Source organism: Lutispora thermophila DSM 19022 (genome assembly GCF_900142105.1).
In the GTDB taxonomy this organism is placed as follows: Bacteria; Bacillota; Clostridia; order Lutisporales; family Lutisporaceae; genus Lutispora; species Lutispora thermophila.
The window spans coordinates 1-57,671 of sequence record NZ_FQZS01000004.1 but is presented as its reverse complement, the minus strand read 5'-3'; the positions used below and the strand labels follow the sequence as shown (position 1 = coordinate 57,671).

At 37.5% G+C, this 57,671-nt stretch carries 45 protein-coding genes, 1 tRNA gene, 1 rRNA gene, 1 CRISPR repeat array and 1 other annotated feature; of the genes, 7 read left to right on the top strand and 40 right to left on the bottom strand.

The window, feature by feature from the left end; translation table 11 throughout:
* Nucleotides 1-42 precede the first annotated feature (42 nt).
* Complete coding sequence (locus tag BUB48_RS02380) at nucleotides 43-1,020, top strand: dipeptidase (protein WP_073024145.1); 978 nt, start codon at nucleotides 43-45, stop codon at nucleotides 1,018-1,020.
* 45 nt (nucleotides 1,021-1,065) lie between these two features.
* On the opposite strand, the gene BUB48_RS02375 is transcribed toward BUB48_RS02380, so the two are convergent.
* The 17 genes from BUB48_RS02375 to BUB48_RS02295 form a co-directional block, all read right to left on the bottom strand.
* A complete protein-coding gene (locus tag BUB48_RS02375) occupies nucleotides 1,066-3,558 on the bottom strand; it encodes a phosphodiester glycosidase family protein (RefSeq protein WP_073024143.1) in 2,493 nt (830 codons plus the stop codon).
* A 116-nt stretch (nucleotides 3,559-3,674) separates the two neighbouring features.
* The gene (locus BUB48_RS02370; protein WP_207648307.1) at nucleotides 3,675-5,276 is read right to left on the bottom strand and encodes a methyl-accepting chemotaxis protein; all 1,602 of its coding nucleotides are present in this window, start codon (nucleotides 5,274-5,276) and stop codon (nucleotides 3,675-3,677) included.
* 255 nt (nucleotides 5,277-5,531) lie between these two features.
* A complete protein-coding gene (locus BUB48_RS02365) occupies nucleotides 5,532-7,157 on the bottom strand; it encodes a Na/Pi cotransporter family protein (protein ID WP_333782538.1) in 1,626 nt (541 codons plus the stop codon).
* A gap of 144 nt (nucleotides 7,158-7,301) precedes the next feature.
* Nucleotides 7,302-8,420: a rod shape-determining protein RodA gene (rodA, locus tag BUB48_RS02360; RefSeq protein ID WP_139249884.1), complete on the bottom strand. Its 1,119-nt coding sequence runs from the start codon at nucleotides 8,418-8,420 to the stop codon at nucleotides 7,302-7,304.
* Between the two features lie 163 nt (nucleotides 8,421-8,583).
* Entirely contained in the window at nucleotides 8,584-10,089 is a 1,506-nt protein-coding gene (locus tag BUB48_RS17475; RefSeq protein WP_084524313.1) for a hypothetical protein, read from the bottom strand.
* Nucleotides 10,090-10,151: 62 nt separating this feature from the next.
* Entirely contained in the window at nucleotides 10,152-11,021 is an 870-nt protein-coding gene (gene rsmA / locus BUB48_RS02350; RefSeq protein WP_073024141.1) for a 16S rRNA (adenine(1518)-N(6)/adenine(1519)-N(6))-dimethyltransferase RsmA, read from the bottom strand.
* Complete coding sequence (gene rnmV / locus BUB48_RS02345; RefSeq protein ID WP_073024139.1) at nucleotides 11,008-11,562, bottom strand: ribonuclease M5; 555 nt, start codon at nucleotides 11,560-11,562, stop codon at nucleotides 11,008-11,010. Before rnmV ends, rsmA begins: the two co-directional genes overlap by 14 nt.
* A 273-nt stretch (nucleotides 11,563-11,835) precedes the next feature.
* Nucleotides 11,836-12,936 (bottom strand): 3D domain-containing protein, encoded by a 1,101-nt coding sequence (locus tag BUB48_RS18770; protein ID WP_073024137.1) that lies wholly within the window; start codon nucleotides 12,934-12,936, stop codon nucleotides 11,836-11,838.
* 251 nt (nucleotides 12,937-13,187) lie between these two features.
* Entirely contained in the window at nucleotides 13,188-13,955 is a 768-nt protein-coding gene (locus tag BUB48_RS02335; RefSeq protein WP_073024135.1) for a TatD family hydrolase, read from the bottom strand.
* A 221-nt stretch (nucleotides 13,956-14,176) separates the two neighbouring features.
* A complete protein-coding gene (gene metG / locus BUB48_RS02330; RefSeq protein ID WP_073024133.1) occupies nucleotides 14,177-16,111 on the bottom strand; it encodes a methionine--tRNA ligase in 1,935 nt (644 codons plus the stop codon).
* 109 nt (nucleotides 16,112-16,220) lie between these two features.
* Nucleotides 16,221-16,456 (bottom strand) — a binding site (T-box leader).
* 269 nt (nucleotides 16,457-16,725) lie between these two features.
* Nucleotides 16,726-17,681: a CRISPR direct-repeat array (repeat unit 30 nt; unit sequence GTTTCAATACCTCATAGGTAGTCTAGATAC).
* 324 nt (nucleotides 17,682-18,005) lie between these two features.
* Entirely contained in the window at nucleotides 18,006-18,515 is a 510-nt protein-coding gene (locus BUB48_RS02325) for a spore maturation protein (RefSeq protein WP_073024131.1), read from the bottom strand.
* Nucleotides 18,512-19,099 (bottom strand): nucleoside recognition domain-containing protein, encoded by a 588-nt coding sequence (locus tag BUB48_RS02320; protein ID WP_073024129.1) that lies wholly within the window; start codon nucleotides 19,097-19,099, stop codon nucleotides 18,512-18,514. Before BUB48_RS02320 ends, BUB48_RS02325 begins: the two co-directional genes overlap by 4 nt.
* 64 nt (nucleotides 19,100-19,163) lie before the next feature.
* The gene (locus tag BUB48_RS02315) at nucleotides 19,164-19,976 is read right to left on the bottom strand and encodes a TIGR00266 family protein (RefSeq protein ID WP_073024127.1); all 813 of its coding nucleotides are present in this window, start codon (nucleotides 19,974-19,976) and stop codon (nucleotides 19,164-19,166) included.
* Nucleotides 19,977-20,128: 152 nt separating this feature from the next.
* Nucleotides 20,129-21,565 carry an ArnT family glycosyltransferase gene (locus BUB48_RS02310; RefSeq protein WP_073024125.1) on the bottom strand — a complete coding sequence of 479 codons (1,437 nt, stop codon included), beginning with the start codon at nucleotides 21,563-21,565 and terminating at the stop codon, nucleotides 20,129-20,131.
* Nucleotides 21,566-21,576: 11 nt separating this feature from the next.
* Nucleotides 21,577-21,942, bottom strand: coding sequence for an SMR family transporter (locus BUB48_RS02305; protein WP_073024123.1), 366 nt, complete (start codon nucleotides 21,940-21,942; stop codon nucleotides 21,577-21,579).
* The gene (locus tag BUB48_RS02300; protein WP_073024121.1) at nucleotides 21,935-22,708 is read right to left on the bottom strand and encodes a glycosyltransferase family 2 protein; all 774 of its coding nucleotides are present in this window, start codon (nucleotides 22,706-22,708) and stop codon (nucleotides 21,935-21,937) included. The genes BUB48_RS02305 and BUB48_RS02300 overlap by 8 nt, the downstream gene beginning before the upstream one ends.
* Before the next feature lie 144 nt (nucleotides 22,709-22,852).
* Nucleotides 22,853-23,851 carry a zinc dependent phospholipase C family protein gene (locus BUB48_RS02295; RefSeq protein WP_073024119.1) on the bottom strand — a complete coding sequence of 333 codons (999 nt, stop codon included), beginning with the start codon at nucleotides 23,849-23,851 and terminating at the stop codon, nucleotides 22,853-22,855.
* Nucleotides 23,852-23,970: 119 nt separating this feature from the next.
* Here BUB48_RS02295 and BUB48_RS02290 point away from each other — a divergent pair, with 119 nt between their 5' ends.
* The 3 genes from BUB48_RS02290 (at nucleotide 23,971) to BUB48_RS02280 (ending at nucleotide 27,615) form a co-directional block, all read left to right on the top strand.
* A complete protein-coding gene (locus tag BUB48_RS02290) occupies nucleotides 23,971-25,218 on the top strand; it encodes an MFS transporter (RefSeq protein ID WP_073024117.1) in 1,248 nt (415 codons plus the stop codon).
* A gap of 414 nt (nucleotides 25,219-25,632) precedes the next feature.
* The gene (locus BUB48_RS02285; RefSeq protein WP_073024115.1) at nucleotides 25,633-26,919 is read left to right on the top strand and encodes an L-cysteine desulfidase family protein; all 1,287 of its coding nucleotides are present in this window, start codon (nucleotides 25,633-25,635) and stop codon (nucleotides 26,917-26,919) included.
* 306 nt (nucleotides 26,920-27,225) lie between these two features.
* Nucleotides 27,226-27,615 (top strand): IclR family transcriptional regulator domain-containing protein, encoded by a 390-nt coding sequence (locus BUB48_RS02280; RefSeq protein WP_139249882.1) that lies wholly within the window; start codon nucleotides 27,226-27,228, stop codon nucleotides 27,613-27,615.
* Between the two features lie 56 nt (nucleotides 27,616-27,671).
* Here BUB48_RS02280 and rmuC read toward each other — a convergent pair whose 3' ends face one another.
* From rmuC to BUB48_RS02240, 8 genes are all read right to left on the bottom strand, one after another.
* Nucleotides 27,672-28,991 (bottom strand): DNA recombination protein RmuC, encoded by a 1,320-nt coding sequence (gene rmuC / locus BUB48_RS02275; protein ID WP_073024111.1) that lies wholly within the window; start codon nucleotides 28,989-28,991, stop codon nucleotides 27,672-27,674.
* A 13-nt stretch (nucleotides 28,992-29,004) separates the two neighbouring features.
* Complete coding sequence (locus BUB48_RS02270; protein WP_073024109.1) at nucleotides 29,005-32,112, bottom strand: AAA family ATPase; 3,108 nt, start codon at nucleotides 32,110-32,112, stop codon at nucleotides 29,005-29,007.
* Nucleotides 32,099-33,268: an exonuclease SbcCD subunit D gene (locus BUB48_RS02265; RefSeq protein WP_073024107.1), complete on the bottom strand. Its 1,170-nt coding sequence runs from the start codon at nucleotides 33,266-33,268 to the stop codon at nucleotides 32,099-32,101. The genes BUB48_RS02270 and BUB48_RS02265 overlap by 14 nt, the downstream gene beginning before the upstream one ends.
* A gap of 702 nt (nucleotides 33,269-33,970) precedes the next feature.
* Entirely contained in the window at nucleotides 33,971-34,306 is a 336-nt protein-coding gene (locus BUB48_RS02260; RefSeq protein WP_073024105.1) for an MGMT family protein, read from the bottom strand.
* A gap of 717 nt (nucleotides 34,307-35,023) precedes the next feature.
* Complete coding sequence (locus tag BUB48_RS02255; protein WP_073024103.1) at nucleotides 35,024-35,695, bottom strand: P-II family nitrogen regulator; 672 nt, start codon at nucleotides 35,693-35,695, stop codon at nucleotides 35,024-35,026.
* The gene (locus BUB48_RS02250; RefSeq protein ID WP_073024101.1) at nucleotides 35,673-37,166 is read right to left on the bottom strand and encodes a DUF1538 domain-containing protein; all 1,494 of its coding nucleotides are present in this window, start codon (nucleotides 37,164-37,166) and stop codon (nucleotides 35,673-35,675) included. Before BUB48_RS02250 ends, BUB48_RS02255 begins: the two co-directional genes overlap by 23 nt.
* Before the next feature lie 202 nt (nucleotides 37,167-37,368).
* Nucleotides 37,369-38,913: an FAD-dependent oxidoreductase gene (locus tag BUB48_RS02245; RefSeq protein WP_073024099.1), complete on the bottom strand. Its 1,545-nt coding sequence runs from the start codon at nucleotides 38,911-38,913 to the stop codon at nucleotides 37,369-37,371.
* Nucleotides 38,914-38,976: 63 nt separating this feature from the next.
* Entirely contained in the window at nucleotides 38,977-40,533 is a 1,557-nt protein-coding gene (locus tag BUB48_RS02240; protein WP_073024097.1) for an outer membrane protein assembly factor BamB family protein, read from the bottom strand.
* Nucleotides 40,534-40,755: 222 nt separating this feature from the next.
* Between BUB48_RS02240 and BUB48_RS02235 the strand changes: the two genes are divergently transcribed.
* Nucleotides 40,756-41,697: a C40 family peptidase gene (locus BUB48_RS02235; protein ID WP_073024095.1), complete on the top strand. Its 942-nt coding sequence runs from the start codon at nucleotides 40,756-40,758 to the stop codon at nucleotides 41,695-41,697.
* 25 nt (nucleotides 41,698-41,722) lie between these two features.
* Here the strand turns inward: BUB48_RS02235 and BUB48_RS02230 are convergent, their stop codons facing one another.
* The 3 genes from BUB48_RS02230 to BUB48_RS02220 form a co-directional block, all read right to left on the bottom strand.
* Complete coding sequence (locus tag BUB48_RS02230) at nucleotides 41,723-43,558, bottom strand: ABC transporter ATP-binding protein (protein ID WP_073024093.1); 1,836 nt, start codon at nucleotides 43,556-43,558, stop codon at nucleotides 41,723-41,725.
* Between the two features lie 24 nt (nucleotides 43,559-43,582).
* Entirely contained in the window at nucleotides 43,583-45,376 is a 1,794-nt protein-coding gene (locus tag BUB48_RS02225; RefSeq protein WP_073024091.1) for an ABC transporter ATP-binding protein, read from the bottom strand.
* A gap of 435 nt (nucleotides 45,377-45,811) precedes the next feature.
* Entirely contained in the window at nucleotides 45,812-47,119 is a 1,308-nt protein-coding gene (locus BUB48_RS02220) for a Na+/H+ antiporter NhaC family protein (RefSeq protein ID WP_073024078.1), read from the bottom strand.
* A 178-nt stretch (nucleotides 47,120-47,297) separates the two neighbouring features.
* Here BUB48_RS02220 and BUB48_RS02215 point away from each other — a divergent pair, with 178 nt between their 5' ends.
* Complete coding sequence (locus BUB48_RS02215; RefSeq protein ID WP_073024076.1) at nucleotides 47,298-47,543, top strand: AbrB/MazE/SpoVT family DNA-binding domain-containing protein; 246 nt, start codon at nucleotides 47,298-47,300, stop codon at nucleotides 47,541-47,543.
* 178 nt (nucleotides 47,544-47,721) lie between these two features.
* Here the strand turns inward: BUB48_RS02215 and BUB48_RS02210 are convergent, their stop codons facing one another.
* From BUB48_RS02210 to BUB48_RS02175, 8 genes are all read right to left on the bottom strand, one after another.
* A complete protein-coding gene (locus BUB48_RS02210; protein WP_073024074.1) occupies nucleotides 47,722-47,913 on the bottom strand; it encodes a DUF1858 domain-containing protein in 192 nt (63 codons plus the stop codon).
* 38 nt (nucleotides 47,914-47,951) lie between these two features.
* On the bottom strand, nucleotides 47,952-48,794 hold the full coding sequence (gene rsmI, locus BUB48_RS02205) for a 16S rRNA (cytidine(1402)-2'-O)-methyltransferase (RefSeq protein WP_073024072.1): 843 nt from the start codon (nucleotides 48,792-48,794) through the stop codon (nucleotides 47,952-47,954).
* A complete protein-coding gene (locus BUB48_RS02200) occupies nucleotides 48,794-49,534 on the bottom strand; it encodes a tRNA1(Val) (adenine(37)-N6)-methyltransferase (RefSeq protein WP_073024070.1) in 741 nt (246 codons plus the stop codon). The genes rsmI and BUB48_RS02200 overlap by 1 nt, the downstream gene beginning before the upstream one ends.
* A gap of 315 nt (nucleotides 49,535-49,849) precedes the next feature.
* Entirely contained in the window at nucleotides 49,850-50,020 is a 171-nt protein-coding gene (locus BUB48_RS02195) for a DUF362 domain-containing protein (protein ID WP_073024067.1), read from the bottom strand.
* A gap of 95 nt (nucleotides 50,021-50,115) precedes the next feature.
* The gene (locus tag BUB48_RS02190; protein ID WP_073024065.1) at nucleotides 50,116-50,997 is read right to left on the bottom strand and encodes a PSP1 domain-containing protein; all 882 of its coding nucleotides are present in this window, start codon (nucleotides 50,995-50,997) and stop codon (nucleotides 50,116-50,118) included.
* Nucleotides 50,969-51,988, bottom strand: coding sequence for a DNA polymerase III subunit (locus BUB48_RS02185; protein ID WP_139249880.1), 1,020 nt, complete (start codon nucleotides 51,986-51,988; stop codon nucleotides 50,969-50,971). Before BUB48_RS02185 ends, BUB48_RS02190 begins: the two co-directional genes overlap by 29 nt.
* A gap of 18 nt (nucleotides 51,989-52,006) precedes the next feature.
* On the bottom strand, nucleotides 52,007-52,336 hold the full coding sequence (locus BUB48_RS02180; protein WP_073024491.1) for a cyclic-di-AMP receptor: 330 nt from the start codon (nucleotides 52,334-52,336) through the stop codon (nucleotides 52,007-52,009).
* Between the two features lie 21 nt (nucleotides 52,337-52,357).
* Nucleotides 52,358-53,809 carry an aminotransferase class I/II-fold pyridoxal phosphate-dependent enzyme gene (locus tag BUB48_RS02175; protein WP_073024061.1) on the bottom strand — a complete coding sequence of 484 codons (1,452 nt, stop codon included), beginning with the start codon at nucleotides 53,807-53,809 and terminating at the stop codon, nucleotides 52,358-52,360.
* Nucleotides 53,810-54,168: 359 nt separating this feature from the next.
* On the opposite strand from BUB48_RS02175, the gene ytvI reads away from it, so the two are divergent.
* On the top strand, nucleotides 54,169-55,251 hold the full coding sequence (gene ytvI, locus BUB48_RS02170) for a sporulation integral membrane protein YtvI (protein WP_073024059.1): 1,083 nt from the start codon (nucleotides 54,169-54,171) through the stop codon (nucleotides 55,249-55,251).
* 428 nt (nucleotides 55,252-55,679) lie between these two features.
* On the opposite strand, the gene BUB48_RS19015 is transcribed toward ytvI, so the two are convergent.
* The 4 genes from BUB48_RS19015 to rrf all read right to left on the bottom strand — a co-directional run bounded on the left by BUB48_RS19015 (nucleotide 55,680) and on the right by rrf (nucleotide 57,646).
* Entirely contained in the window at nucleotides 55,680-55,745 is a 66-nt protein-coding gene (locus BUB48_RS19015; protein ID WP_408631036.1) for a WG repeat-containing protein, read from the bottom strand.
* Nucleotides 55,746-55,922: 177 nt separating this feature from the next.
* On the bottom strand, nucleotides 55,923-57,065 hold the full coding sequence (locus BUB48_RS02160) for a hypothetical protein (RefSeq protein ID WP_073024057.1): 1,143 nt from the start codon (nucleotides 57,063-57,065) through the stop codon (nucleotides 55,923-55,925).
* A gap of 380 nt (nucleotides 57,066-57,445) precedes the next feature.
* A tRNA-Asn gene (locus BUB48_RS02155) sits at nucleotides 57,446-57,521 on the bottom strand.
* Between the two features lie 8 nt (nucleotides 57,522-57,529).
* Nucleotides 57,530-57,646 (bottom strand): 5S ribosomal RNA (rrf, locus tag BUB48_RS02150).
* Nucleotides 57,647-57,671 lie beyond the last annotated feature (25 nt).

The following is a 57,671-nucleotide window of genomic DNA, read 5'->3' as shown; positions in this document are numbered from 1 at the left end:
AGCCTTGAGTTTACAAATGAAGCTTTAGGAGGAAAACTTATAATGATATTCAATGCACATTCGGATTTATTATCTGATATAACCAATAGAAGACTTGAAGGTGAAAAGGACGTTTTCAGAAAATATTATTATGATAGCTTTTTAAAATCAAATATCATTGGGCAAATATGGGTGATTTGGACCGATCCCGAACATCTTAACAATCGGCAAGAGAGGACTGAACAGATCATTAATGCCATGTCTGAGGAGTTTGAGGAAGCCTCGGATCTGCTTAATATAGTCAGGGAGTATAAAGATTTCGAACATGGTCTTAAAAATAATAAGATAAACATTCTAGTGGGAATGGAAGGATTAGCTCATATCGGTGATAACATAGACTTAATTGAATCATTTTACAAAAGTATAGGATTGAGGCATGCTTCTCTGACATGGAACGAACGTAACATGCTAGCCTCTGGGGTTGATGACGATATATACGGTGTCACTGAATTGGGCAAAAAAGCTATTGAGAAGATTGAAGAGTTAGGAATTATCTTAGATGTTTCACATTTAAATGAAAAATCTTTTTGGGATGTAGTGGAAATCGCGTCAGGTCCTATTATAGCTTCTCATTCAAATGCCAAAAAGCTCGCAAATGTAAAAAGAAATCTTGATGATAATCAGCTATTGGCTATTGCCAAAAGTGGAGGAATAGTTGGAGTTAATGCATGCAGTTCATTTGTCAACGATGATAAGGATAAACAGGAGATAGATGATTTTATAGACCAAATCGATTATATGAAGAGCATAATAGGAATAGAACATATTGGATTTGGCTTTGATTTCTGTGATTTTCTCCCTGTTTCATATGTAGGTCCACCAGACCCTAGGACCAATTCAATTACTGTGAAAGGCTTATCTTCTGAAGCCGATATTCCCAATCTCATTAATCGTATGAAGGAGAGGGGATATACCAAAAAGGAAATTGAGTTAATATCCTATAAAAACTATGTGAATTTGCTAAAAAGAATCCTAAAATAAAACATATTAAATTTATTAAAACAAATAGGAGAGGAAAAACCTCTCCTATTGTTGTGCTTCCGGATTAATGCTGAAAGTAAAGTTAAATTCTGGGTTTATAGCATTTCCTGCTTTATCTTTCAAGAACAAGCGCACATTATGTTGTCCTTTTATCATCTTATAGTCTACCTTATGAATTATCTCTCCTGTGTCAGGATTGTAAACGGCTTTAAGCTGCACATTATCCATCATGAATCTTATTGAATTCGGGTCTATGCCTGTACCCTTATCCTTAACCTTTATGATTATCTCTGAAGGCTGCTCGGTCAATTGCTCATTGCTAGAAGGTTTAACTGATACAACTTCAGGATTGTAGTAATCCGGTCCTTCTTTATATAGGGCTGTCAAGTTGTCAAAGTATACTATACCTTTTGCTTTATTTGCTTCTACAGGTTCTGCAATGTATATCTGTTCAAAGGTTATAGGGAATTTTTCATCTTTAGGAATTTCTGCATATACATACTTCCATCCCTTCCAATTGAAGCCTCCCTGTTTTGTAAAGTCAACAATTTTCTTCTCTCCTGCACTGTTTGTATAAACACCTCTTAACCAGTGTCCTCCACCATCACCATATGCCCATAATCCTATTTCCAAAGGTTTTCCTGGAACTTTTATGGCTTTTTTCAAGTTGATATAGGCTGCCGATGTTCCTTCTTCTCCTGTTACCATATCATACTCCAATTTCAATGATCCTTTTCCTATTTTAACAGGTTCCTCACCGGATGAAATTCTCCCTGTTGCTACTGTTCTTATGCTGCTTATTTCAATACCATCCATTTTTTCAAAGCCAGCCAGAACTATCGGCATATCCCCAATCCTTGCCTGAGTACTTGCCAATATGGTATCAGCTTTGGCAACAATGCTTCCTTCTGCGTCACTTTCGCCGGCGGTAAAGACTCCATTCTTATCAATAGTTCCTATATTACCAGTAACATGCCAACTTACAGCAGATGGGCTTATGACTATTTCCTGCCCCTTCTCATCATATGCTTTTAGCTGCAACTGAACTTTTTCGCCATGTTCAAGCCTTGCAAGATTATTTGTTATCTTAAGTGAAGCAACTTTATCATGCACTTGTACTTCTATTCTGCTCTTGGTACCACCTAAAGACCCTTCGATATATCCCTTTCCGGCTTTAGAAGCAGCGGTAAATACTCCTTCTTTATCTATTTTGCCAATGCCGGAACTCAATTTATAACTAATGACACTTGGTGATACATCCACCCTGTTGAAATACTTATCCAGTCCATAGGCTGATGGTATATAGGTGCTGTTCTTATAAATATTAAGTGTACTCTGGTTAAATCTTACATCTAGCGGTTCGGACAACGGCGCATAGGATACAATCTGTATTGAATTGGATATGTTTCTTTCTCTTCCGTCAGAAGGTGAGTTCACAAGGATAGGGCCGTAATTTCCTTGAGTCCTCACGATCATGGAGGTTGATCCCCCTCCGTCAAGATTGAGGGCATTTTCTATTCCCTGATTAAGCAAGAAGTTGGCAAACTCACTGAGAGTCATGCCATCACTATAGCCATTTTGTCTTCCGTCTACGGTAACCATAACTACAGAACCGTCCTTAATGCCTATAGCCGTCCTCGGATGTCTGCTTTTCCCATCGGCAATCTTTGCTATTTCATCCGCTGCTACCTGCTTGTCCTTTATAAGCCTTGTATTACCTGATATTGCATACTTCAAATTTTCTATGCTAAAACTTACATTAAAGCTAATTTCATCGCCTTCCTTCAATCCATTAAGGAGTTCAGCGGCTTCTCCACTACCTGACAGCACTACTCCATCCTCAGGTATTTCCGTGTTTTTCACTTCCTTGGCTATGGCATGCACATGACCTGTATATGTCTGGTTAGCCTTTATGGGAAGTTCAATCCCTTTGACTATAACTTCCGTGCCGATTCCTTTTGTGTTTGTAAGGCCTGCAAACGCCGGAGTATAAAGTATAAGCTGGTTATCCCATCTAACCCTGTTTACTCCAGCTATTGGATAAGTTATATCATTTATATAAACAAATGCATTCATCTGCAAAATATCTATAAAACAACTACCTATATCATTTACTCCAAAAACTTTGCTTTCAGGCAAGGCGGTCCTCACTTCCCCATCTATAATGCTGGTACCTGATGGGAGCCCTCTTAGTTCATTTGTATAGAAAAAGTCGCCGTTTATAGCGCCTATTACCCTGCTGCTATCACTATACTTTTTTTGCGCCTGTTTGGATACGGATTGAGTGCCTACAACCTTTCCACTATCTGAGGTTTCAATTTTTATGTATTCGTCTCCCAATATAGTTTCTACCATGTTTATGGTGAATATATTCTTCTGGGTTTTCAATGTTGCATTTTTGTAATAGGTATTAGGCCCCACCTGCTGGCCGGTCTCCTTATATTCACCTCCAATATCAGCGTAAAGTATGGATGAAAATAGGAGCGTAAAGGCTAAAAGCAAACTAAGTACCCGTTTTGCCGCAAATCCTTTCTTCATATAAATTACCTCCTGTGCATCAATGATTCTACTCTATTGTACCATTAATATTGGACGAGTTATATTTCTAATTTGTTACAAAAATAAACAACCCTGTTGGGTTGTTTACAGAATTTCTAATTATCATTTAGATTTATATCTGCAAGGAGTACTCCTTTAACATTTCCTCCTTCATAGATGGGTATAGACACGGTTATATTGTAATGGTTGGTAAGTATGGATATATACTCTTTGCTTACATAGGTTTCTCCTTTAACTGCCCTTTGGAAAAATTCCCTAGCACTGCAACTTCTCTGATCTACAGGAACTTCAGGGCTTGAGTATAACAGTCTTCCATTTTCATCAACCAAGGCAATTAACTCCACATAGCTTAGATTCTTTTGCTTCTCCTTAAACAACTGACTGCCTTCAGTTTCTTCCATATGTAAAAGTCCTTCGACTTTTGATATATCCGTAAGCATTCCTTTAACCGCTTCCACTCGGGATTTTATCTCATCTGTTATATTAAAGCCTTTCATGAAATTGCCGATTATTTCTTTGCTGTTTTCAATGGCATCGCTTAAACTTAATATGGAGTCATACATGGTCTCAATTATGGATAGCTGTTCCTCAGTGGATGCATTTATTTCTTCAACCACTGCTGCATTTTGCTGCGTTGTATCACTGATATTCTCTATAGCCTGGGCAATCTCATCCAGCTTGGCTTTTTGCTCTTTAGTCAGATCCACTATTGCCTGAGCTGCGTCCATGTTCTTTACAACAGCTTCATTTATATCTTCCGATTTCTTGAATGCTTTCTCAGCATAGGCCACATTGTTTTCCACAACTTGTGTCTCCGTCTTAAGGTTAGATGATAATTCGTCTATGTCTTTTATTATGCCTTCAATAAGTTCCTTTATCTTCTTAGCAGAGTTAGAAGAGTCATCTGCCAGCTTGCTTACCTCCCCTGCTACCACTGCAAAGCCTCTTCCTGTTTCCCCTGCTCTTGCAGCCTCAATAGAGGCATTCAGCGCCAGAAGATGTGTCTGAGAAGCTATGGATTCCACTGCTTCAGTTATTGCACTTATCTCCTTTATTGAGTTGTTAAGCTTCAACATGTCCTGAAGCACCTTATCATTATGCTGCTTTACCTCTTCCATCTTGAGGAATGCTTCCTTAAAGGTTTCAAAGCTCTCATCTACAACTGATTTTGAATTTTTTGCTGCATTCAGGCATTCCCATGCATTTTGGTAGATATTTTCTACTCCATTAGTAAATATATCTATACTTTCTTTTACGCTCATGGTTGAATCGGCTTGGCTGTTTACTGCCTCTGAAATATTCTGCACAGTGGAAGCTATCTCACTGGCAGTAATCTTCAGACTTTCTGCTTGCATCTTCATTGTCTGAGATTCCTTTGAAGTTCTGTCTGACAAATTAACATATTGTCCTGTAAGACTTCTCACTTTATCCAGATACTCATTGAACTTTTCTGCGATTCTATTGATTGCTTTTACCTTGGTCTTTCTTATATTAATATTCAACTGTCCATTTACTATACTAGTAAGGTTTTCATGTATCTTCTTTGTACCTATGCTGATGGCATAAACAAATCCTATTTTCATGGCAACAAGCGCAGCAATTAATATTGATAGTATTATTAAATTATTCCTCGCAATAATAGCACATAGACCTATAGCTATGCTCACCAAAATATAGGCTTTCCAAAGAATCGTCATATGCATACCTCCCACTTATTACTGCATATTCTATATTATACCTCTTATAAAGTCAATAATAAACATTATAATTTATTAATCGACATTATTTCCTGGGAAATATAGAGAAAAGTCAAAAAATGAGAAAGGCTTCCTTTGCAACCATTTGACAGTCAAGGAAGCCCTTCTTGAAATGCTTTTAAGGGAAAGTATATATTTGGAAACTTATGCTTTCTTAAACATTATAAAAAGCTATATCAAACCATCCTTTTCTATCTATTTTTTTGGTTTTTGATTTATCGCACTGGGATTTACAATTCCTGCAATATTGATACCATGGTCCGAAATCCTTTCAAGATTGGTGATTATATCCAAAAATACTACTCCTGCATTTATATTGCACTGATTGTTGTTTAAACGCCTTATGTGGCTTTCTCTGAAACTATCCCTTAATTCATCAACCATATCTTCATATTTATCTACTTCTTTTACTTTTTCTTCATCATCATTTTTCAATGCTTCCAGAGCTGCTTCTATAGCTCTATCTACTATACTGTAGATTTCCTTAACTTCTTTTATAGCAGTATCCGAAAATACTATTTTGTTATCTATCTTAAATTGGGCCAGTTCAACCAAGTTCTCAGCATGATCTCCTATTCTCTCAACGTCGTGAACAGTATTAAACAAAGCTGCCACTCTATTTGATTGGTCTTCACTTATAGGTTTGCTGGAAACAGCCAACAAATATTCTGTTATCTTTCTTTCCAGAGCGTTTATAGTCTTCTCGTCAGTATATACTTCCTCTATCAATTTCTCATCGCCGCTTAATATGGCATCTATGGATTTTTTTACATTTGTCCTTGCTATATCTGCCATCCTTAATATTTCTTTTATTATCTGGACAACAGCTACAGATGGTGTCTCAAGTATTCTCTCATCCAGATATACAAGCTTTGATGGATCAGACTCTTCTTTTCCAGGCAAAATTTTTGTGACTATTACTACAAGAAATCCTGCAAAAGGCAATTGAATGATAGTGTTTACAAGATTGAATAATGTATGGGCATTAGCTATCTGCCTAACTGTATCTATAGAAGTAAATTTAATAATGCCTACTACTGGTCCAAGTATTATCAAGAATATAAACGTACCAATAATATTGAATATGAGATGCATAAGGGCTGCTCTTTTAGCAGTGAGATTTGTACCGATACTGGCCAAAAGGGCAGTTACACATGTACCAATATTATCACCAAATAATATGGGCAACGCAGCCTCTATAGGTACCAGACCCTGAGAAGCCAATGCCTGAAGAATACCTATGGTGGCACTACTGCTTTGAACTACAGCAGTAAGCAGGAAACCGGCAAATACACCAAGTATAGGATTATGCTGCAAATCAACCATGAACTGAGTAAATTGGGGTATTTCTCTTAATGGTTTCATAGCATCGCTCATATAATTCATTCCCATGAAAAGCAATCCAAAACCCAGAATCAACTCACCTAACTGCCTATGGGTTTTTTTCCTTCCAAAGAGTACAAAAACGTCTCCTATAATTAATGCAAAAGGAACAATATTATCAAATTTAAAAGCAATTAACTGGGCTGTCATAGTGGTACCTATATTAGCTCCCATTATAACGCCCACAGCCTGGCTTAGATTCATTATGCCTGCATTTACAAGGCCTACTACCATTACTGTAGTGGCGCTGCTGCTTTGAATTATGGCAGTTATGACCGTTCCTACCAAAACCGCTAATACTCTGTTTCTAGTTAGAATCTCCAGTAGTCTTTTCATCCTGTTTCCTGCAGCTTTTTGCAAGGCATCGGACATAACCTTCATGCCATACAAAAATATAGCCAAACCTGCAAACAAGTTTATTACCATGTTAAAGACCAAAGAGTTACACCTCCAAAAAAAATATGCCATCATAAGTATATTCTTATACAAGCACAAGTACAATACCAAAAATCAGTATTTAAAGACAAAATAATCAATATTTCGTTTAAATAGTTTAAAATACTTGTTCGTCCCCATTGGATATTAAAATCTTATTACTTGTCTTCTCATTCCCACATTCAAAACCAGGCCAATAGCTATCATATTGGTCAAAAGTGAACTGCCTCCATAACTTACAAAAGGCAAAGGAATACCTGTTACGGGCATCATTCCTATCGTCATGCCTATATTCTCCAATATGTGAAATAAAAACATGGCCATGACACCAATACATATGTATTTCCCATAGCTATCTTTAGATATTTTTGCTATATATATGCATCTCATAATCAGAAGCATAAACAGCAGTATTATTGCCACAGAGCCTACCAGTCCCATTTCTTCACCAATGACTGAAAATATGAAATCTGTATGCCTTTCAGGTATGAATCCAAGATTATTCTGAGTACCCTGATACAATCCTTTACCCCAAAACTGGCCTGAACCTACTGCTATTTTTGATTGTATAACGTGATACCCTCTTCCTAGAGGATCCATTTCCGGATTAAGAAAAACCAGTATTCTCTTTCTCTGATAGTCTTCAAAAACATAGAACCAAAGCAATGGTAAGCTTAGGATTCCCAAAACTACTGCACCGAAAACATATTTATAACCTATGCCCGCTGCAAATAGCATAAAGGCTATAAAAAACACAAATACCAATGCGGTTCCAAAGTCGTTTTGCAATAGTATCAATCCTACTATGGGAACTATATACAGCACTACAGGTAAAATCCCCTTAAAAGTATCCAGGGTATCTTCCCTTTTTTCCAAAACCTTGGCAAAGGAGAGAATAAAGCTGATCTTCACAATCTCCGAAGGTTGAAAATTAACTACTCCAAAATCAAACCAGCTTTTTGATCCCTTTACTTCCTTCCCGAATATAAGAACTGATATTAAGAGAATGATGCTTACTATATATATAGTTTTGCTCATCTCTCCGAAAGTATTGTAGTCAATAACAAGTGTAATAAGCATGGCTATCAGGCCTAATACAAAAGCCACACTTTGAATCTTTACATATCTCAGCGACCCTCCGTAGGCCACTCCTGTAGCGCTTGATATGGCAATGATGCCTGCAACGAAAAGCAGAATAACTGAGATAATTATTCCTATATCTATGTTTTTCAGCAATTTTTTATCAATAATATTATCTATTTTCATCGAATCAATCCCCTGTATTTATTCCACATACAATTCTACCACAAAAACATAACTTTTCCACATGTTACTTTAATCCAGCAAAAAATTTTAAAGAGATATCAGCATCCCTGATATCCCCTTACATTCATCATTGATTAGTAAAGTAAGCTTCCATCAACATCAATCAAATCCTGCATAGTTTTCCTTTTATAATATCTATGCACATGATCCAATATCCTCTTCTACCATCTCTTGTTCTCCTGTATCCTGAAAAACCCCTGTATTGAAAACATGGCCTGCATGCTTCATTATATATTCCCTGTATGCCTATATAAACGTACCTTATTTCTCCTCTTCTATATTCTACACCCAGTATGGAATTTCCTATGTTCCTACCATTAGTCTCCGATATATATGGATAAGATAAAGGCATCGTGGCCCCATTAATAGGTATTATCACATCATCTAATAGTGGCAGTTGCCTTCCGATTCTATACCATCTTACACCATACTGGCTATAGAAATCATCAAATCTTTCCATATTTTTTACGATATCCGCCAATTGTCTGCTTATTCTATTTTCATCTTGCTCTTCTTCTTTATCATGCCTTAATGTATTTTCAGGATAAACTAGTAAACTGCTCATATCAGTTTCATGGAAGGACAATCTCTCCATGTTTTGCGGTTCTTCATAATATAAAGGTACCGGTTCTGCCCTCATTTCCATGTTCTCTACTTCATCTCTAGCTATGTCATCTTTTCTCACAATATCTTCTATTACATCTGTCTCTCTTGCTTCAATGAACTCATCCCTTATTTCATCTTCCTCAACATAATATACATTCTCAACCATTCTGTTCAGATGTTCCATATCGTTTTCAATCATTAGGGGGGCTTCTTCTATCTCCATGAATCTTTCTATTTCAATTCTTTCTTCTCTATCCTGTATCTGTTCAGTTTTTTCTATTTCTTCAACATATCTCTCTTCCCTTTTATCTTCTTCAATATATCTGTCTTCTTCTATTTCTTCTATATGAATTTCTACTGTTTCTTCATCTATTCTTTCTTCTTCCTCCCGTGATCCCATTTCCTCCATACTATCCGAAGGTTCCACAGCTTCTTCTATTCTCACATCATCCGGCACTACATCAACTTCTTTTCTGTCTTCCATGGGATTTATAATCTCTTCTACCCTTGTCTCCGGAATTGCTTCAACTTCTTTTAATTCCTCTTTTTCCTCAATGCGAGGCAATTCTTCAATCTCGGGGGTTTCTTTTCTCTCCTTATTGTACCATTCCCTCCAGGGTATGCTGTCCCTTCCCGAATAGCCTACCAGAGGCACTCCTGACCCTGCAACTACTAAAGCACCTGTAAATTCGTTGATGGGAATATTGCTGTTATAAACATTGTCCGAATCAAATTCAGCGTAAAATTCTCCCCTGCCGCTATTATCCATTCTAAATAGGCCTATGTCCAGTATGCGTTTTTCCTTCGGGGCCAAAAGGTTTAGTCTGTACTTGGATTTATCGTCTGATTTCATGTTCTGTATGAACCCGCCGATTTTCACCTTATTCTTCTTTATTTCTATCTTCACATAACCGGTAGGTATCTTGCCGGCTGTCATGGCATAACCCTTGTCCTCTTCCTGCAATATTATAAAGTACCTTTTATATTCATATCCTAAAGGCACATTAGCCCCCTCCCTTCAAAAATTGTCATTACTAATATATGTCTGGGATGGGCCATTGTAGACTACTTTTTCAAAAAAAGGCTTATTTTATTGCTTAGTACTGCAAATTCATCCATTGACAGCGTCTCACCTCTTCTCTTGGAATCAATACCGCAGCTTGATAATGCTTCTTCTATTTCATTTCTATCAAGATTGAGACTACTGCCGTTAAGAGCATTTAATATGGTTTTTCTTCTTTGTGCGAAGGCAGCTTTTATAACTGAGAAAAACAATTTTTCATCCACCAACTCAACAGGTACCTGGTCCCTTATTTTCAGATGAACTACGGCAGAATCAACTCCAGGAACAGGCATAAAAGCCTCAGCGGGAACTATTGTCACTAACTCAGGTATAGAATAATATTGAACAGACAGTGTCAAGACACCATAATCCTTACCTCCCGGAGAAGCCGTTATACGCTCAGCAACTTCCTTCTGAACCATAAGGGTGATAGATGAAAGATTCAAATCTTCTTCCAGAAGCATCATTATTATTGGGGTAGTTATATAATAAGGAAGGTTTGCTACAACATCCACCTTGGCACCACCAAAGTTTTCCCTAAACAATTCTCTGAGGTTAAGCCTCATTATGTCATCATTTACAAGTATAAAATTTTCATAATTGGACATGTTGATCTTCAGCGCCTTAACCAAATCCTTGTCTATCTCAACAGCCAATACCCTTGCCGCTCTTTCACATAGCTGTCTGGTGAGGGTTCCAAGTCCGGGTCCTATTTCAAGAACCATCGATTGTTTATTTACATTAGAAACATCGAGTATCTTTTGAAGAACTTCACCATCTATCAAAAAATTTTGTCCATATTTTTTGGAAGCCTTTATGTCGAACTTCTTCATAGCATCTCTTGTAGCATCTGCCAGACTATATTTTTTCATTTTGTACCCTCCTTGCGGATTCTATTGCTTTATAAAACTCTTCTCTTGTGATACCATAATTATTCAGCCTGTTCAAAAATTGCTTTCCATTGGCATATCCTATGCCTAAAGCCTTTCCTACCTTTGCCCTCATATCAGAAGCTTCCGAACAACCTACAAGTCCGTTTTCCACCATATCCAGATGAGTGAATTCCTTTCTCTTATCTTTTACTTCATATCTAGCCATGCTTAGAGCCTTTATGATGCTCTCAGGAGATGCATTTTCTACTCCCACATCTCCTTCTTCCATGGCTTCTTCCCTAGGTATAAAAGCGTGCTTCACTCCGGGAATTCTTTCTCCTATTATTTTTCTTATTTTTTCTCCCATAAAATCCGGGTCTGTAAGAACTATTACCCCTCTTTTATCCGCCGCAGTTCTTATGAGCCTCAAAGTCTCTCCCGTGATTCCAAAACCGCTGGTTATTATTATATCTGCATCAACTGCCCTTTTAACGGCAGCCGCATCGTTTTTTCCTTCTACAACTATACATTCTTTAATCAATTTTCTTCCCCCAAATCATTCATATGGCTTATAAGAAAGGTTTTCATTTAAAACATATCATTTATAACAGCTAAGGTAGCCTTTCTTGAAATGCATTTAACGAAAAGTATAAATTAAAAAATTCATTCTTCCCGTTAAATGCATTATAAGAAAAGACACACCATAAAATGATGTGTCACCATAACCTAGGTATTCTGTAACAACAGCATCGGGGGCATTCCCCAGCAGGGCACATGACCTGCCTGCAGTGGTCCTTCCCCGCGCTATAGATTATTAAAATTTATATTTTGGCTTATCCAGTATGTATACCTTCACCTTTTTCTTCCCATATTTAGCTACGTCAGACGGGGAATCAAAATACAAGTCTATTCTGTTCCCTTTTATGGCACCGCCCGTATCTGCTGCCAATGCTTCTCCATAGCCTTCCACATAGAGCCAGGTTCCCAAAGGTATAACGCTTGGATCTACCGCAACTATACCATGCCTTACTTTAAGCCCTGATCTGGTTATTCCATATTGGGGATGATCAGGAGTTTTCCCCGTACTGGCATAGGTTGCATCATAAGCAGTAGCTACCATTTCCATAGCCTTTACAAAGCGCGTAACAGTTCCTCTGGAAGAAACCAATGTAGTCTTTGTCCCTTCCTCAATAATCCCTGCTACAGGCTCCTGTATGATCTTTTCAGCAATTACTTCTCTTTTGGCTTCAACTCCATTTTCATATAATACTTTGATAGATGTCTCTTTCTTCCCCGCCTTGCCTTGTCTGATAACTTTTGCAAGACCTTTCTCCAGATTTTCATTCTTTTTTATCTCATTTTCAAAAGGAATGGTCTCAGTTTGGGTTATTACTCGCTCTTCAACTCTTACTATATTTATTTTGTCAATATCATCAATGGGAGTATCCATACCCGGATCAACTTTGTCTGATGATCCAAGAGTCACACCGGCCTCTTGGATTACCTGCCCTACAGTTTCAGCAAGAGTATGGAGCAGTATATCCCTCTCCTGAGTTATTATCATTACAGGCTTGGCTCTCTTTATTTCTATCTTCATATTGTCAGCTAGCCTATTGTTGAGATCAGTCATAAGCCTGTCATCAGGGCCAACTTCAATACCTTTTTCTGCAAGAACTTCAGCCACTGTGGACTTAAAGGTACTTATATTGGTCTCCCTGCCTCCATCAACTATTATTATGTCCTTCTTTAATATATTAAATATCATAGTTGCAGTCAAAGCTAAAACAAAAATGGCTGCTACGCCTCCGCCTACATAAACGGACTTCTTGAATCTTCTTACAAGCTGGCCATTTTTATATTGCCATTCCTTCTGGGAAGAAAATAAACTTCTTAACCTGTGAAAGTTTATTTCCATTTATTACCCTCCTTCTTAATCAACAAGCATATTTTATATGTTTTTATCCCAATTGTCAAACTTTACATGTTTTCTATGCATGGCTTTTATTATTTTTCACTAATTTCTAGGATTATATACCATAATATTACCTATGCATCACATATATTACACTTATTGATTAAAGAGGATAAAGTTTCACTTGCAAGATTGATTTCACAATGATTATTAGTTGGCTTCAGTAATTAGAGATAACATATATAATTAAAAGCTTATATCTTGAAAAGCCTTTTTCCGTTTTCCATTGTTATACTTGCTATTTCATCAAAATCCATATCTCTTAATGCAGCTATCTTTTCAGCCACATATCTCACATAACCGGGATAATTCCTCTCCCCTCTGTAGGGTACAGGGGTAAGATAGGGACTATCTGTTTCTATGAGAAGCATATCCAATGGTACTTGCTGAGCCACTTCTACCGTCTTTCTTGCATTTTTGAATGTAACAGGTCCCGACAGAGATATATACAGGTTCAGCTTAAGGCATTCTTTCATCATTTCCACACTGCCGGAAAAGCTGTGAAGCACTCCTCCCACCTGCTTGACTCCTGACTTTTTCAGGATATTGAGAGTGTCCTCATGGGCATCCCTGTCATGAATTATGACAGGAAGATTCAGCTGTTTGGCAAGATCTATCTGCTCTGCAAATCTCTTTTTTTGAACATCCCTCGGAGAATAGTCATAGTAATAATCCAGACCTATTTCACCAATAGCCCTCACTTTATTATTATTCTGCACAAGTTCAGCCAGCACTTGGCAACTGTCTTCATCCATTCCCGAAGCATCGTGGGGATGTACTCCTACAGATGCGTATATGAAGTCATATTTTTTTGCCAAAGCTATAGCCTTTACTGATGTAACCAAATTGCTGGCTGCATTTAGTATGAGATCGACTCCTTCTTCTTTGCATTTTGCTATGACAGCATCTCTGTCCTCATCGAATTTGTTGTCATCTAAATGGGCATGTGTATCAAAAAGCATTTAGCTACCTCCTTCCTATTCTTCTTCAGCGTTTTAATCTACAACATATAGCGTTCATATTAAATATGTGATTCAAATATTAGAGTTCGCTTTGACATTTCTATAGCCCGATCTCACAAAAAGCCTAAGCACTAACCCCTAATACCCTAGAGGAATACTTCCTTATGGCACATAGAAGATAATAGTACATAAGAAAGCTACAATGTCGAAGAATAAGCATATTATCTTACTATTGACCCGGACGGAATATCAGCCCAAGGCGATACTATGACCACCTGATCCTCATTTGATGCAGCCAGTATCATTCCCTTGGATTCAATACCGCGAAGCTTTGCAGGTTTCAGGTTATACACGATTACTACATTTTTGCCAATCAAGTCTTCAGGCTTATAGTACTGTGCTATGCCTGACACCACCTGTCTCTTCTCTTCTCCTACTTCCAACTCCAACTTCAAAAGCTTATCTGCTCCTTTTACCTTTTCACAACCTATTACCTTAGCTACTCTCAGGTCAATCTTAGCAAAATCGTCAATGGTAATCTCCGGCTTGGCTTCAACTTCTTCCTTGGCTTTGGCTTCGGCTTTTTCCTTTGCATCAGAGGATGTTTCCTCTTCCCTTCCAAATTCTACCCTTGGGAATATTATACCGCCTTTTTCCACCTTCGTGCCAGGCTTGATACCTCTGAAATCCTTAAGGCTTTCCAGAGTCTTAAGTTCCTCTTCCCTTATGCCCAATTGGGAGAATATTTTGCTTGGAGTATTGGGCATAAATGGAGTGATGAGCACCGAAACATATCTTAAAGCTTCAGCAAGATTGTACAGCACTGTTCCCAATCTTTCTTTTTTGCTCTCATCCTTTGCTAAGACCCAAGGCATAGTTTCATCAATATATTTATTAGCTCTGCTTACAAGCTTGAATATCTCCACAAGAGCGTTGGAGAAAAGCATCTTGTTCATCAAGTCATCCACTTTACCAGGCAATTCCAATGCCATGTTCTCCAGTTCCGAATCTACGTCTTCCTTTACCTTTGGTTCAGGTATATATCCACCAAAATACTTCTCAATCATGGTTATGGTTCTTGAAAGAAGATTTCCTAAATCGTTGGCCAAATCTGAGTTAAGTCTGTTTACCAAGGCTTCTTCAGAATAAACTCCGTCAGAACCAAAGGGCACTTCTCTCATTAAGAAATATCTAACCGGATCTACTCCGTACTTATTTACCAGTATTACCGGATCTACTACATTACCCTTTGATTTGGACATTTTACCTCCTTCAAGTATGATCCATCCATGACCAAATACTTGCTTAGGAAGAGGCAATCCCAAAGCCATAAGCATGATGGGCCATATGATGGTATGGAATCTGACGATTTCCTTTCCAACCAAATGCACATCCGCAGGCCAGTATTTCTTAAAGTTGCTGTCGTCTTCTGACAAATACCCTAAGGCGGTTATATAGTTGGATAAGGCATCTATCCATACATATACCACATGTTTTTCATCAAAAGTCACCGGTATGCCCCAATTGAATGAAGTTCTGGATACGCACAAATCCTCAAGACCGGGTTTTAGGAAATTGTTGATCATTTCATTTTGTCTTGATTGGGGTTGTATAAAATCCGGATGGTCTTCAATGTATTTTATCAACCTGTCTGCATATTTTGACAGTTTGAAGAAGTAGCTTTCTTCCTTTGTAAGTTCTACTGGCCTTCCGCAATCAGGACATTTGCCGTCTACCAGCTGATGTTCTGTCCAGAAGGATTCACAAGGTGTACAATACCAGCCCTCATACTCACTTTTGTATATGTCTCCCTGATCGTAAAGCTTCTTGAAAATCTTCTGGACTGCCTTCACATGATAATCGTCAGTAGTTCTTATAAACTTATCGTTGGATATATCCAACAGTTTCCAAAGTTCCTTTATGCCGGCAACTATTTCATCTACATATTGTTTTGGTGATACACCCTTTGCCTCCGCTATTTTTTGTATCTTCTGGCCATGTTCATCGGTCCCCGTGAGGAACATTACATCGTATCCAGCCAATCTTTTATATCTGGCCATTGTATCTGCTGCCACCGTAGCATAAGAATGTCCTATATGAAGCTTGTCGCTTGGATAGTATATAGGTGTGCTAATATAAAATTTCTTCTTTTCCATGCTTATCTCTCCTTTACACTTAAATTAAAATTTTATTATGAACTTTCTTATAAAACACTGACATTGACATTATAGTCCTTAGTATTTGCAATAAAAAGGCTCTCAATCCCAAAGGGACGAGAGCATCGTGTTACCACCCTAATTCATTTTTACTTCACAGTAAAAACCTCGCTAAGTGACCATCATCACTTTACCTTCCTAACGGGGGCTTCCGGCACAGGCTAAGCATTTGCCTCACCTGCACAGTTCAAGGACCATGTTCATCCGGCCTTCTGCACCGATTTCCACCAACCATCGGCTCTCTATAACATATCTCCGGACTACTCTTCCCATCATAACTTTTATATTATGCAAGCTTTAGGTATTCCTCTTAGATTAGTCGATACCCTAGATTCTGAGTTCTGAGCTCCCAACTCCATAGTTCAAAACTCATTACTCTAATACATATATATTATAGAATATACAATAATTTGATAATTTAGTCAACTATATTTTCCCTATTATCTTGGGAGTTAAATATAGCTATTCATCTTTTAAATTTGGTATCAAAAAGTGAAAAAAAACCACTTTTGTATAATTCTACTTTTTTATTTTTACCTCTGAATCTGTTTCTTCCTTGAAATCCTAATAGGTAGTCTAGATACTATGGCTTTTATGAGAGGAGAAGATGTTATTAGTGGGTTTCAATACCTCATAGGTAGTCTAGATACATTGACCGTTCCAAGGGGTATTTATCGAACAAGAAATTGTTTCAATACCTCATAGGTAGTCTAGATACTTTGTTTAAGTACAATGGGTCTGTTTTTGTTGCGGGTTTCAATACCTCATAGGTAGTCTAGATACCAAGGCTAAAGAAATACAAGCCTGGGCGAAGGATATTGTTTCAATACCTCATAGGTAGTCTAGATACTTTTTATTTTCATTTCTAATTTGGAAGGTGTGACAGGGTTTCAATACCTCATAGGTAGTCTAGATACTCCTTTGACCATTGGATTAAAGAAGTTAAAAAGGTGTTTCAATACCTCATAGGTAGTCTAGATACAAAGCATATAGAAGGAGTGACGACTGTAATAGTAGGGTTTCAATACCTCATAGGTAGTCTAGATACGATGAAGTAAATGATGGCTATGTTCCAGACCTGATAGAGTTTCAATACCTCATAGGTAGTCTAGATACTGGAGAATGGTTAGAGTGGTTACCAATGAGTGAAAGTTTCAATACCTCATAGGTAGTCTAGATACGAAAGGAGGCAATTAAAGATGACTCAAGTAAATTGGTTTCAATACCTCATAGGTAGTCTAGATACAATCTTAGCATTGATGATATATACAGGCACTATGATAGTTTCAATACCTCATAGGTAGTCTAGATACGTTTCCATCTGTGCCAAAGTCTCATCTATTATTTTTGTTTCAATACCTCATAGGTAGTCTAGATACCTGTAGCTTGTCTAAGATTAAGAGAAGTTTCAATGTTTCAATACCTCATAGGTAGTCTAGATACTTTCAACAACTCATCTTTATATCTTTCTGCCAAACAAGTTTCAATACCTCATAGGTAGTCTAGATACCCGCAAACATATCATATTTACTATGTTCTTATTTTACCATGATTATGCAAATTATTACAGTTAAATTTATTAAGCCTTGATTTCAGCTAATTTCATTTTCTATCGATGTCCCGGGTTTTTTGCAGGATTACAGGTCGATAGGAATTAATATTAATCTTTTCTTAATTATATTTTACACCTATATTATATACCACTTTAACAAGCTTCTTCAGTGTTACTTTTCCATCAAAACATCTAACATTTTTAATATCTTTCTTTCGTGTTGTTTTCTCGATTTATGCTTTAGCTTATTAAATAAGCTTCGCCATAGATATATCATTCCTTTTATCCAAACATCCTGCTGCATATTGCTATGGCTACGATTATTGCCGTTATATCTGCCATCAGCGCAGCCATCAGTGTATGGCGGATGTTTTTGATTCCTATTGACCCGAAATATACTGTTATGGTGTAAAAAATAGTCTCAGTGCTGCTTATTATTGTGCAGGCTATGATGCCTGTTAAACTATCAGGCCCTACACGCTTTAATATGTCAGCCAATACACCTAATGCTCCGCTTCCCGATAATGGCTTCATAATTATTAGTGGAAGTATCTCTTCCGGTACTTTTAAAAGCACAGTAACAGGTTTTAATATTAAGCCAATTAAAGCCAGGCCTCCCGATGCCCTTAGCATACCTACTGCCAAAAGCATAGCCACAATATAGGGAAAAATCCTCAGTGTTATATTCATGCCTTCCTTTGCGCCTTCAATAAAAGCCTCATAAACAGGCACTCCTTTTATGTATCCATAGGTCAGCATAAACAGTATTATGAAGGGTATCACGGTTTTCATTCCATCTTGCCCTCCCTTTTTTCAAATATCTTGCAGCAGATAACTCCTACAGTCAAAGCTGCCAGAGAAGTGATCATTGATGGTATGATGACAGCTCCAGGATTATTTGATCCAAGAGAGGCCCTGATTGACATGACGGTAGAAGGTATCAGGCAGATTGGAGCACCGTTTATAACTAAGAATAAAGCCATGGCATTGGTAGCAGTATTCTTGTCTTTATTGTATTTTTGCAGTTCAGCCATGGCCTTTAGTCCGAAAGGCGTCGCCGCATTCCCCAATCCAAGCATATTGGATGTGATATTCATAACCATGGCACCCATGGCAGCACTTTTCTCAGGTATATCTCTAAACAATAAACCTAACACAGGTCTGATAATGTAACCAAGCTTTTCCACCAAACCCGCCTTCTCCGCCGCCTTTAATATACCACACCATAACATAAGATTCCCCAAAAGCCCCAGTGAGATATCAACAGAGGATTTCAATGAAGTGAATATTTCCTCATTTAAAGCTTCCAGCTTTCCGTTGGTTGCAGCAAAGGCTACGGAAAACGCAATTATAAAAAACCATATCTTGTTGATCACAAATAACCCCACCCTAGACTATTTATTAGTTAAATCTATGGTGGGGACGATTTTTTTATTACACTTAATCTTTTCCGAACAAATCTCCTATCCCAATATTGCCCAGCAAGCTGCCTTCACCTTTGGATTTGCCGCTTCCACTGCCTTTTGTTGCTGCTCCCACTATCCTGTTTGCCAATCTGCTAAAAGGGATTGATTGAAGCCATACATGTCCTGGTCCCCTCAAAGTGGCTAGGAACAATCCTTCTCCTCCGAAGAACGCACTCTTTACGCTTCCTACAAACTCAACATTATAGTCTATAGTTGTGGTCATAGCCACAAGACATCCAGTATCAAGCCTCAATACTTCTCCCGGTGCCAGTTCCTTCTCTATTATCGTGCCACCTGCATGCATAAATGCAAGACCGTCTCCTATCAATCTCTGCATTATAAATCCTTCACCACCAAAAAGACCTGCACCGACATTTTTCTGGAATGCTATTTCCACCTGGATACCTCTTGCGGCACAGAGGAAGGAATCTCTCTGACAAATCAAATTTCCTCCAAATTCCGACAGATCCTTTGCTATTATTTTTCCCGGATATGGCGCTGCAAAGGCTACTGATTTTTTACCATAGGCCCTGTTGGTAAACATGGTCATAAACAAGCTTTCTCCAGTAAGCACCCTTTTACCGGCCCCCAACATTTTGTCCATGAAGCTTTTCTTCGAATCATCATCAGATCCATCTCCAAATATGGTATCCATCATTATGCCATCATCCATGTACATCATCGCTCCTGCTTCTGCCACTACGCTTTCTCCAGGATCCAATTGAATTTCTACTATCTGCATGTCATCTCCATAAAGTTTAAAATCCACCTCATGCGCTTTTTTCATCTTAACCCTCCTTAAATAGTTATAATTCTCATAATGATTATGTATGGTTAATTCCATTTTAATCCATATGGTTACCGTACACAATCCTTTTAAGGTTATATGATACGAATATTTATTGGCAGGCTACATACTGATTATGTAAACTAAAATGTTTATTTCCCGTCCTGTAGCTTATAAATAAAGTAATCCCCATCTCCCAGCTTCTCAAAGTTCTCATCAAGATATTTCCTATAGCTCCCATCATCTCCATATATGCATCCCTCTAAAGGGCTGAAATATTTGGCTCCCTTTTCTATTAGATAATTTATCTCGCTCTCAGCTCCTGAAGGAATATCTTTATGATATTTAATATTCGCTCTCCAGCCGTTTCTACCTGATTGATTCAACAAAGTCGGTTCTAATGTGCCTATTACTATCAAATCATCTTTTTCGGTGTACCTTCTGATTACTTCTGCCTGTTTAAGTATAGTATCCTTTTCAACAAAAAATGATTTGCAGCTTTTATAATTCCATAAAGCCAAAATTGATAACCCCATAAGTACCGAAAAAACAACTCTTCTGCCCTCTCCCAGCTTGCCCAGAGTCTTTCCTGCCCATATAGCTGCAATGGGTGTAATAAATATAAAGTAATATCTTAGCTTTATCACCGCTGCCACAGCAATAACCTCCAAAAGCATTGCAAAAGTCCAGCAAAGCACAGGGTAATCTTTGGTCCATTTTGAACTTATGAGTCCTGCCATAATTGGAATTATTAGTCCCGTAGATACAGCTGCAACTATTTCCCCTCCCGCAAGCTTATAAGATTCAATATCGGCAAATGCTTTGAGGCTTTTGGGTACTATGTGAAGAAGACCGATGTTGGTAACATAATCAAATTCTGCTATTTCTCTGGACCATTGAATATAGATTGTGTTTGGCAACAGCGATATAATTGCAAAAACCCAGAGTTCCCACTTGAACACAAATCTTAATCCATATTTCTTGACCACAAGAAAAATCATAGCAAGTCCTATAAAAATGGTTGGGGTTTTCTGGGATATGGATAAGCATGTAAAAATGGCTGATGTAAATAATGCAGATAACTTTTCATTCTCATACCATTTTGTAAAATAATAAAAGGCTCCTATAAAAAAGAACAATGCTGCCGATTCAGGCATTATAGCTCTGGTATAAAATATATTCATGGGCATTATGGCGTAGGCAATGACAGCATACCAGGCCTCCGGATTGCCGTAATATCTTTTTGCTATAAGATATAAATATATTGAAGATCCCATAAAGAAAGTTATAGGGACAAGTCTTGCCAAATAGTAATGATAACCAAAGGTTTTATAGAGCAGAGCGATGAGAAAAGTGGTTATCTGGAATTCCAATTGTACATAATTAGGTTTTTCCCCATCATAATTAAATTGAGGATAAAATATATTGAATCTATCCTCAATAAAGTTCCTTGCTATTGATTCTGTATCGCTCTGTCGCCAATAATCTCCCTGCTCACATGGAGAGTTATTGATATGGGGAATCCTCAATGCAAAAATAAAAAGAAAAACCAACATGGTCATGGCTATGGTGCATTTTCTATTACTCATTCCAACCAATCCTATCTATTGAGTATAAACACTCCTGAAACTATCATGCCAATACCTATAATCTTGTTAAATGTAAAGGCTTCATTGAACAATAACTTTGAAAGCAGTGCCACAAGAATATAGCCTAGGCTCACCATAGGATAGGCGTAGCTTAAATCTGCCTTTGTGAGAACCTTTATCCACAGCAGGAAGCTGCTGCCGAAGAGAATCAGTCCTATTAGTATCTCAGGTATTATCAATATATGTAGTACATCCTTTACTATAGTCCTTAAGGACAATGAAATGGCTCCCAACTTGTTTGCCCCCAATTTCAATATGGTTTGCCCCAAGGCTCCCAAAAACACGGATATCAGTATTTCCGCCGTATTGCTATTCATAGACTTCACCTCTTTTTGCCTGAGGCTTTTTAACTTTAAGGGGAAGTCTCAGATAGCCTTTAATGGTTCTAAATACCTTCATCTTGCTATCGCCCTGTTTCAAATTATACTCCAAGACCAAAGGATATTCACCTGCTCTGACTCCCAGCTTGCTGAATCTAGCCAATATTTCAGCCATACATTCAAAGCCCCTGGAAGTAACTAAATCTCCACCATAGGCCATAATGGCCCTATGAAGATATTCCACATCATATGCTCTAAAACCGCTGGAATAATCATGGACATTTTGTACAGGAAAGAATAACTTCAAAAATGCAGCAGCTCCTCTGCTTAATAGCTTTCTTTCCAATGAAAGCCCTATTTCCCTACCTCCATTTACAAATCTGGAGGCAATTACCAAATCCAGCTGCTCTTTAACCAGCTTATCAACCATAAAGGGTATGATTTTAGGATTATGGGTATTGTCTGCATCCATGGTTATTAGTATATCACCTTTGCCATATTTATGGCTCACATGATAAAAAAGGGTATAAACAGCTCTTCCTAAACCCTGATTAACATTATGATTTATATAGTTGATATAGTCATAGCTTCCACTGTACCTTTTCAATATTTCCTCTGTTTCATCAGTGCTGCCGTCATTTACCACCAGTATTCTTAATCTGTCACCATATATATCCCTAAGAAAAAGCAACTTATCCAATACCTTTGGTATAGCTTCTTCCTCATTGTATGCAGGCAAGCCTACTATAACATAAGAATCCATAATATCCTCCAAAATAATAATCCTGTTAATAATATTTTATTTATTTCTATTAACAGGATTCCACTTAATGAGGACTTTATGCAATTATGAAGTCAAAGTCATGCTGGCATCATATTCATTATAAGACTATTTATGTAAGATAAACTATTTATATATAAGATCGTAGTATAGAAATTTTTCCTTTGCATCACAATCCAAACCTGAATCAAAGGATCTATTGCCCAATGTATCCAACACATTATTTTTATCAATATTTCCATCATTTCCATCAAAATATTGGCTTACTGCGGCACACATACTCTTGGCTTCCTCTACGGCATCATGAAAGAACTCATGAAACGAAGAATTTTGAAAAGAATTCTTGTCCCAAGGATAAAACCAGGTAGAATGAGCTGTATTCAAATGATCCAGTTTTTTATCAACTTCAAGAGGATATATCATGTTTGATATGAGCTGATGTTTATTCATTTTTCTTTCCATGAATCCAATTACGGCTTTCTTGATACCGCTAGAATCTCTCAAGACTTTGGTAATATATGCCATATATTTAGGTGCCTTTTTGATATCCTCTTCATCTATATCCATTTTAAATAGTTTTTTTATTATATTTTTATACATCCTTGCCAACAAGGCAGCCTCTTCGTCATTGATGCCTATAAGCTTATGGCTTAATACTTCATGGGCCTTTTTGTGCAGCAATTCTTCTGCCATTATTACATCTATCTCTGCTTCCAACTTCCTGTGATATGCATCATATCTCTTCTTATCATCTTTTTCATCTATGGCAAAGCCGGTTTTGCAAAATATATAAGGATGGGCATGGGTATCAAGGGAATAATGGCACAGATATCCATATATATAGGCTAATAATTTCTCTTTTTCATCGCCTTTTTCTTTTTCTATGATTTCCAAAGCATAATCAAAGAATTGTCTAACCTTTTCAACATGAAGCCTGGACCCTATTTGTGCAAGACTCTTTCCCTTTGCCCAAGGCCATGCATTGTGGTAAAAGAAAACATCCGGCCCCTGAGTTCCCAGATTGAATAAATTTCTATATGAATTTATGACATTCGCTACTTCTGGAATATCTACCGATCTAACCATCTCATCTCCACATAGATAATGGGTCAGTAACGCTGGCATATCAACACCTCCTTTTTACTTCTGCTTATCATAATTATAGTATATATTTTCAACCTTTGTCTTTTATTTATAAGCCATCTAAAGTAAAATTAAAATAATTATAATTTTGGAGGGATCCTATGTTAAAAAACTTTACCAAAGCGGAAAAAAGCTGGATATTTTATGATTGGGCTAATTCCGCCTACTCAGTTGTCATTACAGCCGCAATATTGCCTATTTTCTTTAAAACCCTCGCAAAAAACGGAGGTGTAAGTCCCAATATGGCAGATTCCTATTGGGGATATGCAAACTCCATAGCTACTTTGATGGTGGCAATTTTAGCACCTATACTTGGATCTGTGGGAGATTATAAAGATAGAAAAATGCAATTATTTAAGTTTTTCTTTATCCTTGGAACTATCTCTACTGCTGCTTTAAGCTTTACAGATCATTGGATGGCACTTCTCATTATCTACATGATTACTGTCATAGGCTTCTCGTCAGCAAACATATTTTATGATGCATTTCTAATAGATGTGACCACAGAAGAGAGAATGGATATGGTTTCATCCTACGGTTTTGCATTAGGCTACATAGGAGGAAGCACAATCCCCTTTGTTATATCCATAAGTATGGTGTTGTTTGGCGCCAAAATAGGAATAAGTTCAAGCCTTGCAGTAAAAATATCCTTTATGTTGACTGCAATATGGTGGGTAGTCTTTACCATTCCTATGCTTAGAAATGTAAAACAGATATATTATATTGAAAAAGAAAAGAACACAATTAGGAAGAGCTTCCTGAGGCTTTATAACACCTTCATGAACATAAGGCAATATAAAAAGGTATTTGTTTTCCTTATAGCCTATTTCTTCTACATAGACGGGGTCAATACGATAATCAAAATGTCAACAGTATATGGAGATTCGGTGGGTGTAGGCAGTAATTCCTTGCTGTTGGCACTACTTATGACTCAGATTGTCGCTTTCCCTTGCGCCATCATATATGGAAATCTTGCAAAAAAGGTGGGCGCAAGAAGTATGCTTCTTATAGGCATAGCAATATACATAGTTATTTGCTTTGTAGGCTACAATATGAAAAGCGCTGTTGAATTCTGGATTCTAGCATTTTTAGTAGCTACATCCCAGGGCGGCATGCAGGCCTTATCCCGATCCTATTTCAGCAAAATGATACCTAAGGAAAAGGCCAATGAGTTTTTTGGTTTCTATGATGTTTTTGGCAAGTTTGCTGCCATAATGGGTCCTGCTCTTTATGCCATGTTTAGCCAGATTACAGGCAATTCCCGATATGGAGTACTGAGTGTAATGCTTCTCTTTGTCATTGGCGGAGCAATAATGATATTGGCCGTACCTAAAGATGAAAAAGCATAGATGAAGACGAACTTATATTGCAAAATCTATTGATATCCATTTAATCTTCCATATATGTTAGAATCATCTTGCTGAGAATGCTGCCGTCACCATAGTGTATTGCCATTATCCCTTCTTATTGGATAAAAACTCACGGTTGTAAATAAATCAAATTTTTATTAAACTCATAGATAAGAAGAAAAATTTTCATATTTAGTTTGTAAAGCATATATTAAGAAACCATATATCTATTAAATTTACAAATGCAGCATATTTGGAAATATATTTTAATAGTCCGTAGCAAACATTATTCCACATTAACAGAAACCTGACCAACCTTCGTGTTTTCATCATTTTTCTTATATCATGCTTGAAATAAATTGATTTGCTGCTACATCATATTCAATGAATATATATTAAACAGGGGGAAATCTCATGTTGACAAATGAAGTATGTGAAAACTATGTTATGATTTTAAAGAATGAGCTTGTAGAAGCCCTTGGTTGTACAGAACCCATAGCTATAGCTTATGCAGCAGCTAAAGCAAAGGCTGTATTGGGAAAACAGCCAAAAAGAATGGAAATAGGTTGCAGCGGTAATATAGTAAAAAACGTTAAAGGTGTTGTTGTACCAAATACAGGTGGTCTTATAGGTATTGGAGCTGCGGCCATTGCCGGCGTAATAGGCGGAGATCCAGACAAAGAGCTGCAAGTATTGGAGAGCGTGAAGGAAGAAGACCATAAAGAAATCAGACGGCTTCTGAATGAAGATTATTGCTCCGTTTATCATCTCAAAGGTGTTGAAAATCTTTATATTGAAGCAAAGGTTTATTCAGATGACGAATCCGCAGAAGTTTGCATTTCAGATTCCCATACAAATATAATAAGAATCGTGAAAAACGGACAAGTAATTTTTGAAAAGCAAAATGAAATACATAAGAAGACCTCTACAGGCGACAGATCCCTCTTGAACATAAAGGATATAGTTGAATTTGCCGATACTGTAGATTTAGATGAATACAAACTTCGTGACCTGCTTAGGAACCAAATTGAAAAAAATACAGCCATAGCTGAAGAAGGATTGAAAAATGATTATGGCGTAAGCGTTGGTAAGACACTGTTAAAATACTATGGCAACGATGTAAAAGTCAGAGCCAAAGCTAAGGCCGCCGCAGGAAGCGATGCCAGAATGAGCGGATGCTCACTTCCTGTTGTCATTAACTCAGGAAGTGGAAATCAGGGTATAACCGTAACACTTCCAGTGGTTGAATATGCCAGGGAACTAAAGGTTAGTGAAGAAAAGCTAATGCGGGCATTGCTTATCAGCAACCTTGTATCCATCCATCAGAAATCATTAATAGGCAAGCTTTCTGCTTATTGTGGCGCTGTAAGCGCTGCAACAGGAAGCGCTGCTGCTATAACATACCTCCATGGTGGAGATTACGAAGCCATCTCCAAAACAATTATAAATACTACTGCAAATGTAAGCGGTATAGTATGTGATGGAGCCAAACCTTCCTGTGCAGCAAAAATCGCTGCTGCTGTTGATGCCGGTATACTCGGTCATCAGCTAAGCACTGAAGGAAAAGTATTTAGAAGTGGGGAAGGTCTTGTAAAGGATGGAGTTGAAGCTACCATCAAGAGTATAGGCAGATTAGGCAGAAAAGGAATGGAACGCACTGATGTTGAAATAATAAATATAATGCTTGATAAAGAAGCATGAATTAAAGCATATTAATGATCTTCCAAAAAGACCGCCAGACTTGGTGGTCTTTTTGTGTTTGACATGATTATCTCAAACACAATATGATTTTAACATAGGTAAAATTGCAGCTTATAAGTTGATAATATTAAGTAACAACATGACAAAAGATACGAAAGCAATTGGTTCTGTAATAAAGGCTATTGAAGTTTTAGAAAAATCGCCAAATCACAAGATGGTATTTGTGTAACGGAAATAAGCAATAGTCTTAATTATGGTGTAAGTGCCACATGTCATTTGCTTAATACTTTAAACAGTGCAAATTTATTGAACAGGATAAAAAGACTAAAAAGTACAGAATTGGCTTTATACTTTTCAGAATATGCGGCATGTCAAAAAGCTCTTTCGTCTTTGGCTCAGCCATACTTGGATGAACTAAGAAAAATGGTCGGTGAAACCAGCAATCTAGTGGTTCTCGATGGAAACGAGATTATCTATGTAGCCCAATCTGAAAGCACTCCACTCCTTAAACTTTTTACACAGTTAGAAGCTAAGGTACCTTTCTATTGCACGGTAGGAGGAAAAGCAACTGCCCATCATTATAAAAAATGTGACGGATACGGCAAAGAAAATGTCAATGTCTTTGGGGTATGTGGAGCAGGCTTAGGGTATTCCTTTGGGGTCATTTATAGAGAACACGGATTTACACGGCACTAATCACGGATTGGTGCCGTGTAAGTCCGTGTTCTTCATAACGACCCAAAAGTGCTACCCTAGACCTCGCCGTCATACATAAGTTCATCCGTATCCAAGGATAGTGCCGATTCCTCCAATGGCAAGGCTTCCACGTCCTTTAACTTCCTTTCGATGGTTCTTGTCTTTTTGGTGGCTGCCTCAATGGTTTTGGTAGCCTCCTGAAGCTTCTTATTGGTCTTATCCAATATATCTCCAAATTTGGCAAACTCGCTTTTTACAGTACCCAGTAAAGCCCATACCTCAGAGGATCGCCTTTGTATTGCCAGGGTTCTGAAGCCCATGGAAAGACTGTTTAAAAACGCGGCCATAGTTGAAGGCCCTGAGATGTTTATTTTGTATTTCTCCTGAATATGTTCCATAAGTCCTGCTCTTTTTGCCACTTCGGCATAAAGGCTTTCTATAGGTAAAAACATTATGGCGAAATCTGTTGTTACAGGAGGATTTATATATTTTTCGCTTATCCTCTTTGCTTCTGCCTTTATCCTGTTCTCCAACTGTTTTGCAGCTTCTTCCATGGCAACGGGATCTCCTTTTTCCCCGGCTTCAACCATTCTGTAAAAATCCTCCTGTGGAAACTTGGCATCTATAGGGAGAAGCACCTCTTCACCATCTCCTCCTTTTCCCGGAAGCCTTATGGCAAATTCCACCTTCTCTAAACTGTTTTTCTTGGTGGATATATTGGTGTAATACTGCTCGGGAGTTAATATCTGCTCCAATATGTTGCCAAGCTGAATTTCACCCCAGATGCCTCTTGTCTTTACATTAGTAAGTACTTTTTTCAAATCTCCTACTCCTGTTGCAAGAATCTGCATCTCTCCCAGCCCCTTATGAACCTGCTCAAGCCTTTCGCTGACAAGCTTGAAGGAATCTCCAAGCCTCTTTTCCAATGTATCATTAAGTTTCTCATCCACCGTTATCCTCATAGCCTCCAGCTTCTCACTGTTTTCCTTCATTATGCTGTTAAGCTTTGACTCCAGTTCCTTTCGCATGGCTTCCAGCTTTTCTTCATTGGTTTGTGCCAGCCTTGCCATGCGATTATCCATGGAATCAACCTGCATATGCTGGAGCTTTGACATTTCATTTATTCTTGATATCAATGAATCACTCAGGCCTTTCATTGAATTGGATACTTCTCCCCGGCTTAATACCATTTCTTCTCTCAAGGTCTTCTCCAACTTATCTAGAGCCTTCTCCAAATATTCAGTTTTGCTTTCTACAGCGGATATTTCCTGTTTCAGTTTTTCATTTCTTTTTGCTGCACTGCCTCTTTCTGCAAGCATCACCAACAATACAAGGAGGCTTATAATAAAAGCCCCCAATTGTAAAATAGTCTCCATGTCTTCACCTCGCCTAAACTACTACAACTTTTGTGCTGCTTCCCGTCATGCCCTGGGTTACTTCAATCCTTGCCCTTATTCTCTCCTTAAGCTCTCCTACATGGGATATTACTCCTACAAGTTTTCCGCTTCTTTGCAATTCCAGGAGACACTCTATGGATTTTTCCAGAGAATCTTCATCCAGGCTTCCAAAACCTTCGTCTATGAAGATGGTATCCAAGCTTATGCCTCCTGCATAGGATTGAACCACATCTGATAAACCCAATGCAAGAGATAAGGAGGCTTTAAAGCTTTCTCCTCCTGATATGACTTTTACATGGCGTGGTAAGCCTGTATAATAATCAAATATTTCTATTTCCAAACCCTGTTGGGCATTTCCTTTTTGCTTTTCCTTTATCCTGGAAAGCTCAAATCTGCCGTCTGTCATCTTTCTGAGTCTTTGATTGGCTGCATAAATAATATCATCAAAATAAGCAGCCAACACATATCTTTCAAAGCTCAACCTTTCCCTGTTATTTCCTTTAGCCATATTGGCCAGATGTCCTACTATGCTGTATACATCTTCCTGTTGTCTTTTTTCTTCCATTACAATTTTCATGTTTTCCAGCAAAGTCCTATTATGAAGCAAGCGGGCGTATATTTCTTTTATAGTTTTTTCTATTTCCGACTTCTTGTTTTTGCATAATTCTATATTCCCACTTATACTATCCACATCCACCGGCTCCAACCCTTGGATATCCTTCAAGGCTTTTGTAAACCTGGCAGCAGCCAATTTCAGCTGCTCTTTATACTGATTTATATCATTTTCAAAGACTTCCATTGCTGCTTCTTCCATCTTTGATATCTCATATTCTTCTTGATTTTCAAAACCTACACTAACCAATGCTTCTCTAAATTTTAACATGGCTGTCTCATATTCTTGTCTTGCCTTTTCAACAGTTTTCTCTTTATACATGCTGTTGGTTTCTTCCTTTGCCATGGCAACTTCAGCTGCTCTATAGGCCTCTTTGGCATCCTCATAGATTTTATTCATCATATCATATTGATTCTGGCAAAGGTTTATCTGTTTCAAAAGGCTGCTCTCTTCTTTTATACCATAGGATAATTCCTTTTCAATTTTTGAAAGCAAAGCTTTATTGCCTTCTACCTGAGCATATGTGTTCCTGTAATCCTTTTCCAACTCTACAGCCAATGTTTCCTTGGATTCTAATTCCTTTTCTGATTTATCCAGCAGCTCTATAAGATTATCCTTAATCTTCCTCTTATTATCCAAATCAGTCATATGCTTTTTCAACATTACAATGCTGTCTTCATATTCTTTTATTATAGATTCCAGATTTCCTTCTTTTAATACATTTGACAGTTCCTGCTTAATCTTATCAACATTTTGCCTTTGTGCTTCTCCCTTTGCCCTAATATCCGCATATTCATCTGCTGCTGCTCTTAATTTTTCATTTTTTTCATCAAGTTCGGCCTTCTTGTTTTTCAATTCTTCTTCCGAAGGCATCCCAGACAATTCCTTTGCAGGCCTTGGGTGATGAGTGGAACCGCATACAGGGCATGGCTCATTATCCTTCAATCCTCTTGCCAAAAGACCTGCTTGTCCATGGAAGAAGCGCTGGTTTAGCTCATCAACTTCCTTCTTCTTAGCTTCATATAGCTTATTTAATTCCTCATATGCTGCCTTTTTCTTCTTGTATTCTTCCCTCAAATCATCAAGAAGTTGATTTTCTGTTTTAAAACTCTTGAGCTTTTTTAAGGTATCTTCCTTTTCCTTTAGGTTCTTCTCATGATTTATGTATTGCAGTGCTGCTTCATTTGCCGCTTCTATGTCCTGTTTAGTCTTTTTTATTTTTTCCTTTAGTGCTTCTATTTCTTCTTTGTTTTGGCTTATGGCTTTCTCTTTTTGCTGAAGATTCTTCATTATCCTTTCCAATTCTGAAGAAAGCCTTTCATATTCCTTTACCTTATCTATATCCTTTTTAAGCTCTGTTATTTTTTCCTGCAACTTCCTTCGTTCTTCTTCCCTTTCCTCTTCTTTAATTAAGTTCTCCTTAGATTTCTTTAAATTCTCCAGAGCAGTTGCAAGTAGAAGCTTTGATCTGTCATAATCCAATCGGGCATTATCAAGTTCTTCCTTCCTTTTGAGACTTTGTTCTTCTATTGGTTTTATCATAAGAGCCTTTCTTGCCTTATGAAGCTTTCTTTCCTTTTCGTCCCAAACAGCCTTGTCATTTTCCAACTGATTTAATTCTTCTTCCGCCTTTCTCCTTTCTTCAAACTTGTTGTTTATCTCCGTTGCTTTCATAAGGGCTTCTTGGAGCTTCTCCAATTCTCCTGCAAGAGCTTCGGCTTCTTTTTCTAATCTAATCTCTTCTTCATCTTCTTCCTTTATAAGATTCTCAAGGTCTTCTTTTATCTCATCTATATTAACATTGTCTGCTTCTGCCTTTGCCTTTAAGTCTTCTCTTTTACCCCATTCTATACTTCTTACATAAGTAAGCTCCTTTTGCTCTATGGATTCAATGGATTTTCTCAAGTCGCGGGCATTCTCTTCCAATTTTTCTTGGATCATCTGGAACTGCCAGCTTCCGAATATTTTCCTTAAGATAACTTCTCTATCCTTGCTTTCTGCCAGAAGCAATTTTCTGAACTCGTTTTGTGGTATCATAACTATTTGCTTAAACTGCTCATAGCTTATACCCAAAAGCTCAGCTATTTTTTCGTTTACTTCCCTTACTCCTGTCACTACCCTTTCTCCAGGAGCTTTAAATTCTGCCTCTGCCTTTTGCTCCGTATATCCTTCTCCTCTTTCCTTTTTTCTAAGCTGCTTAGGAATTCTTTTAACATAGTAGATCTTATCTCTCAGTTGGAATTCCAGTTCAACATAGGTGAGGGTATCATCTTTGGCAAAATGGCTTCTCATGCTCTCCCCATCCCTGCCTTCTCCTGAAGCGCTTCCATAAAGGGCATAGCATATGCCGTCAAATATAGTGGTTTTTCCTGCTCCCGTAGGCCCTGTTATGACAAATATATTGTGCCCATCCAATAATGAAAAATCAATTACCTCAGTGCCTGCATAGGGCCCAAAGGCAGACATGGTCAGCTTAATTGGCTTCAAGATCCTCACCTCTCCTTTCAACTTCCTCAATGATTCTGCTCAATACCTCGGCGCTTTCAACAGCCAATTCTGCATCATTTATGTATTTATAGAACTCTTTAAAAAGCTCCAGCTTAGATTTACCTCTCGAGGTTTTCAACAGGATATCATAATTTCCTCTGGTTCCTCGATCCTCAAATTCCAACAGCATTATGTTCGGATATACAGATTTCAGCTTTCGCATGGGATCCAGCAGCTCTCCCCTATCTGTCAGTATCACCTTTATATAATCCTCTCTGTTTCCTGCATTATATATATCCGGGTCCATGAGCTTTTTCAGCTCACCTTTTATTATCCTCATATCTCGCAATGGGACTAACTCCCTGGTCTTAATTGTTACAGAACCTTCACCATCAATATTAACTACATTGACCCCCTTTTTTTGCTTAACTTCTGAGAAGGAGTATTTTAAAAGAGAGCCTGAGTATCTGACATTATCCTTTCCTGCTCTCTGTGGGCTGTGAAGGTGTCCCAATGCGGTATAGCAGAAATCATCAAAAAGCTCATAGCTTACCATGTCCGTACCACCGATGGACAATGGTCTTTCAGATTCAGAAGTTTCCGGATCTTCCAAGCCTCTTACATATCCATGGGTTATCATTACATTTCTCTGGCTCTTATCCATGGTGGCACCTATTCTTTCTATAATGGCTTTCATGGCATCCTGCTGGCTTTTTATATTGGGGTCCTCATAAACATCCTTTACAACAGCCGCATCTGCATAGGGAACAAGATAAAAATTCACAGGGCCATATTCATCATTAAGGGTAACTTTTGCAGTATCCCTTTTCAGCATTCCTTCTATATACAACCCTTTTGCCTTTAATATGCCGCTGCCAAAGTTCAATCTTTCCGGACTGTCATGGTTTCCCGCTATGGCTAGAACAGGTATTTGGTAATCCAATATAATCTCCCCTAAGACTTTGTCCAAAAGCTCTACTGCCTCCACCGGAGCAACGGAACGGTCATATATATCCCCTGCAATTATCACAGCCTGTGGCTTTTCTTCCTTGATTATTTGCAACAACTGATTCAATATATACTCCTGATCTTTTGTCATATGATATTCATTAACTATTTTACCTATATGCCAATCACCCGTATGTATTATCTTCACTTTATCACCTCATATCAATAAACGCCAATTCAATATAATGTTTTATATTATATTGGCTATTTTATTGTTATATCCTGCCTGTGGATTAAATTGACAAGCAATCTATTTCATGCAACATAAAAACATATGCTGGTAGAAATCCATAATCTGCATTTTAACATTAGTTGTCTGGAACAAATAAGTTTAGATATGAAACAAACCCAAGTTGTCAATGAGATGAAGAAATAAGATAATCCTATAATACTTAAATAATTGCTTAATCAAACAATAAATGGCACGTACGTTTACTAATGTCCTTAAGGTAGGAATTATAACAAATGGAGCAATAGAATATTTTATTTTGTTCATATATAGGGAGAATTTAGTCTTATCGTTGACATTTTTCACATATGAACAACCGAGTACTGCCGTTTTAATTTCATTAATGATTGTACCGCATAAAGGACGTGGGAAACCAGGCCTATACCCTATTAAATCAAAGGTGCAATGTCCTTTTTCCCCATAAGCATGTACTGAAATAATTCATATGTAAATCCAGGTCTTAAGGTACAGATGCCTAGCTCTGCCGTCATCTTATGATCCTTAATATGGTCTTTATCAGCTGCATGTACATATCCAAAACAATATATATTTAGCTATATTGAACACTTCCGGTAATTTCGGCATAATGACACCCTTCTAACATATCTTTTCATTCTAAATTTATTCATCTCTCTCCATTATGGGTTTTCTCCACAAACATCTTTGCATATCAACGCATCCATTTTCCTTAAATATCACACCTTCTTTCTCCAACATCTCCCGCTGCTTCCCTTCACCTCCAAAGGCATATCCAGGAGCCATGGTTCCATCCTTACTGATTACTCTATGACATGGAATATCTAGATATTCAGGAGTTCTTCTCATAGCTTCCCCTACTATCCTTGCAGCCCTTGGACTTCCAAGCATTGCAGCAATTTGACCATATGTTGCAACTTTCCCCTCCGGTATTTGAGATACTATTTCATATACACGATTAAAGAAATTGCTGCCTTTCATATTCACACATCCTAATTTCACAATATGTTTTAAACCTATTCTCCCATATACAGATTTGAAGAATGCTTTCCTATCAGCATGCAATCCTAATACCTATACAGGCTAAGGTGATACCTACAAGTCAGCCATCAAAATAAGCAACATATGTTATCATATTGACCTATTGTCATGCCATAACCTCAACAGCTTCTAACACATAATTTAAATTCATTTAAAATGAGTGCTTCTCCATAGTACAAGCTCATTATACTTTCAAAGTATCAAATTGCTTAACAATTAAAAGTTAACTTCTATCCCCTACATCAATAAAATTCAACTTACGGCCGTTATCATATGAGCAATAATGCAACAATTGCTTTGCTGCTATTTCCCTCTTTTCAAAAACTGGATTATTATGTCAACCATCCTTATACTCACCATCCTAACCAAGGATACACAATGGGTATATATGCTTATAGAGTTTGGTAGGGATCGCTTTTAACATATTTCCTGTAGAAAGAGGTAATATAAACATCGGTCAAGAAAAGAAAGAAAAAACTGTTAAAGTCCTCCAAACTATATAAAAATATGAGGTAAAGGGATTAAAAATAAATGATATCGTTGATTAAATTTATAATATTTTGCAAAATGATACAAAAAATGCGCAATCTTTAGACTGCACATTTTTAAAGCAAAATCTTATAAGCAAGCTAAATTTAGAGACTTTATAATCATAATCTATTCCCTATATAACCCTAAGGTTCTATTTACATCTACTACAAATATTACACCCTTACCGGGCTCATCAATATTTAGCTTATCTTTTATGGAGTTTACTATGGCTTCTGTTTTTTCTGACTCTGATAAAATCAAAACAATATCTTTCTCTGGTTCTATCTCTATATTAAACAGCTTTGCCGTATCATTGGAGCCAGCTCCTCTTCCGTGAATTACTGTGCCTCCTGTCGATCCTGCTGATTGGGCTGCTTCTACAACATCATCGGATAGTCCTTTATCAACTATTGTAACTATGGCTTCATATTTCATATCATCTGCACCTCTCATTTTTGGTTTTGAAATATATTCATGCCTATTAAGAATGGCCAAATGAGTTATTGGAATGGAAAAAGTTATTCCATGATTAGGCTTATCCAAATTAAATCTTTTCCTTAGATGTTCATTGAGGCTTTCTTCCAAGCTCTCTTCAATGACCATCAATAATATTTCTTTTCTCACTTCGTCAAGGCCTAACATATTGAGTATGCTGTTCTTTATCGTTCCTTTACCTAGAAGAAAGGTGCCTCCTGTTACTCCCAATTCTTTAGATGCTTTTAATACTTTGCTTCCTTCTCCAAAGTTAACTATTACACAATACAACGACAAAGCTTTATTTTCCAGAATCATGGACATTAATGCCCTCCCTTTTTGCTTTTATTTTAAATATAAGCCCCAGCAATTGCAAAGCTACTAAAGGCATCATTGCAACCATTGCTATAACACCAAACCCGTCCACCAGGACATTTGCGGTTGGAATGGCACTGGCAGCACCTTGGGCAAAAGCCAATACAAAAGTAGCTGTCATTGGGCCTGATGCAACTCCTCCTGCGTCATAGGCAATACCTACAAATATCGGAGGTACCTTGTGGCTTAAAAAAGCAGCCAAACCAAAACCGGGCAATAAGAAATGCCACAGCTTTAATCCTGGTATCATTATTCTCAATAAAGACATTGAAACTGCAAAAGCAATTCCTGCAGACAATGTAAATAATATAATCTTTCTAGGAATATGTCCCGAAGTTACATCTTCAACTTGTTTTGTCAAAACGTGTACTGCAGGCTCTGCCAACACAACCATCATACCTAATAAAAATCCTATAAAGGGTACAATCCATTTATATGGAAGCATGGCTATTCCATAGCCCATAACCCTGCCTACTTCCATAAATCCTGCATTGACTCCCGCTAAGAATAGCACAAGTCCAACATAGGTGTAAACAAGACCTTTTAATATTCTATTCTTCCTGCTTCTGTGAATTTTAAATTTAAACACATCAAAAGCAACAAACAAGATTATCAAGGGTATCAAGGGTAAGGCTGCTTCCTTTATCATCACAGCAAATTCTTCTAAATATGGGCCCAAAATTCCACTATGGGCTTGAAAAACTTCTGCCTCCCCGACAATTTTATCAGCACCTGCAATAATATTCAATATCATTACTGCAAGAATTGGTCCCGTTGATGCAATACCTACCAACCCGAAGCTGTCTTCCTCAGATGTTTTTCCGCCTTTCAACTGGGATACACCCAATCCTAAGGCCAATATAAAGGGGGTAGTCATTGCTCCTGTGGTAGCTCCTGATGCATCCACTGAAATAGCCAAAAACTCTTCAGAAACCCACAGACCTAGAATAAAAATAATGAAATATATTAAAGTAAGAAACTTATTCAATGGTTTTTCATATATTATTCTCAATAAACCCATAGCTACCATAACACCAACTCCTATGGAAACCACCACAAGAATCAAAGGAGCTGGAACTGCTCCGCCGCTTGCGCCACTCACTTCATTAGCAAGTATTTGCAAGTCTGGCTCAGCTACGGTGATAAAAAATCCTAAAATAAACCCTAATAAAGCAACTAAGTAAACTTTATTAGTCTTTGCTACCTCTTCTCCCATCAGATTTCCTATTGAAGCAATACCAATATCTGCTCCAAATAGGAATATTCCAAGTCCAATAACAACCAACACTGATCCAATAATAAATCTGATCAGCATGTCCGTCTCTATAGGCACTAAAGTGAAGTTAAGCACTATAACCAATATACTTATAGGCAAAACGGATTTGAAAACCTCTTTAAACTTTTCCAGCAACAAGTCCAAATAAACATCCCCCTCTACATATTCCTCATGCAAGCCTACAAAACAATGGAATTGTCCTTGGGCTTTATTGCGACGCTCACATAATATATTTTACAATAATTCATTCTATTTTTACAACAATAAAGATTTCCATTGGAAACCTTTATTGTATGTCTGTGGAAAAATAACCCTATGGTAACTTTTTCTTCCCTTTTATTCATTTTTACTTAATCACATTAGGTTCTACCTGATTGCGCCCCTTATCGGGATGATTCAAGCTAAACAAAGCAGGTCCTTCTATTATGCTTCCGTCATAACTGAATCTTGAGCCATGACATGGGCAATCCCAGGACTTCTCTGCATCATTCCACTTCAATTCACAGCCCATATGGGTGCATGTCAAATCCACCAGATAGAGCTTTCCATCCTGATCCTTGTAAGCGCCCGTTCTATTTCCCTTATATTCCACAACCTTTCCCTCTCCATTTTTGATATCCAGTTCATCAACCGGATTCTCCAATTTCCCTGATATGAGCTGTACAGCTACATCTGCATTTTGAACTATGAAGTTTCCTGCTGCTTTGGCTGTTGTTCCTCTTTGAGGGCTGTATATTTCCTGCCATGGATTCTTGCCTTTGGTTATCAAATCCCTGATGATTATGGCTGCTGCAGTAGCATTGGTCATTCCCCATTTTCTAAAGCCTGTGGCGATATATATGTTAGGTGTATCAGCTGTAAGCTTGCCTACATAGGGTATTTCATCAAGGGTATAGTAATCCTGGGTAGACCAATGATATAGTTCTTCTTTAACTTTAAATATCTGATTCACCATATTTCTAAGCTTTTCATAATGGGTGGCATTTTCTTCCCCATGACCCGTCTTATGATTTTCTCCTCCGAAAATGAGTATTCTCCCTCCTTCATGGGGATGGCTTCTTAAAGTCATACCTGGAGTCTCCACATTTATATACATGCCCTCCGGAGGTGTTTCCTCAATCCTAAATGCTAATAGATATGATCTTTCCGGATACATTCTTGCAAAATACATGCCTTTGCCGTCATAAAAAGGATAGTGGGTAGCAATGACCACATAGGGAGCCCTTATCTTCTTCCCGTCTATGGTCTTCACGGCGCATATTTCTCCCTCTTCTATGTCTACAGCTCTAGTGCCTTCAAATATATGTGAACCGTCGCCTGGTATCTGTTTTGCCATGGCCAGTGTATATTTTACCGGATGAAACTGTGCCTGACCGTCAAACCTCAATGCTGCCAATACCGGAAAGGGAAGAGGGGTTGTAAGCACTAACTCAGAAGGTATGCCGAGGCTTTCTGCTGCTTTTGCCTCATTTTCTATCTTTTCTACACAATTTCTGTCCTGGGTAAACACATAAGCTGGCTGAACTTCAAAATCACATTCTATATTGTTGCTTTTTATCATATCTTCCATAAATCTTATAGCATGCTGGTTAGCATCTGCATACTGCTGAGCCAGCTCTTTGCCAAAAGTTTTTATGGTTTTGTCATATATGAGCGTATGCTGGGATGTTATCTTTGCAGTAGTATGCCCTGTAGCACCTTTAGCAATTCTACCGGCTTCTATAATTGCTACCTTCAATCCTTCCTTTTTTAGAAAATAGGCAGTTGTTATCCCTGCCAGTCCACCTCCCACCACGGCAACATCAACTTCAATGTCCTTTGTCAGCCTGGAATAATTTGTATCTTCCGTTGTCCCCAACCAATAGGGGATGGTGTCTCTTTCTCTTTTCATAAAAAAATCTCCCCTTACTCTATAATCATTTTTATAGTTTACAGTAAGAAGAGATTTATACCATTATTTCAATTTTAGTCCATGAATATATCCATTTCTTGTGGCTATGACTACATAATCATTATATATGGAAGGAGAAGCTTCAATATAAGAATCTACAGTAGTTTTTCCTAATATTTCTCCCTTTTCTCCATCAAGTATACATACTGTACCGTTTCTCAAAGCTTGGAATATATATCCATTACCTTCACTGTCATATATGTCTACCGGCGATGACCAGGCATAGGTAGGCATTTTCCATCTCCAAAGTTCTTCCCCCGTTGATTTGTTCAATGCAACCATTATACCTCTGTCTTTAATTTCTGTTCTGGATAGTGTGAAAATGACCATGTGGTCCATATGGCCTTTACCTACAACATTTGTAGCAAGGGCTCCCCCGTTGGAGGTTCCTACTGAATAGGCATTGTATTGCTTTTCCCAGAGAATTTTGCCTGTTTTTCCCTCTATCTTTAAGATTCTTGTTATTCCCTGGCTTCCCTGCTTGTCCACTTCACAGGCAGTATATATTACAGGTTCTCCGTTTTCTATATCCAAAGTAACAGTAGCATCCGTATCATCAATATTATCCACTGTCCATATTTCGTTCAAATCCGTATCTATGCATTTTACCAATCCACCGTTATCTACGAAAAATATGAGATTTTGCCAGGAAGCAGGAGAATTTTCAATACCATAGGTACTTTGTTCCGGATCGGTGCTGTTATCAACTCTTTCATATTTGAACTTTTGAATTTCAGGATTTATGGTCAATAACTTTTCTTCAGGTATAAAAGTAGTATTTAACTTCAGCTTGTAAAAAAGTCCATTCTCGCCTCCTACATACAAAGCGTCTTCACTTCTGCTAAACAATGCGGAAGAATCGAAATTAGGCCATCGTCTTGGTGCATCCTCATCCTCTCCGTCCTGTAAAAACAGCATTTTCTGATCGATGAGGTTATATAACCTGAATCCGAAATCCGGATTTTCCTTTATTCCTTGCCCTACATATAAAAGTGGATAACCTCTTGAGTCCACAGATACACTGCCCTTTATGGGACTGCCTGTATCTATGGGTTCTCTGGTCTGTTCTCCCGTTTCAAGATCGATAAAATAAACCTTGCCGTTTAAGGAACCTATGATAACCTCCACGAAATTATCATCTTCTTTAAACTTATCCTTAATATTCATTATTTTTCTTACTTCCGGACTCCACTTCACCAATGCAGGCTGACCGGTCCAACCGGAACCACCTCCCCATAGACCCTTGGGTTCTGCCTTCACATTCCATATCTTTTCTATGGTATATTGTTCCAGGTCAACTGTGCCAAAAGCAGGTGCAGTTCTAAAATTATTTCCTCTGAAGGTTAACACTCCAGGAATTTCTGTATATGATAAAGTAAAGGGATATATTATTTCTTCCATTTCAGGTTCCGTTGTGATAGGCTTGTCCTCCGGCTCTACAGTTGCTTCCTCTTCATGATTGCTCATACCTAAAGTGGGCGTAATGCCAAAGCCGGGAATAAGTTTAAACAGCAATATTCCGGCAATGAACACTATAATAAGCAGTTTAAATTTTTTCATAACTTTTTCCTTTCTTTATATATTTAATGCATGCTCAAATCATGTTTCAACATTATTATACATATTTATTACATTTATTGAAAATAGTATAATTTAAAATATTCCATATATATTTTCAATCGTAATCAAATTAGGACATTATTATTGCTTTTATCTTGGACATGGTTTATAATTATTACAAATGTGTTACAATTGTCAAACCTCATACAGGGAGGCGTTGTTTTGAAAAAGTTAGTTCTCGCTACTGCGTTGTTCGTCTTTTGCTTAGGCACCAATAGTTATGCGGATTTGGGGGACATGACCCTGAAGCCGGGCATGACCCATAAAGATATAGCTGAACTTCAACAAAAATTGGACATATTAGGATACTTTGATTACTATGAATATACTAATTACTACGGAGATAAGACGGAAGCTGCCGTTAGAAAGTTTCAGGAAGAATACGGGCTTAAAGTTGACGGAATAGCAGGAAAGCAAACAATAAGTTATATTAAAGCCAAGGTGAAGCAAATTCAGTTAGCTAAGGAAAAGGAAGAAGCCGAAAAGCAATTGGCTGCATCTATACAACAGAATTTGAAGAGTCTTGGTCTCTATACCGGAGACATTACTTCCGTAATAGATGAAGCTACCAAGGAAGCCATAAAGGCTTTTCAGGAAAAAGAAGGCCTTGATGTCACCGGTGAAGCAGACGACAATACCATTGCAAGACTAAACGAGTTGTTTCCCAAGCCTGTTGAAGAAGAAAAGAGCACAAGTTTAGTAAGCAGCCGTGCTTTTGTGGATTTCACCAGAAAATATCTTGGAAAACCTTACGTTTATGGTGCCTCTACAGGAAAAGCTTTTGACTGTTCTGGATTCACCACTTATGTTATGAAAAATTACGGTATAAAGCTGGAGAGAACTGCAAGTCAGCAGTTTAAAAAAGGCACACCTGTAGCTAAAGAAGATTTAAAACCGGGAGATTTGGTTTTCTTCTCCGCAAATGGCAAAACCATAGGACATGTTGGAATATACATAGGAGATCACAAATTCATCCACGCCAGTTCCTCTAAAAAGCAAGTTGTGATCAGTGATTTACGAACATATGGAGACAAGTATCAAGGTGCCCGAAGATATATAGAACTTAATTATGAAGAAGAACTTGAGGGGGAAAAGAAGAAATGACGGTGTTTACACCGTCATTTCTTCTTTATATATTCGTCTTCCCCAGTATCTCTTTTTCCTGCTCTTCCATGAACTGGTTGGTATATAACTTATAATAATAGCCTTTTTCTCTCATGAGTTTAGCATGATTCCCATCTTCTATAATCTTTCCATCGCTAATAACAAGTATTCTGTCTGCAGACCTTATGGTAGAAAGCCTGTGGGCTATTATGAAACTGGTTCTGCCCTTTAATACTTTTTGAATCGCATCCTGAATTATCTTCTCAGTCTCAGTATCTACAGAAGAAGTAGCTTCATCCAGCACAAATATTCTAGGATCTGCAAGAATGGCTCTTGCAAAGGATATTAGCTGCTTTTCCCCTGTAGAAAGCCTGCTGCCTCCTTCTCCTACTTCCGTATCATAGCCGTTTTCCAGCTTCATTATGAAATCATGGGCATTTACCATCTTTGCAGCATTTATAATATCTTCATTAGAAGCATCAAGCCTACCATATCTTATATTGTCCTTTACTGTACCGCTGAATAAATGAGGTGTCTGAAGCACATAACCCAGATTTGATTGAAGCCAGGCCTGGGATCTTTCTTTATAATTCACGCCATCTATAAGAATTTCCCCACTCACAGGTTCATAAAATCTACACAATAAATTAACTATAGTACTCTTTCCTGATCCCGTCTCTCCAACCAATGCTATGCTCTGACCTGCCTTCACATCCAGATTAAAATTTTCCAGAACCTTTTCTCCATCTTTATATGAAAAGCTCACATTCTTAAATGTTATATTTCCTTTAATTTCAGGCCAGTTTTCCTTCTTAGGCTGAAATACATCCCCATACTTCTCCAGAACTTCAGGAGTGTCCGTTATCTCAGGCTTTGTATCTATAAGGGACATTATCCTCTCGGCAGAGGCCTGAGCAGACTGGAACTCGCTGAATATCCTTGCCAAATCCCTCACAGGCTCGAAAAATTGTATGGTATATGATATGAAAAGAACAAGGGTTCCGTAGCTGATGCTCTCCAGCATAACAGCCTTGCCTCCGTACCACATGGCTAAACCTGTTCCTATGCTGCCCAGTGTAACAACAAGAGGCAGATATACCGCTGAATATATTGCAGCCTTGACCGAAGAATTAAACATATCCAAAGTCAGTTCCTTAAACTCCATAAGGTTTTCTTTTTCCCTGACCAGCGTCTTGGTGGTCTTGGCACCCATTATACCTTCATTGAAGGCTCCAGTAATTCTGGAGTTTATTTTTCTCACCTTTCTGTGGGCCTTTAATATCTTCTGCTGGAAATAGACGCTCACTATAGCCAATAAAGGCACAACTGAAAGGCTTATAAGCGCCAGCTTAACGTTTATCGTAAGCATGACTACCGCGATGCCCACCATCATGGTGAAGCCCCATACCATATCAACCAGACCCCATGCTATAGTATCCCCTATCCTTTGTACATCTGAAGTCATTCTTGCCATCATCCATCCAACAGGTGTCCTATCATAATAGGAGAAAGATAGCTGCTGAAGATTGTCAAAGCCTTCACGCCTTATATCATAAACTACACCGGTTTCAATGCTTCCTGCATTTAGAGCCAAAAGCTTTACATTTGTAGCCTGAGCCAAAACTAATAAACCATAAACTGCTGCAAATATCCATAATCCTTGAAAGCTGCCCTTCAAAACGAAATTATCAATGGCATATCTGGTCATAAGGGGAAAAATTACATCAATGCCCCCTACTGCCACCATGACCATAGTAAGCCTTATTAGATTCTTTTTATATGGTATGACATATTTAAAGAGCCTACGCCAAAGATTTAAATCTATTTTTTTGCTATATTCCTGTTCCTGAAATGTTGTCATACGTTCACCTCCCGTTTATTACATTCAAGCTGTCAGAATATCCTCTTTGGTGTTCTGTATCTCCCATATCCTTCTGTATAGTCCGGGTTTGTTCACCAGGGTTTCATGCTTACCCATTTCTGTGATTCTGCCTTCTTCCATTACCAATATCAAATCCGCCTCAGAAAGGGTATTGATTCTATGAGATATGATAAAGGTGGTTACATCCTTTTTCCTTTCCTTCAGAGCCTTTCTGATGGCTGCGTCTGTTTCAGTATCAACGGCACTTAAGGAATCATCAAATATGAGTATAGGACAATCCTTAATGAGAGCTCTAGCTATGGCTACCCTCTGCTTCTGTCCTCCTGACAATGTTACTCCTCTCTCTCCTACCAAGGTGTCATATCCTTTTTCGAAACTTGTTATGACGTCATGAATATGAGCTATCCTGGCAGATTGATAAATCCTATCCTCATCTACTCCTTCTTTAGCCATTTTGAGGTTTTCCTTAATGGTCTTTGAGTATAGAAATGGTTCCTGAAGCACTATTCCGATCTTTTCTCTGAGCCATTTCTTATCAATATTCCTAAGTTCCACACCGTCTATCTTTATGGAACCGCTTTCATAATCATATAGTCTGTGCAGCAAATGCATCAAAGTTGATTTTCCCGAGCCTGTAGGCCCCAATATGGCAACAGTCTGACCTTTCTTAACTTTAAAGGTTATATCGTGAAGAACTTCCTTGCCGTTTTCATATTTAAAATTCACATGGCTGAATTCAATATTTCCTTGTATATCAGGTTTAAGTCCTTCTTCTTCATCTTCATCCAACTGCTCATCCAATATTTCCTTTATCCTTCCTAACGCAACAGAGGTTTTGCCCATATCCGTCAAGATTCTGCCCATTTGTCTAACAGGCCATAGAAGCATGCCCTCATAGGTTGTAAATACCACAAGAGTTCCTAGGGTCATATGACCGGATACAGTCCAGTATACTCCCAACACCACAACAATGCCCGTCTGAAGCATAGATAGGAAATCAGAAAAAGACCAGTACCATGCCAGTAGAGAAATCAAATGGGTTACTTTTCCTCTAAAGTCCCTATTTATCTCATCAAATTTTTCCCTTTCATACTGCTGTCTAGCAAAGGCTCTCACTACACGTACCCCCGTAAGGTTTTCCTGGAGTACAGTGGTGAGCTTTCCTTCCGACTCATCACATTCCAAAAATGAATCCTTTACCTTCATATAATAAAGGGTGGAAAAGAGGAAAATACCAGGTATGAGTGCCATGGAGACCACTGTCATCCTCACATCTAAAGAGAACATTATGGAAATGGCCATTATCAGCATAAATATTGCTCTTCCCACTTCCACCAGCTGCATGGACAGAAATCTCCTTACCGTATCAACATCAGAAGTGCATCTCTGTATAAGATCTCCGGTTTCAGCCTTAACATAATAGTCATATGTCACATTCTGCAACTTATCATAGAGCATATCCTTCATATTCTGGGCTATGGATTCAGATGCCACTGCGGACCATTTTCCTTTAAAATAAGTAAATATTCCGTTTATCAATGATAATAATACTACAGCAATACTGCACAACCAGATTTTTTGTCTTAATGTTTCCGCACCTCCTATGCTGTCGATAATATTGATGACCCATAAAGGTACGTTTGCCGCGTTGCCTCCAATCACGGTATCAATGGTATATCTGATAACTAAAGGTGATAAGAAAGAAAATATGGTGGCAATTCCTATGCTTATTATAGATGCCAAATATAACAATCTATTACCCTTCATGAAGTCCCACAATAATCTAAAATTCTTCAAGCTATCTCCCCACTTTCAATAGTAGTCTTAGTCAAATTTTCCTGAGGAACTCTACGGTTCCTTTCCATGGATGCAATACATCCTGACCACCTCTCAAACTTGGCTTTGAAATTGGTACAAAAAAGCCACAGTTTTGGATAACTGTGGCTTTAAAAAAGTAATGTTCCAATAATATAAAAAGCCACAGGTATGCACAAACCTATGGCCCATTGACATGCGTACAATTCAGGTTCTAAATCCCAATACCGCTTAAGGCTAAAGGTCGTGCAAAAAATACTAATCTATCGACTATAATATCTCTAAATCTAAAGACTATTCTTATCATTATCACGACCTCCTTCCTTAATACTATCCATAATCAATTATATTCCTGATATGAAAATTAGGCAATAGTAACATTACATTGTAATGAAACTGTAATAATATGCCACATGTCTATATAGCTATGCTCTTTCCTTCTTCAGATGATACTTTTCCAGCCTTCTTGCTCAAGAATAAACTGCCAATAATAGTGACCAACGGACAAACATAGCACAATACTCCGTAAGGAGCATAACTGATGGCAGATATACCTGTTATTCCATATATGATCAAAGCATTTACATTCCAAAACATAAGAGGTGCCACTATGGTGCCTGTATCAGATATGGTTCTGGCTAGAATGCTTCTGTCTAATCCCTTTTCATCAAATCTTGAAGCTGAAAACTTGGCCGGCACTAATATGCCAACTGTCTGGTCACAAGTAACAACATTCAATAAAGTGCTCAATGCTCCTGTTTTTGCTATTAAAGCAGGTACCTTGTCATCTTTTTTATAAAACATATTCGTTATTGGCTTCATCATATCAGCCTCTTCAAATAGACTGCTTAAAGAAACTCCACCCATCACTATGAGCACCACTTCTATCATAGGAATGGCTCCACCTCCTGATATGAGAGAATCCAACTGGGTCATTCCGGTGTTGGCTTTGTAACCCCAAAGGATAGATTTCAGCACTATCCAGAAATTTAGCTTTTGCAAAACCATGGTTATAATAGAAGCAGCAAAAACGCTCAAACTCATATTGTAAACTATCTTTATGCCACTAAAAGCTAAAACCACTACAAAAACAGGAAAGAGCAATAAAAAAGGTGAAACCTCAAAACCTTGCTTTATAAAATTCTGATATTGTTGAATTGTGTAGAAATCTGCTTCACCGCCATAGGAATTGCCTAAAATATAATATATGGCTGCAGATATAATAATGGCAGGTATCAATGTTTTCAAGGATGTTTCGACATATTTCTTATAACTGGTACCGGTCATTTGTATGGTAAGATTGGTCAGAGAAGATATAGGCGCTATCTTATCTGCAATAAAAGAACCGGAAACTATGGCCCCTAATAACACAGGAACAGGAATCATAAGACCTTTTCCAATACCCAAAATTGCAATACCTATGGTACTCAGTGTTCCACAAGCGGTTCCCATTACATAGGATATAACTGCCGTTGAAAGGAATGCTGCCAGGACAAAATTAATCCCCTTCATATATCCAAAGCCATAAAAAATAAGGCTGGGAACAATACCTGAGGACAGCCAAACAGATATAGTGGCTCCCATAAGCAATATAATGGCAAATAATTCCTTGCATTCCCAAATACCTCTCCAGGCTACCATTAAAAGTTTCTTCAACTCATAGCCTTTCCTAACCAAATAAGCCAATGTCATAATATTTGCGACTGCAAAAGCAAATAATAACATCCATAACACCTCAAGTTAATTAATACTGTATATAATTATACTACAATAAAACTGCAATACATATAAGTGAAAAATTGCATAAAAATTAATTTAACCTATTGACTTTAATTGGCATATCTGTTAACATTTAAATTGAGACGAATGTCGAAATTTGTATAATTAGGGAAGGAGGGATATTGTGAAATCTACTGGTATTGTCAGGAAAGTTGACGAATTAGGCAGAATTGTAATACCAAAGGAATTGAGAACAACACTTAATATAGAAGAAAAGGATTCCTTAGAAATATATGTAGATGGAGAACATATAATTTTAAAGAAATATGAACCTGCTTGCATTTTCTGTGCAAATGCAAAGGATGTTCAGGTTTATAAAGGTAAAAACATCTGCCCTGCTTGTATGGAAGAATTAAGAAATTCAAAGTAATTTCTTAATAAGCTTCAATAGAATACTAAGCAATGACAAGCTCTTTTCCTTTATTTCTGAAAAGATTAATTGATGTTAAGTACATAGATTTTTATATTCTATGCACAATTAATTCTTTAATTTTCAATATATTTTAAAAGGTTAGGGTAGACCCTAACCTTTTAAAATATATGTTCCTTTATTCCAGCTTATTCAAATCATCAATAAGCTTGTCTGCATCAAAACCATGTACCATTGCAGCCTGTTCAACAGACTCTCCTGTTGCACCGGGGCAACCTAAACAATGCATGCCATAGGACATGAATACTTCTGCAGTTTTAGGATTGGCTCTTAGTATTTCACCGACTGTCATGTCTTTAGTAAATGCCATAGTAATCCCTCCTCATTTAAATTATATTTTATATATCATCAAATATCAATGCCAATGTTATAAACTTCCTTTTTACTGATACCTCTTTCCTTTGCCACTAAGGATATGGCTTCTTTTTTCGACAAGCCTTTTTCCATATGCATTATTATGTGATCCTTTATGCTCATATCTTTCCAGAAGACCTCTTCCTCTTCTCGCATATTTCCCAAGCCCTTGCCCTCAATTATCAGCACAAACTCACCCTTTATGCTTCTGTCAGAAAATTCCTTTATTGCTCCCTCCAAGTCGGTTCTGAGGGTTTCTTCGAATTTCTTGGTCATTTCTCTTGAGATGCTTATATAAGGATTTCCCATATGATCCTTCAGGTCCTTTAGAGTAGTTAATAGCCTGTGAGGTGCTTCATATAATATGATGGTTCTTTCTTCTTTGGATAATCTATTAAGCCTCTCTTTTCTCTCCTTGCCCTTAACCGGCAAAAATCCCTCAAAAGCAAAGCGGGAAGTGGATAATCCTGATATGGCCAATGCTGTCAAAGATGCAGAAGGTCCGGGAATAGGAACTACTTGGATTCCCCTTTCTATACATAGTCTCACCAGGTCTTCCCCAGGGTCTGACACACAGGGCATTCCCGCATCGGAAACCAAAGCAATGGACTTTCCCTCCATAATGAGTCTGATTATTTCTTCACCCTTAGCTTTTTTATTATGCTCATGGTAACTTATCATGGGTTTCTTTATATCATAGTGATTTAACAACTTTGCGGTCTGTCGGGTATCCTCCGCCGCTATGATATCCACTTCTTTAAGGATTCTTATAGCTCTCAGAGTAATATCCTCCAGATTTCCTATAGGAGTTGCCACCAAATATAGACAGGAAGTCATCATTTAATCCTCCCATAAATATCATGTATTTCTTGTGTGTATTCTCCTTTATCGTCATATATATAAAGAGGCTCCATGAATTTAAGTTCAGGTTTGCCGCCTTTCATACCTTCTATTAACAGCAAATGAGGCTTCTTACCTATGGCTGAATGAACAAATCGTATCCTTTTAGGTTCTATTTTTCTCATTCTCATGTAAAATATGATATCCACCAGCCTATCTGCTCTATGCACCATAAACAGCTTCCCTCCAGGCATCAAAACCTCATAGGCCGAATCCAATACATCCTCCAGGCTGCAATTGACTTCAAATCTGGATATAGCTTGTTTTTCTGAAGGATTCACAATGCCACAACCTAACTTCATATACGGAGGATTGGTAACAACCGCATTGAATACTCCCTTTCCCAGCTTTTTTGGTGCATCCTTCAAATCCATATTTAATACGGTTATATAATTTTCCAGCTTATTATATCCTACACTTCGGCTAGCCATTTCAGCCATATCTTCTTGAATTTCCACAGCAACTATGGACTTCGGATTTTTCTTAGCATAGAGGAGTATGGATATTATGCCTGTCCCGGTGCCCATTTCCAGAACATTATCAGTCCTCTTCAAGGCCGCAAAATCAGATAAAAGCACCGCATCCACACCAAACCGGAATCCATCTTTCTTTTGTATTATATAGTATCCATTCTGCAAATCATCTAATGTTTCATCAGATCTCACCAGATCTTCCAAGCCGTAACCTCCTTAATATCAAGTCTCTAGTCGCCAGCCACTAACCTCCAGCGTATTGAAATTTGATAATGTAATTTTCTCATGCAAATATAAATTAAAAGAAATGCTTCCATTGGAAGCATGAATAACAGGGAAGCCTCTAGTTCTATTTAAGTTTTACCCTACATCATTATAAGAAAGGGCTTACACATAAATCATTCAACAATTAAAGAAGCCTTTCTTGAAATGCTTTTGCGGAAAGTATAAATTAAAATTTATACTTTCCTAGCATTATAAAAAAAAGACCCTAAGGTCTTTTTTTTATTTTATTATCGATTAGTCCTGTACTGGAGCATCAACGGGGCAAACATTTGCACATGCTCCGCATTCAATGCACTCATCAGGATTTATAACGTATTTGTCTTCGCCTGCGCTTATGCAGCTAACTGGGCACTCTGCCTCGCAAGCTCCACAACTGATGCAAGCATCTGTTATTTTATATGCCATTACTGGACACCTCCTTAAAATCTCTTCATCCATTTTACCACTAAAATTTGCTATTGAAAACCCTATAAATTACTAAAATCATAATAAAAATATCATTATCCTTCCAGGTTCTCCAATTCTTCTAAATCTTCTGCTTCAATCTCAGGTTCTATATCTTTTCCTGGAACAATTTCCTTAACATCATACATGGAAAATTCTTTTATGGTTTTTATGTTGTTATCCGGAGAATCCATTTTTACCTTGACTCTTTCATATAAGACACTTGATTCAATTACTTCTCCGGTACCTTCAGCAGTTTCAACCAAAGCTCCTACTTTAGGCAAGACCTTTCTCACTTCCTCATATACTTCCTGCTCATATTTCAGACAACACATGAGCCTTCCGCAAATACCTGATATTTTGGTAGGATTCAGAGACAAGTTCTGTTCCTTTGCCATCTTAATGGAAACCGGCTCAAACTCTCCCAAAAATGTGGCACAGCACAATGCCCTGCCACATGGTCCCAACCCAGAAAGCATTTTTGCCTCGTCCCTTACGCCTATCTGCCTTAGCTCTATCCTTGTCTTAAAAACTGCAGCCAGATCTTTTACCAACTCTCTAAAATCTACTCTGCCATCTGCGGTAAAGTAGAATATAATTTTGTTGTTATCAAAAGTATACTCTACATCGATAAGTTTCATACCCAGGTCATGATTTTTTATCTTTTCCAGACATATTTTAAAAGCCTCGTCTTCTTTTCGCTTATTCTCTTCGTATTTAAGGCAGTCTTCCGGTGTGGCAATTCTTAAGACCTTTTTAAGAGGGGCAACTATTTCTTCCTCGCTTACTTCTCTTATACCAATTACTGCATTGCCGAACTCTATACCTCTTATGGTCTCCACTATTACATTATCTCCTTTTTTTATGTCTAACCCATCAGGGTCAAAATAATATATCTTACCTGCCTTTTTAAATCGTACTCCTACTACTTTTATCATTAAATACCTCCAATATTTGTAAAAGCATACTATCTATAGAATTCTTGTAATTCACATTAAAATCCATAGAAGTAATGATATGTTTTATAGAATCAATTATTTTAAATATATCCTCTTCCTTAAAGCTGTTAACATAGCTATCCATTATATGAGAATCAATGGCTTTGCTGATTATATGTTCCGCATAATCCTCATCCATAGTCTTTAAAACTAAAATATCTCTAAAAAAGCCAAGTAGAAAACCCAATAATTTTTCTCCATCATCTTTGCTATTAAGCAAATTATCGCTGCAGTTTAAAATTTCCACTCTGCTGCCTCTTAAAATTGTGGCTAAAAATTCTTCATATAGCCTGCTTTGGGATTCTAACTCTTTATTCTTGAGCATTTCTATTGCTCTTCCTATTATACCATTGGAGTTTTGTATTGCAATCTCAACTTCTACCGGATCTGTGAATCCCAATCTGGTTAAAACAGCTTTCATATCCTCTTTGTTCAATCTATTAAAATTATATACCTGGCATCTTGATATTATTGTAGGCAGCAATGTATTATAGTTTTCGGTAAGCAAAATGAATATATTGTTGCCCTCAGGCTCTTCCAGGGTTTTTAAAAAAGCATCTTGGGATTCGGAAGTCAAACTATCTGCGTTTTCAACAATTATCACCCTATAGATGTTTTCATAGGATTTCACCGAAATATCCGATATCAGTTTTCTGATTTGCTCAATCTTAATTGAGCTTCCTGTAGGCCTAATATATATTATATCCGGATTTACCTTCGCTATTGTTTTTTTGCATGAGGAACAGAGGTTACATGGCTTATATTTTGGGTCCTTGCAATTAATGGCTCTGGCAAATATGTCAGCGACTGTTTTTTTGCCTGAGCCGGCAGGACCGTTGAATATATAAGCATTAGCAACCATGTCCCCTTCTATTGCATTTCTAAGGCTTTGGATCAAAACCTCCTGGCCTATGATATCCTGAAAGTCCATAACTATCACTGAGCTCTCCTATACTTTTTCAAAATGATCTACATCCAGAACAAAAATAGTGGCTCCTCCTACCATCACATCAATGGGATATGGTATGAAAACACTTGCTGAACCTGTAGGTGGTATTGGTGTAGTAAAGGTTTGTTTCCTGCTACGGCAAACCTCTTTTATTATGTCTATTACATCCTTTACTTTTTCAGCATCAACACCAACCATCAATGTGGTGTTTCCCTCTTTCAGGAATCCACCTGTGGAAGCTAATTTCGTAGCACTGTATTTATTTTTGACAAGTCTCTCAATAAGTTCTCCTGAATCGTCATCCTGCACAACCGCTAAAACTAATTTCATTGCCATACATAATACCTCCTTTTATTTTATTACTTTAATTTTATTGAATTTCGGGTCAGAAACACCGCTTATTTTTATACCCTCACCGATGCATTTCCTCAAATAATCAACAATATCCTTCTCAATATATTCTCCAGGCATTAGAACCGGTATCCCCGGCGGATAAGGCACTGCCATTTCAGCAGATATATGTCCTGGGCTTTTTTCTACATCTATATATTCTACCTGGCGATATAAGGCTTCATAGGGAGGTATTGAACAAACAGGAGTTGAATATGGTAACCTTATTTCATGAAGAAGTTCATCTTCAGCATTGTGCCATCTTCCCATATCCAATACAGCCCTCAAAAGCCTCATATAGGATTCTTCATCATCTGCTATAGAACTTATAGCCACTATATTTCTGGCATCGCTCATCTCTACCTGAATATTATACTTGTTTCTTAATATTTCTTCTCCTTTGACTCCGCTGATTCCTCCCCCTTTCAGGCAGATTGTTATTCTGGTAGAATCTATATCATGTATTCCATAACTGTTTATCTTGTCTTTTCCTAGACAGTAAAAGGGCGATTTAGCGTTTATCTCATTTCTTACCATATTGCTGTATTTTATGCACTCCTCAAGAATCATATGCCCATGCTTTTCCATAATATATCTGGCCACATCCAAAGAAGCAAGCATCACATGTGAAGGGCTTGTGGTTTGAACCAGTTGCAAGAAAAATTTCAGTCTGTCTATATCTATTCTTCCATCTTTCACATGCAGCATGGAACTGCCTGTCATGGAAGCAAGGGTTTTGTGAGTGCTCTGCGCTGCCATATCTGCTCCTGCTTTAATTGCTGATATGGGAAGCTCCGGATGAAATGGAAAATGGGAACCGTGAGCCTCATCAACTAAGAGCAATTTGCCTCTGTCATGTACTATTTTGGCTATAGCTTCAATATCCGAGCAGGCACCATAATATGTGGGACTGGTTATAAAAACTGCTTTAGCATCGGGATGATGATCCAAAGCTTCTGCAACAGTTGAAACTTTGATTCCCATAGGTATGCCCATATAAGGATCAATCTCTGGCATTAGATATTCAGGAACAAGCTTACCTAAGATAGTTCCGCTTACTACAGATCTATGGGCATTCCTGGGTATCAATATCTTGTCCCCAGGCTTCGTGACAGCCAGTATCATTGCATATATACCAGATGTAGTCCCATTTATAAGGAAAAATGTATAATCCGCTCCAAAAGCTTCAGCTGCACGCCTCTGAGCCTCCAAAACAGCACCTTCGGGACTGTGAAGGTTATCAACCCCTGGTACTTCTGTAGTATCCATTTCTATTAAATTTTCTAAAAGATATTCCAATCCCAATTTATTAAAAATTTTGCCTCTCTTATGTCCCGGCATATGAAAGGGCAAGGCTTCGGAATCCGCATACTCTTTTATAGATTTTAATATAGGTATATCATCGTATATCATATTTTTGCTCCTCTTAATATTAGACTCAGATAATATAGTACTAAGAGCTCAGGATTCAGAATTAAGGTCTCGGGAGTTTAACCCAAAAGGACTAGCAAAACTCACGTGTCACGAGCCAGGACCCTATAGGAATACCAAAGGCTGTGCAGCGCGAGTCAAGACCCTATTGAAATTCCCATAAAACTTTATGTCATAGCTCATAGTTCTTAGCTCTATTATACATATATCTTCCATTTGGATAAAGAATATTTAATAGATAAATTGAATATTTATCTTTTTTCGAATATAATTTGTATTAGAATAAAACTTATAACTTGGTCATTAATGTATGGATAAATATTGAAGTAGAGGTGAAATTTTTGAAAAAAGAAGTGGATGAATACACACACTATATACTGAGAACATTGGCAACACTTCTCAGACTTATTGTCTACACATTAATTTTCCTTGCGGCAGTATTTGGCTTAAAAATAATTTTCCAATATTTATCTCCATTTATAATAGCTCTTTTGATTTCTTTTTTAATTAAACCTATTTCCAAGATATTTACTTCAATGAAATTAGGAAAAGGAATTTCTGTAGCCATTTCATTGCTGCTTGTATATGGCGCTCTATTTGCATTGTTAACATTAGGTTTGAGCAAGGGCATATCGGAGTTGAATTATCTTACATCCACATTGCCTCTTTATTCAGATGCAATTTATAAATATATTACTGATTTATCCAGGCAAGCGCAAAACATATATATACAGCTTCCTCCGGAAGTTACTACCTATGCCATAGAAACAGCCAAAAGCCTATTGGATAAAATGGGGGTCTTGCTTACAAATACTGCAAAATATGCTGTTAATACTCTTTATTCATTGCCTAAGTTGGGGATATTGTTTATTATAACTTCAGTGGCATCCTTCTTCTTTGCCAAAGACTCGGATAAAATAGAAGATTTTATTTATAGACAGTTCACTCCCAACTGGAGAAGCAAACTTTCAAGCTTAAAGAAAAACCTTTTAAGCTCTTTAGTAGGTTTCTTAAAAGCCCAACTAATACTCCTCACCATGACTTTCATGGAATCCCTAATAGGTCTTAATATCATCGGAGTAAAGTATGCACTCATAATATCAATATTTGTATCTCTAGTAGATATATTGCCTGTATTGGGTACTGGAAGCGTATATGTCCCATGGGCAATTGTATCCATAATTATAGGAAAATACAGATTAGGCATTTCTCTTTTGGTGTTGTATGCAGTAATAATAGTTATAAGGTATATGGTTGAACCAAAAGTTGTAGGACAGCAACTTGGTATTCACCCCCTCATATCCCTTATATCCATGTATGTAGGTGCTAAAGTTATGGGTCCCATAGGTGTAATATTAGGTCCCACAATAGCTGTTACAATTAAAGCAACCCAGAATGTAGGGATATTGCCTAAGTTTAAGTAGCGCTGCATATGGTATTCCTTTCCCGTCATGACTATTGACACGAGTTTTTTGTATTCCTTTTGAGTCCTGAAGAACGAAGGAGATTTTTTCAGAACGGCAAAAAGCACTAAGATCTCACTAGAGGATATTAAGAATATTATTAAATTATATTATTATTAAATTATATAGCACACTAAAAAAGCATATGTATGAACGTACATGTGCTTTTTTGTATCGTATATTCTTAATAATACAGTTTACACTGCCCATCCAATTTTTAAGCATTGATATTTCAATTGCCTTATAATTGCTTTTAAAAAAATAATACTTTTTAGTGTCCTTTAGTGTTCAAAGATATTCTCAATTATTTTATCATATTTCAACGCTACAACTTCTTTGCCAGCTTTATCTATAAATCCCAATTTCCCATTTAATTTTACAATGGGTAATCAATCTCCAAAGGGATATACACGATCATATTTTACTGGTATAACTTCATTTCCCTTCTCATCTATAAAACTATCATGATTATTTATTCTTCATGACGAATATTATCGAATAATAGATTTTAAAAACTATGCTTTCATAGTCTAAGGCATCACATATAAAAATTGAGCAGGAGGTAGATGGCTATTTCACCTACTCCCTGCTCAATTCTTCTTTAAAGATACTCTTCTTAGACACTTATATATTTACTTTGTCTTAGCAATTCTTACATATGTAAGCTCATTATCTTTGTGTCCTTCTACAAAATGGAACATAATTTCATATCCCTGAATGTTATAATAAACTTCAATAGTTCCCGCATAACCCTCATAATCTGGAATGTACTTCCTATAAGCAGGTTTGCCAAGCAATCCAGTAACCTCAGTTTCTTTAGCAGAATATTTAAATCCAAATATGGAGAAGTTATCGTTCAAGATAAATCTTATTCTATCAAAATACTCTGCCCCCGGTTTTGCTGATATATAGCAATTGGGGAAAATCATATCATATTCAACAAAAGTACGATAATTACTTTCTGATTTTATAAAGTCTTTTAAATCTGCTATTTTCATGGACATCAGTTGATCAAGATTGTCTCTGGTAATTGTAATCCCATCTTTATGTATGGGCAACACTTTTACAATATCCTTCTTTGGTATGTCTTTCTCAGTTACTTTATACTTCTTATCAAGTGATGTTACATTCATGCCTGATAAAACAAATTCTTTATCATTCCATTTGTAGTTGTATGAAATTTCTATAGCTTCATTTTCGCTTATAGCCCCAAAAGACACGCTGGCTATAATTTTGATTGATTTGGGTGTTTCTGAAGTTTCATATTTAATCCTATATTCTCCTATTTCTCCTACTCCATAGACACCTTTCACTATTCTTTCAAAATCCGAAGCATTGCTTGGAGTTATAATATACTGCTTTCCTATAACTGGTGCATCTATATAAAGCGATTTCTGAGCGTTATTGACAGATATGACTGGCATAGACTTCTCTAACTCCAAACTAAGATTTCTAAGCTTTCCATTCTCATATTTTAATAAATAATTTATAGGCTGTCCGTCCCAAGTTGAATACCATATTTCCGGTGCATTATTGCCTGTTATATATACAGGCCGAAGTTCTGTATTCTCCCTGTTGCTGATTGCATCAAAACTTGCAAGCAAGTTGCCTTGATCATCAATGATTTTAATAATGTTGTTATCATCAATCAAACATGTATCAAGCTTCCCATCTCCGTTAAAATCTTTCTTGAAACTTAAATCTTCCGCATTGACAACCATTGTTAAAGCCATTGTCATTAAAAAAACTGTAAATAAGATACGCTTCAGCTTCATATTATGCCCTCCTTATTAAATTGATATAAAGTTATTCTTAAAATTAATTCTACATTGAAATAATATTTTCCTGCTTGTCCAATGATTATAAGAAATTGCAATAAAAAAGGCTTCCTTTGGAAACGTTTATAGTAATCAAGATAGCCTTTCTTGAAACCCATTATGGAAAGTTAATATTAAGGTAGAATTATACTTTTCTATGGGTTATAAGAAAAGCTTCCTTGGGAAGCCTTTTAATAACCGATGAAGCCTTTGTTGAAATGCTTTTAACGGAAAGTATAAATTAAAAATTTATACTTTCCTAACGTATAAAAAACCACGTGTGAAGCCGTGGTTCTTCAATGTTAAGGTTTGCTCTTAATTTAGTCAAAAAATAAAAATGGCTCCCCAAGTTGGACTCGAACCAACGACCCTGCGGTTAACAGCCGCATGCTCTACCGACTGAGCTATTGAGGAGTATTTGAACCCGGCGACGACCTACTCTCCCAGGACCCTTCGGTCCAAGTACCATCGGCACTGGAGAGCTTAACTTCTGTGTTCGGTATGGGAACAGGTGTGGCCTCTCCGTCATTGTCACCGGATTATTCGCTATATATATATTTTTTT

Bases quoted from the DNA above. Each gene is read 5' to 3' on its own strand.
- BUB48_RS02310 (WP_073024125.1), bottom strand. From the start codon at position 21,565: ATGAGTAATAGAAAATGCACCATAGCCATGACCATGTTGGTTTTTCTT.
- BUB48_RS02175 (WP_073024061.1), bottom strand. From the start codon at position 53,809: ATGATATACGATGATATACCTATATTAAAATCTATAAAAGAGTATGCG.
- rodA (WP_139249884.1), bottom strand. From the start codon at position 8,420: ATGAAAATAGATAATATTATTGATAAAAAATTGCTGAAAAACATAGAT.
- BUB48_RS02295 (WP_073024119.1), bottom strand. From the start codon at position 23,851: ATGCCAGCGTTACTGACCCATTATCTATGTGGAGATGAGATGGTTAGA.
- BUB48_RS02315 (WP_073024127.1), bottom strand. From the start codon at position 19,976: ATGAAAAAAGCGCATGAGGTGGATTTTAAACTTTATGGAGATGACATG.
- BUB48_RS02260 (WP_073024105.1), bottom strand. From the start codon at position 34,306: ATGAAAGGCAGCAATTTCTTTAATCGTGTATATGAAATAGTATCTCAA.
- BUB48_RS02180 (WP_073024491.1), bottom strand. From the start codon at position 52,336: ATGAAATTAGTTTTAGCGGTTGTGCAGGATGACGATTCAGGAGAACTT.
- BUB48_RS02325 (WP_073024131.1), bottom strand. From the start codon at position 18,515: ATGAAAACCGTGATACCCTTCATAATACTGTTTATGCTGACCTATGGA.
- BUB48_RS18770 (WP_073024137.1), bottom strand. From the start codon at position 12,936: ATGGAAATAAACTTTCACAGGTTAAGAAGTTTATTTTCTTCCCAGAAG.
- BUB48_RS02370 (WP_207648307.1), bottom strand. From the start codon at position 5,276: ATGACGATTCTTTGGAAAGCCTATATTTTGGTGAGCATAGCTATAGGT.
- BUB48_RS02285 (WP_073024115.1), top strand. From the start codon at position 25,633: ATGTTGACAAATGAAGTATGTGAAAACTATGTTATGATTTTAAAGAAT.
- BUB48_RS02190 (WP_073024065.1), bottom strand. From the start codon at position 50,997: ATGATAAAAGTAGTAGGAGTACGATTTAAAAAGGCAGGTAAGATATAT.
- rsmA (WP_073024141.1), bottom strand. From the start codon at position 11,021: ATGAAAAAATATAGTCTGGCAGATGCTACAAGAGATGCTATGAAGAAG.
- BUB48_RS02375 (WP_073024143.1), bottom strand. From the start codon at position 3,558: ATGAAGAAAGGATTTGCGGCAAAACGGGTACTTAGTTTGCTTTTAGCC.
- BUB48_RS02290 (WP_073024117.1), top strand. From the start codon at position 23,971: ATGTTAAAAAACTTTACCAAAGCGGAAAAAAGCTGGATATTTTATGAT.
- BUB48_RS02335 (WP_073024135.1), bottom strand. From the start codon at position 13,955: ATGCTTTTTGATACACATGCCCATTTAGATGACAACAAATTCGATGAG.
- BUB48_RS02240 (WP_073024097.1), bottom strand. From the start codon at position 40,533: ATGAAAAAATTTAAACTGCTTATTATAGTGTTCATTGCCGGAATATTG.
- BUB48_RS02305 (WP_073024123.1), bottom strand. From the start codon at position 21,942: ATGAATAGCAATACGGCGGAAATACTGATATCCGTGTTTTTGGGAGCC.
- BUB48_RS02210 (WP_073024074.1), bottom strand. From the start codon at position 47,913: ATGGCATTTACTAAAGACATGACAGTCGGTGAAATACTAAGAGCCAAT.
- BUB48_RS02380 (WP_073024145.1), top strand. From the start codon at position 43: ATGATATTCAATGCACATTCGGATTTATTATCTGATATAACCAATAGA.
- BUB48_RS02230 (WP_073024093.1), bottom strand. From the start codon at position 43,558: ATGACAACATTTCAGGAACAGGAATATAGCAAAAAAATAGATTTAAAT.
- BUB48_RS02195 (WP_073024067.1), bottom strand. From the start codon at position 50,020: ATGGCATATAAAATAACAGATGCTTGCATCAGTTGTGGAGCTTGCGAG.
- BUB48_RS02255 (WP_073024103.1), bottom strand. From the start codon at position 35,695: ATGTCCATGATTCTGGAAAATAAAGCTTTGTCGTTGTATTGTGTAATA.
- BUB48_RS02300 (WP_073024121.1), bottom strand. From the start codon at position 22,708: ATGGATTCTTATGTTATAGTAGGCTTGCCTGCATACAATGAGGAAGAA.
- rmuC (WP_073024111.1), bottom strand. From the start codon at position 28,991: ATGGAGACTATTTTACAATTGGGGGCTTTTATTATAAGCCTCCTTGTA.
- rsmI (WP_073024072.1), bottom strand. From the start codon at position 48,794: ATGACTTCCTGTCTATATTTGGTGGCAACTCCTATAGGAAATCTGGAG.
- BUB48_RS02160 (WP_073024057.1), bottom strand. From the start codon at position 57,065: ATGAAGCTGAAGCGTATCTTATTTACAGTTTTTTTAATGACAATGGCT.
- BUB48_RS02245 (WP_073024099.1), bottom strand. From the start codon at position 38,913: ATGAAAAGAGAAAGAGACACCATCCCCTATTGGTTGGGGACAACGGAA.
- BUB48_RS02220 (WP_073024078.1), bottom strand. From the start codon at position 47,119: ATGTTATTATTTGCTTTTGCAGTCGCAAATATTATGACATTGGCTTAT.
- metG (WP_073024133.1), bottom strand. From the start codon at position 16,111: ATGGAAAAGAAGAAATTTTATATTAGCACACCTATATACTATCCAAGC.
- BUB48_RS02185 (WP_139249880.1), bottom strand. From the start codon at position 51,988: ATGGACTTTCAGGATATCATAGGCCAGGAGGTTTTGATCCAAAGCCTT.